Origin of the sequence: Pseudomonas sp. NPDC098747 (assembly GCF_044760045.1) — a bacterium.
Classification (GTDB): domain Bacteria; phylum Pseudomonadota; class Gammaproteobacteria; order Pseudomonadales; family Pseudomonadaceae; genus Aquipseudomonas.
Genome location: NZ_JBIWAL010000047.1, coordinates 1 through 45,890, shown reverse-complemented (window position 1 = coordinate 45,890; position 45,890 = coordinate 1). Strand labels below are relative to the sequence as shown.

41 protein-coding genes, 1 pseudogene and 1 riboswitch are annotated in these 45,890 nt (G+C 56.3%); of the genes and pseudogenes, 23 read left to right on the top strand and 19 right to left on the bottom strand.

Annotation, left to right across the window (positions count from 1 at the left end):
• Positions 1-501: 501 nt before the first annotated feature.
• Both ACIQVE_RS22945 and ACIQVE_RS22940 read right to left on the bottom strand, forming a co-directional pair.
• Complete coding sequence (locus ACIQVE_RS22945) at positions 502-1,116, bottom strand: dTMP kinase (RefSeq protein WP_402812573.1); 615 nt, start codon at positions 1,114-1,116, stop codon at positions 502-504.
• Between the two features lie 5 nt (positions 1,117-1,121).
• Positions 1,122-1,637: an Lrp/AsnC family transcriptional regulator gene (locus ACIQVE_RS22940; protein WP_402812570.1), complete on the bottom strand. Its 516-nt coding sequence runs from the start codon at positions 1,635-1,637 to the stop codon at positions 1,122-1,124.
• Between the two features lie 119 nt (positions 1,638-1,756).
• On the opposite strand from ACIQVE_RS22940, the gene ACIQVE_RS22935 reads away from it, so the two are divergent.
• From ACIQVE_RS22935 to ACIQVE_RS22925, 3 genes are all read left to right on the top strand, one after another.
• Positions 1,757-2,791, top strand: a complete 1,035-nt coding sequence (locus ACIQVE_RS22935) for a histone deacetylase family protein (RefSeq protein WP_402812568.1) — start codon at positions 1,757-1,759, stop codon at positions 2,789-2,791.
• Between the two features lie 50 nt (positions 2,792-2,841).
• Positions 2,842-3,894, top strand: coding sequence for an ornithine cyclodeaminase (locus tag ACIQVE_RS22930; RefSeq protein WP_402812565.1), 1,053 nt, complete (start codon positions 2,842-2,844; stop codon positions 3,892-3,894).
• 145 nt (positions 3,895-4,039) lie between these two features.
• On the top strand, positions 4,040-5,455 hold the full coding sequence (locus tag ACIQVE_RS22925) for an amino acid permease (RefSeq protein WP_402812562.1): 1,416 nt from the start codon (positions 4,040-4,042) through the stop codon (positions 5,453-5,455).
• Between the two features lie 401 nt (positions 5,456-5,856).
• Here the strand turns inward: ACIQVE_RS22925 and ACIQVE_RS22920 are convergent, their stop codons facing one another.
• The 3 genes from ACIQVE_RS22920 to ACIQVE_RS22910 form a co-directional block, all read right to left on the bottom strand.
• The gene (locus tag ACIQVE_RS22920) at positions 5,857-7,983 is read right to left on the bottom strand and encodes a TonB-dependent siderophore receptor (RefSeq protein ID WP_402812559.1); all 2,127 of its coding nucleotides are present in this window, start codon (positions 7,981-7,983) and stop codon (positions 5,857-5,859) included.
• Between the two features lie 177 nt (positions 7,984-8,160).
• Complete coding sequence (locus ACIQVE_RS22915) at positions 8,161-11,253, bottom strand: efflux RND transporter permease subunit (RefSeq protein ID WP_402812557.1); 3,093 nt, start codon at positions 11,251-11,253, stop codon at positions 8,161-8,163.
• Entirely contained in the window at positions 11,250-12,455 is a 1,206-nt protein-coding gene (locus tag ACIQVE_RS22910) for an efflux RND transporter periplasmic adaptor subunit (protein WP_402812554.1), read from the bottom strand. The genes ACIQVE_RS22915 and ACIQVE_RS22910 overlap by 4 nt, the downstream gene beginning before the upstream one ends.
• Before the next feature lie 42 nt (positions 12,456-12,497).
• Between ACIQVE_RS22910 and ACIQVE_RS22905 the strand changes: the two genes are divergently transcribed.
• The 4 genes and pseudogenes from ACIQVE_RS22905 (at position 12,498) to ACIQVE_RS22890 (ending at position 16,112) form a co-directional block, all read left to right on the top strand.
• Positions 12,498-13,607: a MipA/OmpV family protein gene (locus ACIQVE_RS22905; RefSeq protein ID WP_402812551.1), complete on the top strand. Its 1,110-nt coding sequence runs from the start codon at positions 12,498-12,500 to the stop codon at positions 13,605-13,607.
• Between the two features lie 416 nt (positions 13,608-14,023).
• Positions 14,024-14,329, top strand: a pseudogene (locus tag ACIQVE_RS22900) (response regulator); the annotation flags it as partial.
• A 278-nt stretch (positions 14,330-14,607) separates the two neighbouring features.
• Complete coding sequence (locus tag ACIQVE_RS22895) at positions 14,608-14,736, top strand: hypothetical protein (protein ID WP_402812576.1); 129 nt, start codon at positions 14,608-14,610, stop codon at positions 14,734-14,736.
• Positions 14,733-16,112: a sensor histidine kinase gene (locus ACIQVE_RS22890; RefSeq protein WP_402812548.1), complete on the top strand. Its 1,380-nt coding sequence runs from the start codon at positions 14,733-14,735 to the stop codon at positions 16,110-16,112. The genes ACIQVE_RS22895 and ACIQVE_RS22890 overlap by 4 nt, the downstream gene beginning before the upstream one ends.
• Before the next feature lie 109 nt (positions 16,113-16,221).
• Here the strand turns inward: ACIQVE_RS22890 and ACIQVE_RS22885 are convergent, their stop codons facing one another.
• Positions 16,222-16,740, bottom strand: a complete 519-nt coding sequence (locus ACIQVE_RS22885; RefSeq protein WP_402812545.1) for an SgcJ/EcaC family oxidoreductase — start codon at positions 16,738-16,740, stop codon at positions 16,222-16,224.
• 173 nt (positions 16,741-16,913) lie between these two features.
• Between ACIQVE_RS22885 and ACIQVE_RS22880 the strand changes: the two genes are divergently transcribed.
• The 5 genes from ACIQVE_RS22880 to ACIQVE_RS22860 all read left to right on the top strand — a co-directional run bounded on the left by ACIQVE_RS22880 (position 16,914) and on the right by ACIQVE_RS22860 (position 22,532).
• Positions 16,914-18,098, top strand: coding sequence for a sensor histidine kinase (locus ACIQVE_RS22880; RefSeq protein WP_402812542.1), 1,185 nt, complete (start codon positions 16,914-16,916; stop codon positions 18,096-18,098).
• Positions 18,095-18,748, top strand: coding sequence for a response regulator (locus ACIQVE_RS22875; protein WP_402812539.1), 654 nt, complete (start codon positions 18,095-18,097; stop codon positions 18,746-18,748). The genes ACIQVE_RS22880 and ACIQVE_RS22875 overlap by 4 nt, the downstream gene beginning before the upstream one ends.
• Complete coding sequence (locus ACIQVE_RS22870; protein ID WP_402812536.1) at positions 18,745-21,075, top strand: ATP-binding protein; 2,331 nt, start codon at positions 18,745-18,747, stop codon at positions 21,073-21,075. Before ACIQVE_RS22875 ends, ACIQVE_RS22870 begins: the two co-directional genes overlap by 4 nt.
• A complete protein-coding gene (locus ACIQVE_RS22865) occupies positions 21,072-21,581 on the top strand; it encodes a response regulator (protein WP_402812534.1) in 510 nt (169 codons plus the stop codon). Before ACIQVE_RS22870 ends, ACIQVE_RS22865 begins: the two co-directional genes overlap by 4 nt.
• Before the next feature lie 135 nt (positions 21,582-21,716).
• Positions 21,717-22,532, top strand: a complete 816-nt coding sequence (locus ACIQVE_RS22860) for a DUF1206 domain-containing protein (protein WP_402812532.1) — start codon at positions 21,717-21,719, stop codon at positions 22,530-22,532.
• A gap of 10 nt (positions 22,533-22,542) precedes the next feature.
• On the opposite strand, the gene ACIQVE_RS22855 is transcribed toward ACIQVE_RS22860, so the two are convergent.
• Positions 22,543-22,902 (bottom strand): response regulator, encoded by a 360-nt coding sequence (locus tag ACIQVE_RS22855; protein ID WP_402812529.1) that lies wholly within the window; start codon positions 22,900-22,902, stop codon positions 22,543-22,545.
• A 307-nt stretch (positions 22,903-23,209) separates the two neighbouring features.
• Here ACIQVE_RS22855 and ACIQVE_RS22850 point away from each other — a divergent pair, with 307 nt between their 5' ends.
• Genes ACIQVE_RS22850 through ACIQVE_RS22835 form a run of 4 tightly spaced genes read left to right on the top strand, consistent with a single transcriptional unit; the run spans position 23,210 to position 27,327 of the window.
• Entirely contained in the window at positions 23,210-23,644 is a 435-nt protein-coding gene (locus ACIQVE_RS22850; RefSeq protein WP_402812526.1) for a hypothetical protein, read from the top strand.
• The gene (locus tag ACIQVE_RS22845; protein WP_402812524.1) at positions 23,641-25,125 is read left to right on the top strand and encodes an RAD55 family ATPase; all 1,485 of its coding nucleotides are present in this window, start codon (positions 23,641-23,643) and stop codon (positions 25,123-25,125) included. The genes ACIQVE_RS22850 and ACIQVE_RS22845 overlap by 4 nt, the downstream gene beginning before the upstream one ends.
• 9 nt (positions 25,126-25,134) lie before the next feature.
• Positions 25,135-26,169 carry a sensor histidine kinase gene (locus tag ACIQVE_RS22840; RefSeq protein WP_402812521.1) on the top strand — a complete coding sequence of 345 codons (1,035 nt, stop codon included), beginning with the start codon at positions 25,135-25,137 and terminating at the stop codon, positions 26,167-26,169.
• A gap of 18 nt (positions 26,170-26,187) precedes the next feature.
• Complete coding sequence (locus tag ACIQVE_RS22835) at positions 26,188-27,327, top strand: ATP-binding protein (protein WP_402812519.1); 1,140 nt, start codon at positions 26,188-26,190, stop codon at positions 27,325-27,327.
• Between the two features lie 95 nt (positions 27,328-27,422).
• Here ACIQVE_RS22835 and ACIQVE_RS22830 read toward each other — a convergent pair whose 3' ends face one another.
• Positions 27,423-28,379 (bottom strand): GlxA family transcriptional regulator, encoded by a 957-nt coding sequence (locus ACIQVE_RS22830; RefSeq protein ID WP_402812516.1) that lies wholly within the window; start codon positions 28,377-28,379, stop codon positions 27,423-27,425.
• Positions 28,380-28,611: 232 nt separating this feature from the next.
• Here ACIQVE_RS22830 and ACIQVE_RS22825 point away from each other — a divergent pair, with 232 nt between their 5' ends.
• A complete protein-coding gene (locus ACIQVE_RS22825) occupies positions 28,612-29,502 on the top strand; it encodes an MBL fold metallo-hydrolase (RefSeq protein WP_402812514.1) in 891 nt (296 codons plus the stop codon).
• Between the two features lie 71 nt (positions 29,503-29,573).
• Here ACIQVE_RS22825 and ACIQVE_RS22820 read toward each other — a convergent pair whose 3' ends face one another.
• The 6 genes from ACIQVE_RS22820 to ACIQVE_RS22795 form a co-directional block, all read right to left on the bottom strand.
• A complete protein-coding gene (locus ACIQVE_RS22820) occupies positions 29,574-30,011 on the bottom strand; it encodes an SRPBCC family protein (protein ID WP_402812511.1) in 438 nt (145 codons plus the stop codon).
• Between the two features lie 66 nt (positions 30,012-30,077).
• Entirely contained in the window at positions 30,078-30,464 is a 387-nt protein-coding gene (locus ACIQVE_RS22815; protein WP_402812508.1) for a nuclear transport factor 2 family protein, read from the bottom strand.
• A 74-nt stretch (positions 30,465-30,538) separates the two neighbouring features.
• Positions 30,539-31,282, bottom strand: a complete 744-nt coding sequence (locus ACIQVE_RS22810) for an SDR family oxidoreductase (protein WP_402812506.1) — start codon at positions 31,280-31,282, stop codon at positions 30,539-30,541.
• A gap of 59 nt (positions 31,283-31,341) precedes the next feature.
• Positions 31,342-32,445, bottom strand: coding sequence for an alkene reductase (locus ACIQVE_RS22805; RefSeq protein ID WP_402812503.1), 1,104 nt, complete (start codon positions 32,443-32,445; stop codon positions 31,342-31,344).
• A 92-nt stretch (positions 32,446-32,537) separates the two neighbouring features.
• Positions 32,538-33,833, bottom strand: coding sequence for a cation:dicarboxylate symporter family transporter (locus ACIQVE_RS22800; protein WP_402812501.1), 1,296 nt, complete (start codon positions 33,831-33,833; stop codon positions 32,538-32,540).
• 113 nt (positions 33,834-33,946) lie between these two features.
• Positions 33,947-34,372, bottom strand: a complete 426-nt coding sequence (locus ACIQVE_RS22795; protein WP_402812499.1) for a VOC family protein — start codon at positions 34,370-34,372, stop codon at positions 33,947-33,949.
• 156 nt (positions 34,373-34,528) lie between these two features.
• Between ACIQVE_RS22795 and ACIQVE_RS22790 the strand changes: the two genes are divergently transcribed.
• Complete coding sequence (locus ACIQVE_RS22790) at positions 34,529-35,407, top strand: LysR substrate-binding domain-containing protein (RefSeq protein ID WP_402812496.1); 879 nt, start codon at positions 34,529-34,531, stop codon at positions 35,405-35,407.
• 67 nt (positions 35,408-35,474) lie between these two features.
• On the opposite strand, the gene ACIQVE_RS22785 is transcribed toward ACIQVE_RS22790, so the two are convergent.
• Complete coding sequence (locus ACIQVE_RS22785; RefSeq protein ID WP_402812493.1) at positions 35,475-36,980, bottom strand: diguanylate cyclase domain-containing protein; 1,506 nt, start codon at positions 36,978-36,980, stop codon at positions 35,475-35,477.
• Between the two features lie 222 nt (positions 36,981-37,202).
• Positions 37,203-37,397: riboswitch (cobalamin riboswitch) on the top strand.
• Positions 37,398-37,538: 141 nt separating this feature from the next.
• Here ACIQVE_RS22785 and ACIQVE_RS22780 point away from each other — a divergent pair.
• From ACIQVE_RS22780 to ACIQVE_RS22770, 3 genes are read left to right on the top strand one after another with little or no spacing between them, the layout of a single operon-like run.
• Positions 37,539-38,552: an ABC transporter substrate-binding protein gene (locus ACIQVE_RS22780; RefSeq protein WP_402812490.1), complete on the top strand. Its 1,014-nt coding sequence runs from the start codon at positions 37,539-37,541 to the stop codon at positions 38,550-38,552.
• Entirely contained in the window at positions 38,549-39,565 is a 1,017-nt protein-coding gene (locus ACIQVE_RS22775; RefSeq protein WP_402812487.1) for a FecCD family ABC transporter permease, read from the top strand. Before ACIQVE_RS22780 ends, ACIQVE_RS22775 begins: the two co-directional genes overlap by 4 nt.
• Entirely contained in the window at positions 39,562-40,353 is a 792-nt protein-coding gene (locus ACIQVE_RS22770) for an ABC transporter ATP-binding protein (protein WP_402812484.1), read from the top strand. Before ACIQVE_RS22775 ends, ACIQVE_RS22770 begins: the two co-directional genes overlap by 4 nt.
• A gap of 118 nt (positions 40,354-40,471) precedes the next feature.
• On the opposite strand, the gene ACIQVE_RS22765 is transcribed toward ACIQVE_RS22770, so the two are convergent.
• A complete protein-coding gene (locus ACIQVE_RS22765) occupies positions 40,472-41,383 on the bottom strand; it encodes a ZIP family metal transporter (RefSeq protein ID WP_402812481.1) in 912 nt (303 codons plus the stop codon).
• A gap of 17 nt (positions 41,384-41,400) precedes the next feature.
• Positions 41,401-41,550: a hypothetical protein gene (locus ACIQVE_RS22760; RefSeq protein ID WP_402812478.1), complete on the bottom strand. Its 150-nt coding sequence runs from the start codon at positions 41,548-41,550 to the stop codon at positions 41,401-41,403.
• A gap of 205 nt (positions 41,551-41,755) precedes the next feature.
• On the opposite strand from ACIQVE_RS22760, the gene ACIQVE_RS22755 reads away from it, so the two are divergent.
• Positions 41,756-44,164, top strand: a complete 2,409-nt coding sequence (locus ACIQVE_RS22755; protein ID WP_402812475.1) for a glucose/quinate/shikimate family membrane-bound PQQ-dependent dehydrogenase — start codon at positions 41,756-41,758, stop codon at positions 44,162-44,164.
• A gap of 176 nt (positions 44,165-44,340) precedes the next feature.
• Here the strand turns inward: ACIQVE_RS22755 and ACIQVE_RS22750 are convergent, their stop codons facing one another.
• Positions 44,341-44,532, bottom strand: coding sequence for a hypothetical protein (locus ACIQVE_RS22750; RefSeq protein ID WP_402812473.1), 192 nt, complete (start codon positions 44,530-44,532; stop codon positions 44,341-44,343).
• Positions 44,533-44,723: 191 nt separating this feature from the next.
• On the opposite strand from ACIQVE_RS22750, the gene ACIQVE_RS22745 reads away from it, so the two are divergent.
• Positions 44,724-45,626, top strand: a complete 903-nt coding sequence (locus ACIQVE_RS22745; protein WP_402812470.1) for a bestrophin family protein — start codon at positions 44,724-44,726, stop codon at positions 45,624-45,626.
• A 4-nt stretch (positions 45,627-45,630) separates the two neighbouring features.
• On the opposite strand, the gene ACIQVE_RS22740 is transcribed toward ACIQVE_RS22745, so the two are convergent.
• Positions 45,631-45,890: hypothetical protein (locus ACIQVE_RS22740; RefSeq protein ID WP_402812467.1), on the bottom strand; the 260-nt coding region annotated here is incomplete at its 5' end.

The following is a 45,890-nucleotide window of genomic DNA, read 5'->3' as shown; positions in this document are numbered from 1 at the left end:
AACTGGGTTCGACCCCATCAATTTAACGGTGGGCTGGCGCCAGCTCGGGCCGAAGAAAAACTTAACGTCGTGTCCGGGATTAGTTGACCACTACAACTGAAGGCTGGCTCAATATGTACGAGGGAGTGCGTTGAAAGGCCCAGATGTTGCCAAAATGCTTTCCGCGATTAGTAAAACTATGCGTTCTAGACTTTGCTTTTGGCATAAGCCCATCCTCCTTAGCGCAAGGCGTCGTAAGAAAAGATGGGTCTATTTTGGTCTCTTGTGAGCGCCGAGGCGCAAAGTGGAATAGCCCAGTGGCAGCTTAGTGCTTCCCGCGAAAGCAGCTATAACCAATCGCTATAAAAAGATTAATTTTTGGGCAGTCAGCCAATCTATTTTTTACCGACTAAAGATTTGCACTGGAAGATAAAGTCTGAAATTGTCAAAAAACTCTTAAGATACATTACGTTGAGAGGGTACTGATTTTTTTATTTTTAGTTCGGTGTGCTGGTACCACTTCTACATCCCAAGCACCTCATAGATCTCAGAAACCACCTGCAGCGTCGCATCTCCAATCGTTCCTTCATTCCGGCATAGAACCCAGCCATGATCGGTGATCGCTTTTTCGAACGACGCGGTGCACGCAACGTGCTCTGCGTATTTCTGGATCACAGTGCCGCCCAGTCCTCGCGAACGTGTCGCTGCCCTTGCCCATGAAATTTCCGGGCTGGTGACGACGCCGACATGCAGGTCTGGCACTCGTACGCCTCGATCCATGTTCAGTTGGAGAATGTCGGCAAACGGGACTGTTTGTCGAAACGCGGCATCAGATGGGTACCAGCGATCGATCAAGATGATGCTGTCGGCTGGCTGTTTAGCCAACACGTGCCCGGAAATCCAGGCACGGCTATCAGCCAAGCGCTCACATACCGCCAACTCCAAATCCCGGGTGGGACTTCTGACGAGTTGGTTAACGAGGGCCATTGTTTCACCCCTGTAGGGATCGCTTTTTTTCTCGCAAAGTCGGATCACCTTTTTATTATCTGCCCTCAGTACTTTCGTCACGGCCTCCAACAGTGTGGTTTTACCGGTCCCCTTGGGCCCATCCATAGAGACGAACAGCTGACGATTCATTGTTCTCATTCGATTGATGTACGGTTTTTGCTCGATTGGGGTATCGCAATACGGCTACTGGTTTTGACCTCGCGTAACGCCAGACTCGACTGAATGGATGCAATACCCACCTGACGCCTGAGCACCTGTTCGATAAAGTCACTGTAGCTATCAAGATCCTCTGCCAACACCTGAAGAACGTAATCGGCATCGCCGGTGATCTTGTGGCAGGACAACACCTCGGGCAATTGCGCTATTACCGCCTCGAACGCATCAGGAGCGTGATCGGCGTGAGTGGAAAAACGGATGTGCACGAACGCCATGATATCCAGCCCCAGCATTCGTCGATCAAGGTTCGCCTGATAACCCTTGATAACGCCCGCCTCCTCCATTCTTTTGCGCCGCCGCCAGCAAGGCGTCAGGCTTAACGACAAGCGTTCACTGAGCTCTGCGTTGGAGATGCTCGCATCTTCCTGCAGCAACTGAAGTATCGCCAAGTCAGTGTCGTCAAGACTGATGCGTTTGGATAATTTTTTCTGCATTGCGTCGTTCCTGAGTAAAAACGCCCGATTAATTCAGTAAATCACGAAAACAAAGCAAAGAAAGCGCATCCATGCCGGAACAGAATATTTGCACTGGCCCACATTAACGGATGCGCAGAATGTTTACAGTTTTCAGTGATTCCCACCGCTTGCACCACGGCACCGAATTGAAAGACGGCGTACTCAAGCCGTCGTTTGAACAGCCCAGTCGGGCCGATACCGTTCATAGCCGCGTCAAGCAGGTTGGCCTTGGACAGATCATCGAACCGCGCGCGTTTGATCGGTCGTGCTACGTCAATGCGCACAGCGAGCGCTACGTCAGTTTTCTGGAAAGCGCCTGGACACAATGGCGCGCAACAGGACGTACCCACGATGCCTTGCCGCTGGTGTGGCCAGTGCGTGACCTGTCCAATGAGCAAGTGCCGAGTTTCATCGACGGTAAGCTGGGCTTCTACGCCATGGATGCCGGCTCGCCAATTACCGCGACTACCTGGCAAGCGGTGAAAACCAGCGCCGATATCGCTCTCACAGGCTTGGCATTGATCAATGAAGGTCACGACAGTGCCTTTGCCCTGTGTCGTCCGCCCGGTCATCACGCGGCGCGTGAGTACATGGGGGGTTACTGCTATCTCAATAACGCGGCCATTGCTGCGCAACAAGCCATTACTCAAGGTGCCAAACGTGTTGCGGTACTGGATGTCGACTTCCATCACGGCAATGGTACCCAGAACATTTTTTACGAGCGCAGCGACGTCATGTTTGTGTCGCTACATGGCGAACCCACTGTGTCCTATCCGTACTACTCAGGTTTCAGCCACGAAGTCGGCGCTGGCCAGGGCGAAGGTTACAACCTCAACTATCCGCTCCCTAAAAACACCACTTGGGAAAGTTACCGCAACGCCCTGCTCCACGCGTGCAAAAAACTCCAGCAGTTCGCACCTGAAGTACTGGCGATCTCGTTGGGCGTCGACACGTTCAAGGACGATCCCATCAGCCACTTCCTTCTGGAAAGTGAAGACTTCATCGGCATCGGTGAGCTGATTGCGAGTGTTGGTTGCCCCACCCTGTTCGTGATGGAAGGCGGCTACATGGTTGATGAAATCGGGATCAATGCGGTCAACGTGCTTCACGGTTTCGAAAGCAAACGCGCCTGAGCAATCCCTTGCTTTACAGCCTTTCAATTAAAGAATCGGAGAATAACAACATGACACTTTTTATCGATGTCGACGATGCCGCACGCCTGTTTACCAAGGTCGGAATACGCCGGGCCATCCGCGAAATGGCGGCTTACATCAAGGCGGATTATTCGCGTTGGGCCGACTTCGACAAGTCGCCACGCACTGCCAATCATTCCGCAGACGGTGTGATCGAGTTGATGCCCACCGACGATGGCCAGCAGTATTCGTTCAAATACGTGAACGGCCACCCGGACAATGGTCAGAGGGATTTGCTGACGGTCATGGCCTTCGGTCTCCTTGCTGATGTGCACAGTGGGTATCCAACCCTGCTTAGCGAGCTGACATTGACGACTGCAGTGCGCACCGCTGCGACCTCCGCACTGGTGGCGCAATCCTTGGCGCGCCGAGATGCCACCTCGATGGCAATCATCGGCAATGGTGCCCAGAGTGAATTCCAGGTCTTGGCTTTTCATGAAATGTTGGGCATCAATGAAATCCGAATCTTCGATATTGATCGCGACGCTTCACTCAAGTTGAAGCACAACCTCGCTGCATTCCCTGAGATCGAAGTGATTCTCGCCAGCTCTGTGAAAGAGGCGGTCAAGGGTGCGCATATCGTCACCACAGTCACCGCCGACAAAGCTTACGCAACAATTTTGACCCCCGAGATGATCGAGCCCGGCATGCATATCAATGCTGTCGGCGGTGACTGCCCGGGTAAAACCGAACTGCACGCGGACATCCTGCGCAACGCACGGGTCATCGTGGAGTTCGAAGCGCAAACACGAATTGAAGGCGATATCCAACAGTTGGAAGCCGACTCTCCCGTCGTCGAATTTTTCCGAATAGTGTCAGGCGAAGTTCCCGGACGCGAGAACGATACGCAGGTCACGGTCTTCGATTCGGTGGGCTTTGCCTTAGAGGACTTTTCGTCGCTGCGCTACCTGAACGACTTGGCTCAGGAACAGGAAATCGGTAAGCGCATCCATCTGGTACCGACGCCGACCAACATCAAAAACCTCTATCAATTGCTGGATCAACAACCGGCAAAACCATCGCATCTGCGCACAGCCAGTTGATCGGTAGGACATCGCCCCCAAGCGGCACATTCACCGTCAACAACACCCAAAAACGCGACCGTTATTAGCCGCCGCATCTCTAACAAGAACGCTAGACACCTACTTTCTGCCAAAACTCAAAAACATAAAATCAAGAGGTTTTGAAATGAAATCGAATCCGTCGGGGCTGGTTGAACAGCCCGCGCTACAGCGCACCCTCAGTAATCGTCACATTCAATTAATGGCCATGGGTGGTGCCATCGGTACCGGCCTTTTCATGGGCTCCGGGAAGATCATCGCCCTGTCCGGCACCTCGATCATCCTCATCTATATGATCATTGGTCTGTTCGTTTTTTTCGTCATGCGTGCCATGGGGGAAATGCTGCTTTCCAACTTGAACTTTAAAACCTTTGCGGATTTCGCCGGCGCCTACCTGGGCCCGCGTGCGGCATTCTTTCTTGGCTGGTCGTACTGGCTGAGTTGGAGTGTTGCAGTCATAGGCGATGCTGTCGTGGTGGGCGGTTTTTTTCAGTATTGGTTTCCCGATGTCCCTGCGTGGATTCCGGCGATTGGCATGCTGGCGACACTGTTCGCTCTAAATGTCCTGACGGTCAGGCTTTTCGGTGAGGTGGAGTTCTGGTTCGCGATCATCAAGATAATCGCCGTCGTTACTCTGATTGGCGTCAGCCTGGTGCTGATTGCCACTTCCTTTGTCTCACCAAGCGGTGTCACCGCATCTCTGAATCATCTGGTGGATAAACAGGCTGCTTTTCCTAATGGTTTATTTGGCTTCTTCGCCGGTTTTCAGATGGCGATCTTCTCGTTTGCCGGCACCGAGTTAATCGGCACAGCAGCAGCGGAAACCCGCTCCCCCGATAAAACGCTGCCTAAAGCAATCAACTCTATTCCGCTTCGAATTATCTTGTTCTACGTACTGGCACTGATCTGCATTATTGCCGTGACTTCCTGGCATCAGGTTTCGCCGACCAAGAGCCCTTTTGTGGAATTGTTTCTGGTTGCAGGATTTCCAGCCGCTGCCGGCATCGTCAACTTTGTGGTGCTGACATCCGCCGCCTCATCAGCCAATAGTGGCGTTTTTTCTTCAAGCCGCATGCTATTTGGACTGGCCAGCAACGACAACGCACCGAGGATTTTCCGACGATTGTCGAGCAACAGCGTGCCTCTTCTCAGCCTGGCGTTCACCACATTTCTGATGCTGATTGGCGTGCTGGTATTGTTCATCGTTCCGGAAGTCATGACAGCGTTCACCATCGTCTCGACGGTGTCAGCGATCTTGGTGATCTTCACTTGGTCAACCATCCTTGCGTCTTACATTGCCTACCGTAAAAAGCGGCCTGAGTTACATGCGCAATCTGCTTTCAAGATGCCTGGCGGCGTTCCGATGGCTTGGTTGTCCCTGGCCTTCCTGGGCTTTGTGCTTTGCCTGCTAGGGTTGCGGCCTGACACTCGTATCGCCCTGATGGTCATGCCCGGATGGTTCGTGTGGCTGGCAATTGCTTATCAACTGACCCGCGCCAAGAAGCCTGAGTCAGCCCTTGTTTCGGCAAGTAATCACAGTTGATGCACTGCTAAAACCTGTCCGTGTCGATGCAGTAAACCGAGTTTGATCGACGTGGCATTTGTGCCGCTATGGGATTGGACGCTGCACGAAAATCCACTAACAAGATTGCGCCCGCTGGGCTCATACAAAAAAGGCCCTGAAAGTAATGCTGTTCACTTAAGGCTGACGCTGTACCTGTGGCGAGGGGATTCAGCGAAACGTCGCACCGCCCCGTTGGGTTGCGCCGCAGCCCCAAAACCTCCGAATGCGGTACACCTGAAACAGCGCGTTTGCTGGATATGGGGCTGCTGCGCAACCCAACGGGGATGAATCCCCTCGCCACAGGTACAGTGTCATCTCTAAGTGAACAGCATTACGCCCTGGAAGGGCCTTTTGAATTCACACCAGATTAACCGGGCCGTCTACAGGGTGTAAGAAACACCGACTTGAACTGTTCTCGGCTCACCAGGGTAAGCGTAGACATTGCCAAAGGCGCCTTCTTCATAGTCCCGGTCGAAGACATTCTTCACATCAAGATTCAGCCTGATCTTGTCGTTGATCTTGTAGAAGCTGAGCAAATCGACGACGGTGTAACTGCCCATCGAAAACGCCGTGTTAGCCGTCTGGCCAGCACGTTCGTCGACGTACTTACCGCCTACGCCCAAACCCAAGCCTTTCAGATTGCCATCCTGGAATTCGTAAATATTGAGCAGGCTGAAGCTGTTCTTGGGAATGTTCATCAGTCGTGTGCCCGACTGGATGACATTGTCCTTGGTGACTTCGGCGTCCACATAGGCATAGCCGCCAATCACCCGCCACTCTGGGGTTACGTTGCCTGCCACGTTCAGATCAAAACCACGGCTGCGCACTTCGCCAGCCGCCACGCTGAAAGTAGAGTCCACGGGATCAGTGGTGAGGACGTTTTGTTTCTCAATCTGGTAGATCGCCGCGTCAACACTCAACTGGCGATCCAGTGCTTCCCATTTGATCCCCATCTCATAAGACTTACCCTTTTCCGGCTCAAAACCGCCGCCCTGCCGACTCGCTCCCGTATTGGGTTTGAATGAGCGAGCGGTGTTGGCATACACCGCGACGGTATCGGTAAGGTCATAAAGTAATCCGAGACGCGGGGTCACCGCATTGTCGCTGGCCTCCCAGTTTTTGCCCCCCGGCACATAGGTTTCATAGTCATGTTCGAAACGCTCGAAACGGGCACCCGCCAAAACCTTCAGGCGCTCAGTCAGTGCCACTTGGTCCTGGACGAAGGCGGCGTAGGTCTTGAGATTTTCTTTGTCGTGGGTCGGCGTGCGGGTCAGGGCGGGACGAGGTTGACCATATACCGGATTGAAGATATCAATCGGGTAGGCGCTTACCGCTCCACTGGAACGCTGGATGATGGACTTGTAGTCGTAATCCTCGTACTCGATTCCGGTCAACAGCGTGTGATCGAAGCCACCGGTGGAGAAATGTCCGGTGAGGTTCAGTTGAGTGTCCTTGTCCGTCCACTCCAGTTTGCGATAGTTGAAGTTGCGCCCCAACGTGCGCCCGTCGGCAGCGATGCCATTCGCTTCAACGGCATTGCCCTGCAAGGTGCCATCGAGCCATTGGAAACCACCGCCCAATGTCCAGTTGTCGCTTAGCAGATGTTCGAAACGCAGCTGCGCCATGTTGTTGTCGTTGTGCAATTTGCCAACGCTTTTTTCGCCAAAGAAGGTATCGCGAGAGGCGGTGCCAATCTGCGTCGGATAGCGCGTGACGCCACGATCCAGCGGGTGATTATTGCGCATGAAATCGCCCTCGAAGATCACCTTGGTATCGTCGTTGGCCTGCCAGGAAATAACCGGCGTCACACCGTAGCGTTCGGTTTCAACATGATCACGGAAGGTATCACCGCCCTCACCCACCACGTTCAAGCGATAGGCCAGGCGGCCCTCTTCGTCGAGCGGGCCGGAAGCATCCAGCGTGCCACGCTTCATACCCTGATCATCGAGTTGGCTACCCAGTGTCACGGTGCGCTCCGGCAAAGGCTGTTTGGAGACCACATTGAACGTGCCACCAGGATCACCACGGCCATAGAGAGTAGTCGCGGGGCCTCGCAGTACTTCCAGACGCTCGATGGTGTTCGCATCTGGCATGTTCGGGTAACCACGGTTGATCGGGAAACCGTTGCGATAGAACTCCCCGGTGGTAAATCCACGCACCGTGAAAGTTGTCAGTCCCTGGCCTCCGAAGTTATTGGCCCGCCCTACCCCGCCGGCGTAATCAAGCGCGTCCTGAAGGCGAGTAGCCCCGATATCTTCGACCACATCTTTGGTCACCACGCTGACTGACTGCGGCGTTTCATGTATCGACGTGTCGGTTCGCGTCGCGCTGGCAGAACGCGTGGCTCGGTAGCCCTTCACCGGCCCTTGGGCCGCTTCGTACTCCGATGTACCGACGATGTCGGTCGCCTGCAACTCCAGAATGGTTGTACCGGATGTCGCCTGCTCCGCCCAGGAGGAAGCGGAAAACGCCTGAAGCACACAGATAGAAATCAGAGTACGACGCATCGAGGAAGCCTTGATTAAATAGCCAAATGGGACGGCATACGTGCCAATAATTCGCGGGAAATAATATATTACATTGCGAGTATTTGATACGTATTCGCATTTGTATTTTTTTCAACGCCGCTTGTCCTTTACGGTGCGCGTGATTGAACTGGTCGGCGCGGCTTACATGTGGGTGAGTTACGCGCCGGCGCGAGCCGTTGAATCGAGGGCCGGTGCGTTAAACGCGAGCAACCTGCGTATCCGCCCTTGCACCCCGTCCATATAAGAAAACACCACTGGGACGACAAGCAAACTCAGCGCGGTGGACGTAATCAAGCCACCAATTACTGCCACCGCCATGGGTTGGCGAAAGCTCGCATCGGCACCCATTCCCAACCCAATCGGCAGCATCCCGGCAATCATTGCGATGGTTGTCATCACAATCGGTCGTGCACGCTTGTGGCATGCGTCAAGCAACGCGTCATTCAGGCGCAGACCTTGTTCACGCATCGTCACAATCGTGTACTCGACAAGCAAAATCGAGTTCTTGGTCACGATCCCCATCAGCATGATCAGCCCGATCATTGACGGGATACTCAACTCACTCCCCGCGACCAACAGGCCAACAAAAGCACCGCCCAGTGACAGAGGAATGGCGGAAAGAATAGTGACCGGGTGCAGAAAATCCTTGAAGAGCAGTACCAGAACGCAGTACACGCACACGACACCGATAAGGCTGGCCAATCCAAAGCCTGACCCCAGTTCTTCCATCAGTTCAGCATCATCAGCCTGAACTATCTGCACGCTGGATGGCATGGCACGCGCGGTCGGCAACGCCAACGTATCCGCCAGCGCCTGGCCCAGAGGCGCTCCACCCAGTTCAGCGCTGATCGTGACGTAGCGGCGCCGATCGTAGCGTTCAATCTGTGCGGGGCCGCTACCAACATCGAAGTGCGCAACACTGCCCAGCGGCACGAGCCCATCCCGGCCTCGCACGCGAAGATGGCTTAAAGATTCGACGTCTTGCTGAACAATATCTGGCAGGCGTGTGCGGATATACACCTGTCGGTTATCAAGATTGAGCCGTGCAAGTCGAGAGTCTGTATCGCCTGCGGTAGCGATTCGTACCGTCTCCCCTATCGCAGCGGTGCTGACGCCCTGCTCCGCCGCCCTCACCAGATCAGGCCTGACTGTAATTTCCGGTCGCTCAAGGCTTGCCGTTGAGCTGACGTTAAACAGGTCGCGTACACCTCGCAGTTCTGATTCCAGCGCTTTTGCCGTGGCTTCAAGTGCGACGGCATCATCACTGGTCAAAATGATCGACATCTGTTCGCCAATGTTGCCGCTACCCACGGTGAAACGAGCGCCCGGTACCTTCTGTAATGCAGCGCGTATGGTGTTCTCAATCGACGTTTGATCGCCCCGCTCTGCACGCGGCATTAACGTCACATCCAATGCGCCTCGGCGTACGTCACCACCTTGCAGGTTATCGCTGTCACCCTGCCCAGCACCCACAGTTGACAGAACTTGTTGTACACCGGGCAACATGGCCAATTGGGCACGAGCAGCTTCGGCCGCTGTGAGCGTGTCCTGCAATGCACTGCCAGGAGGCAACTCGATACTGACCGTCGTGTAGCCACGATCCGAGGCCGGCATCAAGCCGGTGGGTAGATACGGTATGAGGGACAACGATCCGGCCATGAACCCGAACGTCATGACCAGCGTTGACTTGCGATGCATCAGACACCAGCGCGCCAAATGCAGATAGCTGCGCATCACGCGACCATCCGCGGGCTCTGGTGCACCGCCCGAATGAAGATGAGGCTTCAAAAAGTGCACCGCCATCATCGGCGTTATCAGTCGCGCCACCAGCAGCGACGCCAGTACTGCCACCACAGCGGTCCAGCCGAACTCTCTGAAAAACAGGCCCGGGACTCCCGCCATCATAGCGGTGGGCAGAAAAACCACGACCAGCGCCATCGTGGTCGCGATCACCGCCAGCGCAATCTCCGTAACGGCATCAGCCGTCGCCTGCCGCATGGTTTTGCCCATGCGTGCATGACGTTCGATATTCTCAACCTCCACGATTGCGTCATCGACCAGAATGCCGACTATCACCGCCAGTGCCAGCAAACTCACCGTATTGAGCGAGAAACCGAACCACGCCATGGCCGCGAACGTCGGGAGAATCGACAGCGGCAAGGCCGAGGCGGCTACCAACATCGCTCGCCAGTCCCGCAGGAACAACCAGACCACTAACACAGCCAGCAATGCGCCCTCGTACAGCATGAACAGCGAACCATCAAATTGCTCTTGGGTGTAATCAACGCTGTTGGTCACCAAGGTGGCCTGCATACCCGGCCGCTTCTCCTGCATTTCGGCCAGCGCTGCGTTTACACCGGTCGCAATCCGGGTGACGTCCTGGCCCTTGGAGGGATAGATCCGGAAGCCTACAACGGGCTTGCCGTCCAACAGTGCAATCTGGCTGCGTTCAGCGATCGTGTCCGTTACCGTTGCCAACTGATCGAGCCGCACTGATCGTCCGTCCGCCAGGGCAATCGGCAAGGCGGACAGTTCGCCAGCGTGGCCAGCCAATGAGATCGTCCGCACCGCTTGTTCGCCGCCTCCGAGTTTGGCGCGCCCACCGGAGCTTTGCTGCTGAACATTGCCGAGTGCCAGTGAGACCTCACTGACAGTGGCCGCGTGGGCGATCAGAAGCGCCGGATCCAGGCTCACCCGGACCTCCCGCGTCACGCCTCCGATGCGTTCGAAACGACCGACGCCCTTGACCCCTAATACGGTCTTGGCAACGACGTCATCCACGAACCAGGAAAGCGCTTCTTCGTTCATGGTTGGCATGGCGATGGCGTAGGTTTGTATGGCCTCACTGCTGGCACGAACAGCGCTTACCTCAGGCTCCAGAAGATCGTCAGGCAAGTCTGAGCGCACTCGATCTACAGCATCTTTGGATTCCATCAACGCGTCGGACAGAGGCTTGCCCAGCTCGAACTCCACCGCGATGTTCACGCTGCTTTCAGTGATCAGGGTTCTTATGTGTTTGATCCTGTCCAGCGTTGCCAGCGAATCCTCGATCTTGCGCGCGACTTCGGTCTCGAGTTGGGCAGGCGCTGCGCCTGGTTGTGAAAGCGCTATTCGAACCACCGGCATATCAACGTCAGGCATGTCTTGAACAGGTAACTTCCACAGACCCCATAGGCCAGCCAAAGTCAGCAGTACAAACAACAGGATCGAGGGGATCGGATTGCGTATCGACCAGGTAGCCAGGTTCATCTCAAAGACCTCTGCGTGACAACCGTGGCAGGCGTCACAACGGGTGGTGTCTGGACAACCCTGACGCTATCGCCATCGTTAACGAAACCGGCGCCCTGCACCAGAACGCGATCCCCCTCGCTGAGCCCTTCCAGAATCTCGACGTTGTGAGTCTGGCGACGGCCGACTTTCACCGGCACAAGAGACGCCCTCGCGATATCTTGCTGCGCATCAAGCGTGAAAACATGGCTATGACCATCCCGGATAATGACGCTGCTGGCGGGAACGACTAGCGCATTTTGCTGGGTGACCTCTATACGCCCTTGTGCATACATGCCTGCGCGCGCCGTGCTGCCCGGTGTGATGTCCGCGTACACCGTTGCGAGGCGTGTTTGCGATTCGAGTGCGGGGGCCATTTGTCTGATCATGGCTTGGGCGACCAGACCATCTGGCAGCGCCAGCGTGATGTTCTGGCCGGCAGCCGTTTGCCCTAACTGCGCGGCGGTCAATTCGCCTCGCCACTCAAGCCGGTTGTGGCGGATCAGGCGAAACAGTTCCTCGCCGACCGCGCCCACCGCGCCAATCGTTGCACTGCGCGCACTGATAACGCCGTCATCAGGGGAAACGACCGTCGCGTACTTGACCTGTAACATCCCGGACGCCAGTTGCGCTTGACTGGATTCAACCTGCGCTGACGCGGTTTCGGCCTCGGTCACCGACTGCGATATGTCCTGCGCACTCATGGCCCCCATTTCTTTGAGCTTTAGTGCGCGATCGCGGTTGGCAATTGCCTGTGCAGCCTGCGCTTTTGCCTGTCGGACAGCGGCGTGCAATTGCGCAACCTCGGCACGCAAGGCTTCCGTTTCGAAACGAGCCAGCACTTGCCCCCGACGCACGACATCACCCGGACCAACGAGCAACTCGGTTAATCGCACCCCGCTGACCTGCCCGCCGATTACAGCCTCCTGCCACGGTGCGATCGCACCCGAAGCATTCAGGTGGACTGGCCATTCAATTATTCGTGCAGATGACTCAGTGACGGTCATTGCCGTCGAGGCAACAACCATTGGCTCAACAGGCTCGCTGTTCTGAAGAGAAAGCACTTGTAAGCAAACAGCCCCGACAACAAGGACCGCAAAAGCCACTAAGGCTACGACCGCTTTGTTGCGTTGGCGCTCGGCACGCGGTTTACCGGAATCAGGCGGATAAGTGTTTGTTGTCATGGCAGGAATGGGTTCTAGGCAAGAAGTGATGTTCGGTAATAAGTGCCGGCACTTCTGATCAGGGCTTACTCGTGCCTGATTTTTGTGGGCAATAGGAACCTACCGCCACGGTGTCGCAAGAATGTCGTCGATCTGGATGCACTTGATATCGGCGATCACTGCGACTGGCCAAAAGGGCCTGATCGTCAGATATCACTCAGCGGGGTTTTCTCTGGCTTCAGCGAAGTTGAACAACGACATTCTCACGACATGCCAAACGTACGCTTAAGACGCTTCAAACCTTGGGGAGACAGGCTCGGGCTGACACATTGTCTCGCCGCGTTGGCTGCCCCGTTCTTGAACCGATCAGCACCTTGGCTTTATATGATGATTAAATCCTGCTCAGTTTTAGCCTGCTTGCTCACCTTGCCAGCCCTCGCCATCGCGCAAACGGGATCACCGGCAGATTCCTCTGGTTTGGCCCTGGGGCTGGGCGTAGGGATATCGGAAAGTCCCTACGCCGGTGAAGGAACGAAAATCACGCCTTTGCCGTTAATTAATTATGAAGGCGAGCGATTTTTCGTACGCGGCCTCACCGCTGGCGCCCACTTGATGCACGATGAAAGTTTTGAACTGAACGTCATCGCGTCGCTTCGCACCGATGGTATTGATGCCAAGGATTTCGGGCGCAAGGAACTGGCTCGCAACGGTATCAACAGGGATCTGCTCGAAGATCGTGATAGCGGCGTGGACATGGGCCTTTCTGCATCATTACGTGGTGCGGCAGGCAAGTTGCAATTGACGGCAAAGTCAGACGTTAGCGGTGCAAGCGAAGGCTATGAGTTGTCGGCCAGGTACGGCTACGAATTTTCGATTGGTCGCGGCAGTCTTGAACCGACCATCGCCGTCAGCCATCTTTCCAAAGATTCAGCGAACTACTACTACGGCACCTTGAAAGACGAGGTTGCTCGCGGTGTCGTTGACTACAAGCCAGGTGCATCCACCATCCCTGAGTTAGGCCTGACGTACGTCCATCCAATCGGTGACAACTGGCGATTCGTGAGTTCTGTTCAATATAAATTCCTGCCGGGTGACATCACCGACAGCCCTCTTCTGGAAGATGACACCAGTGGCGCGGGATCAGTCATGTTCGGCATTTCAAGAGGCTTCTGATCAGCTGTTGTTTGCAGATCGCCCGACAGGCTTGCCAGCTGTGGGCGACATCACGTCTGGAACGTTCGCTGCCAACACCCCGACACGACATTCCTGCGACACCCCAGCAGTACGATTTGGTTTCTTCATTTACGGGCAGTCCAAACCTGACTCGATGTTTGGTCATGGTGCGAGCGCCGCCACTCTTGAAACCCTTCAGTACTCTGGCTTTACGATGAACAAATCCCGCACAACTCCAGCCTGAAACAACGCAATCAAGTGGAGTATCAATTTTCTCCTGCTAAGCGCTATTCTCGGCGCAATAGCCGCTGCGCTGACGTTTATTTTCTGGCTGTTACCGGCATGAGATTCAAATTGATAAGCCTGCACGATTCGGATTGCCCAGATGATTTTTCTGCTTTGGAAAGACCTGTCAAATGAACGTTAGCCTGAGCAAACCGGTATCTCTTCAGGTCCTTATCATCGAGGACAATCACTCGCTGGCAGCTAATATATTTGATTACCTGGAAGCCTGCGGTCACATCCCGGATGCAGCGCCCGATGGCCATTCAGGATTGAATCTGGCTATCCGGAATCGCTACGACGCAATCATCCTGGACTGGATGCTGCCGAGAATGGATGGCATGAGCGTATTGCGTAAACTGCGCGAGGAGCATGGCTGCGTAACGCCCATCATTATGCTCACGGCGAAGGATCAACTCGAAGGCAAGCTCTTGGGATTTGAAACGGGTGCCGACGACTATTTAGTCAAGCCTGTTGCACTGCCAGAACTGGAGATCAGGCTGCGTGTTCTGGTGAGTCGTGCGCAAGCAAGTGCGCGTGCCGACCGCACGATACGCGTCTGTGACTTGAGCTACGACCTCGACAGCCTCCAGGTAGCCCGAGGCAGCCGTAAAATAAGCCTGTCCGGGACTTTGAGAAACGTTCTGGAGTTACTGATGCTTGAGTCTCCGAGAATTTGCGGCGTGATCGCATCGAAGGCCTTATCTGGGGAGAGGACGTGCCCCAGGGAGACCTGCTCCGTTCATACATGCACTTGCTTCGAAGGGCTGTTGATCAGGATGGAGAAGAAAAGCTCCTGCATACAATTCCCGGCACAGGGTACCGCTTGGGCGGGAACGCTGTATGACCCTGCTTCGGCGCTTGCGCAGCATGCAGTGGTTGCTCAACGTCTGCTTCGCGATGTTCGGGCTGATGCTGACACTCGCGTTGTTGGTTCTGGGCAAACTGAGTCAGGGATTGGTCGATCATCCGATCTGGCAGCAGGTACTGGAGTCGAGTACTGAGAGCGCCCTCCACTCCTCTAGAGCTGATCTCGGCGACACGCTGCCCACCAAAGGCACCGTCAAAGGCTGGCTGCTGACTACCGAAGGCTCTCTGCCTACAGACATGCCCGCTTTTTTAGCAAACCTGACGCCTGGGTATTACAAGGAAAGTGAGCTGGACGGCATCCAGGACCCTTCCTCATATGCGGGCGTCATGTCCATTCTCACTCCGCGATGGGGGCCTTTTGCCGACGCGCCAGGTGACACCACTCGCCCGCGCAGCTACCAGGCATTGGTGACGTCCCTGCCCCAAGGTCGATTGATTATGGCGATCGATATGACCGAACTCGAAGATGAACAAAACAGAAGCGTTCAACTCAGCGTCCTGTTTCTGATTTTCAACTTCTTGATTATCTGTCTGTTGATATGGTGGCTTTATCTGAACTTGAGTCGCCCCGTTAAAGATCTGGCACAACGGATGCGTGCGCTAGCCCCGTTAAAACCGTCGCAACGCTTGCCCACTGCTTACCGTAACAGTGAGTTGAATACAATTGCGCAGGAGGCAAATGAGCATCTTGAACGAGTAGAACTTGCAGTCGAGCGCGAGCGAAGTTTGCTTGATCAAGCGAGCCACGAGTTCCGCACGCCGCTGGCAATTATCGCCGGCGCTGCCGATGTAATGACTGCCCTGCAACTGCCGCCACGGGCTATGCGCCCGCTTCATCGCATAGAGGAAGCGGTCGAAACACTCACTCAGATCATGGACGCGTTGCTATACCTTTCCCGCGAGCCCGGCCCCGAGGAGCGTAAACAAGTCACGATTCTGCATGCGCTTCTCCCGGAGCTGGTGCAGGACCATTCTTATTTGCTTGCCGGGAAACCGGTGCGGTTCGTATTAGGCCTCATGGAGCCGACGACGCTGAGAGCCCCCGAGTCGATGGTTCGTATCGCCGCCGGCAATTTGCTCAGAAACGCAGCGGAGCACACTCACGAAGGCGAAATACACGTATCCGTTGTGGATGGCATGCTATCGATTCGTGACTCAGGCTCAGGTTTCGATACCACTCAGATCGCTTATCGCTTTACGGAGTCATTGAGACAATCCGGGACACGGCCGGGCGGTTCAGGGCTGGGGTTGTTTCTTACCCAGCGCATTTGCGAAAGGTTTGGCTGGCGCCTGGTTCTGGAGTCGTCCGTTTCGGTGGGAACCTCTGCAACCATCTACTTGGATAAGCGGTAGTCGCTAGAACTCCAATTAACGTTGACCGGGTGGGTATTGCCCTTCCAACTGGCGTGAATGACAAAAATGTCCACATCCGCAAGGGACGTGGACATTTTTAATCAAGCCATTACTGCATGGCGTGTTTCACCTGCACTTCGGGCATCGCCGAAGAGTGGTGATTGAGGATCTTCCACTGACCTTCGACCTTTTCGTAAACGAAGGTGTAGCGCGCCTGGACGTGACGAACCTTACCGGTCGCCTCGGTCAGGGTGAAGGTATAGACGCCGCTGTCCATCGCCACGTTGCTGCCCAGTTGGCGGATTTCCCGATAGTTGATTTGACCCACCGGTTTGAGCGCCAGGAAGTGATCGAAGTAGTCCTTGATCTGCGCCGGTGTGCTGCGCACCTGGTTGGACACTGTTGGCTGCAACACCGCGTCCGGCGCATACAGATCGACTACCGATTGAACGTTACCTGTCTGCAAGGCGCTATTCCAACGGTCAAACAAACCGGCAATATCCCGGTCCTTCACGTTGGCAGGCGCTTGAGCCACGTCGCGGTAGACATAGGGTGCCGTTTCGGCAGCCTGAACAAACGGCGCGCTCAAGGCCATTATCAGGGCGATGGACAGAGTATTGATCTTCATTGCGAGACTCCAGTGTTGGTCGTTGAGATCACTTTGCCAATCCACCCACTCGCCGACATCGGCCAACCAGAGTCATTTAGCTATGCCATTTGGCAGATGGCGCCCAACACGGTTGCCAAGGTTTAATAGCGTCCCTTGCGCCCGCAGGCCTGTTACAACGCCGGAGCCGAAGCATGCAAAACCCGCCCCACGACCCCGCTAGTGCCTGGGCCATCCGTGCTCACTATCGACAATCCGAGAGTCGCGCGGCACGCCTGCGGCTGTTGGTCGATACCGGCCAGGAGTTGAGCAGGTTAACGCCTGACGCCATGCGCGAACGCGTGTTGGCACGAGCCTGCGCCTTTCTTGCGATGGACCACGGCGTACTGCTGGAATGGGACGCCGAGGGGCGCATCAGCACCACCGCTCGGCACGGCCAGGCTGATCGACTGAGCAGACTGGCCGCTGTCATCGACCGCACCCAGCGCACGCCGTGCTGGCAGGAGTTTGCCGGGCAAGCCCTGCCCAGTGTATTGCGGGTGCCGTTGCGTGGCGCCGATGGCAATGCCTTCGGCGCCCTGGTCCTGGCCAACAGTGTCAGCTTGCGTGCGCCGGACAATGACGACAGCGAATCCCTGCAACTGCTCGCCACGCTACTGGCGGCGCACCTTGAAAACGATCGCTTGCTGACGACGCTCATGGCGCGTGATCGAACCCTCTCGGATCTGGTCAATCGGCTGCTTCGCGCACAGGAAGACGAACGCAAACGCGTGGCCTACGACTTGCACGACGGCTTGGCCCAGACCCTCGCCGGGTTGCACCAGCGCCTGCAAGGTTTTGCCGGCCGTTGCCCGACGCTTCCGGAGACGTTAGACGTGGATTTGCAGGCGATTTTGAAGCTGGCCCAGCATTGCGTGGGTGAAGGCCGACAACTGATCGCTGGTTTGCGTCCGACAGTGCTGGATGATTTCGGCCTGCTGAGGGCGCTCGATAAGGAGGCCGATCGCCTGCGCGAGGCCGGCATCAACGTGCAGTGGATGGCCCGTTGCGAAGCACGGTTGCCCAGCCAGGTGGAAATATCTTTGTTCAGGATCGCTCAGGAAGCGATCAATAATATCCTCAAGCATGCGCAGGCCACTCAGGTCCAACTGACGCTGGAGCAGCACGAAGATCGGGTCTCGCTGCGGGTCGACGACAACGGTAGAGGTTTTGCCCTCGAACAAAAGCTCGACACACAGGACGCTCAGCATCTGGGCCTCGCCACTATGCAGGAGCGCGCCAGCCTGCTGGGCGGTCGCCTGACCTGCGTCAGCGCAATCAACGGCGGCACCCAATTACTGGCCTGCGTGCCTGCCTACCTGAATGGAACAGCTCAATGACCCACGTCTTGCGTTTGGTGCTGGCGGACGATCATGAAGTCACGCGTACCGGTTTCGTCGCCCTGCTGGCAGGTCATCCGCAATTCGAAGTGGTCGGCCAGGCCCGTGATGGCCAGCAAGCGGTGGACATGTGTGAAGCGCTTTTGCCTGACATCGTCATCCTCGACATTCGAATGCCGGTGCTCAATGGCCTGGGTGCAGCACGTTTGCTGCAACAACGGATGCCGTCCTTGAAAGTGGTGATGTTCACCATGGACGACAGCCCCGATCATCTGGAAGCGGCGATGAATGCCGGCGCCGTTGGCTACCTGCTCAAAGATGCCAGCCGTGATGAAGTGATCGATGCCTTGCAGCGGGTTGCCGCCGGTGAAGAAGCGCTCAACAGCGCAGTCAGCGCCCGCCTGCTGCGGCGCATGACCGAGCGCAATACCAGCGGTGCCCCACCCACTGAGAACCTGACGCCACGCGAGCGTCAGGTACTTGGGTTGGTAGCAAACGGCATGAGCAACCGTGCGATTGGTGAGCAGCTGGGGATTACCACTGGCACGGCAAAAGCTCATGTTGAACGGGTCATCGGCAAACTCGGCGCGGCTGATCGAACCCAGGCAGCGGTCCGCGGTATCGCGTTGGGCCTGGTGACTCAATCATGAGGGTGTTTTACGCGAGACGCTGGGCTGACCTGCCGCTGCGGGGTAAGGCCCTGGTGGTGATTTCCCTGCCGCTGGTGGTGCTCTTGTTGTCGCTGATTCTGATCTACATCACCGAACGTCAGACCGCTCGCGCTGAAGAGGACGTGCGCCGGGTGTTACAGGTGCAGGGCGACATTCAGGCGGTGCACACGCTGCTCGCCGAAGCGGCCGCCAGTGTGCGCGGTTACCTGCTGACACGCCGTGAGGATTTCTTGCCGGGGTACCTGACTGCCCAGCCCTTGATCGAATCGGCCCTGCGCAGGCTCGATATCAACGTTCGCGATAAACGGGTGCGCGAACAACTCACCAGCATCACGCCGCTGATTGAAAGCAAGATCGATGGTCTGGAGGAAATGCTCAAGGACCGCCACGCTGAGCCTGAATCGATCAATACCATCCTGATCAACAACAAACACATCCTCGACGAGTTGCGTCAGCACATCAGCACCATGCTAATCCTCGAGGACTCGTTGCTGGCCGAACGCACGGCTGCGGCGTCCGAGACTCGCCAGCGGTTGCTACTGTCCACTTGGCTGGCCGCCATCTGCGGGCTGTTTGGTGCAATCGTCGCGGTGCTGTTTTTGTCCAAGGGCATCGTCGCGCGGGTGCAGAACGTCCAACGTAATGCGCAACGCCTGGCCCTCGGTCAACCGCTGCTACCGCAGCCGCCGGAAAACGATGAGATTGGTCAGTTAGGCACGCGTCTGGTGGAGGCCGGGTTGCTGCTGGCGGAGCGCGAACGTGCGTTGCGGGACAATGAAGAACGCTTGCGGCTGATCATCGATGGCGTAAAGGACTACGGGATTTTTGCCCTCGACACGGCAGGCTACGTCACCAGCTGGAACGTGGGCGCCGAGCGGATCAAGGGTTACACCGAACAGGAAATCATCGGCCAGCATTTCTCGGTGTTCTACTTGCCACAGGAATGCCCACAACATCCAGCCATGGCGCTCAACGAGGCCACCCGCGACGGGCATTACATGGAGGAAGGCTGGCGCTGCCGTCAGGATGGCACGCGCTTCTGGGCCAGCGTGGTGATCACCGCGCAGTACGACAGTACCGGCGCCCTGCGCGGTTTCTCGAAGATCACGCGTGACATCACCGACCGCCGTGCGGCCGAGATTGAATTGCGCACGGCCCGCGAGGAAGCCGAACGCGCCAGCCGCGCCAAAAGCGAGTTTCTGTCGCGAATGAGCCACGAACTGCGCACCCCGCTCAACTCGATCCTGGGCTTTGCGCAGTTGCTGGACATGGACTCGCCGCCAAGCCAAAAGACGCAGATCGGGCACATCCTGCGTGCCGGCCAGCACCTGCTGAGGTTGATTAACGAAGTGCTCGACATCGCCAAGATCGAAGCAGGACGGCTGCCGCTGAACATCGAGTCGATCCCCTTGGCCGTCGCGCTGCAAGAAGCCCTGTCGCTGGTGTCACCGATGGCCGCCGAGGCTGGCATTCGGCTCGCGCCATTGCCAACGCTGGCGGCTGACATTGGAGTCGTCGCTGATCGACAGCGCCTGACCCAAGTGCTGCTGAACCTGCTGTCCAACGCCATCAAGTACAACCTGCCGCAAGGTCAGGTGAGCATTGAGGTCAAGGTCGAGCGGCAATGCATCGCCGTGTCGGTCTGCGATACCGGCAAGGGCATCGCGGCTGATCGCTTGGGTCAACTGTTCAAGCCGTTCGAGCGCCTGGGCACCGACCCGAACGTGGAAGGCAGCGGCCTCGGTCTGGCATTGAGCAAAAGCCTGCTGGAAATGATGAAGGGCAGCCTGACCGTGCAAAGCCAACCGGGCACCGGCTCGCGATTCACGCTGGAGCTGCCGATTGTGCGTTTGCAGGAGCCCCGCCCCCCTGTCGCCGCAGCCGTCATCGACAACCAGTCGCAGCCCCCTGCCCTCGCCGTTTCTGAAATCAAGGGCAAGTTGTTGTGTATCGAAGACAACCTCTCGAGCCTGGCGCTGATCGAAACCTTGCTACAACGTCGCCCCGGAATAAAACTGCTCTCAAGCATGCAAGGGCAATTGGGGCTGGATCTGGCCGCGCAGCACGCCCCAAAGCTGATTCTGCTGGATGTGTCCTTGCCGGACATCGATGGACTTGCTGTGCTGTATCGGTTGCGCCAGTCCGCAATCACCCGCACAACACCGGTACTGATGATTACCGCGGACGCCAGCGAACCCACCCGCCTGGCCTTGCACGAAGCGGGGGCGACGGCCGTGCTGAGCAAACCGATTCAAATTCCTTCGTTTCTCGCCCACCTGGACCAATACTTTCCGGAGCCTGTGTGAACACCGACCTGCGTATTCTGATCATCGACGACCAACGGCCCAATCTCGAACTGGTGGAGCAACTGCTTGCACGCGAAGGGCTGACCAACGTTCTGAGCAGCACGCAGCCGCTGAGAACCCTGGACCTGTTCAACAGCTTTGAGCCGGACCTGGTGATTCTCGACCTGCACATGCCAGAGTTCGACGGGTTTGCGGTATTGGAACAACTCAACCGCCGCATTCCGAACGGTGAATACCTGCCGATCCTCGTACTGACCGCCGACGCCACCCGCGAGACTCGCCTGCGCGCCCTGGCCCTGGGAGCCAAGGATTTCATCAGTAAACCACTGGATGCGCTGGAAACCATGCTGCGGGTGTGGAACCTGCTGGAAACCCGCGTGCTGTACAAGACTTTGCGCACCTTGGTGCCAGCGGATCAAATCGATTTGTTGCAACGGCGTGGTGCAACGGCCACCGCACTGAACGCTCAGGAGACGCTGGACTCGACCACGATCCCGCGCTGCTAGAGCAACAAGCGAATCCGCTTGATGTCCCGTCGCGGCGGCTCCTCAAGGTCTATCCCGTACTGAAGATAACGAGCTTTATCGAACCCCTGCTCTAGCGCAAGGTCTGCTCGTATATAACTCCTCGGAAGTATTCCAATGTCCACCCATCACACCCTTGTCGTACTTGCGCGGGGCGGATATGCCGCTCGAGGTGTTCTGTATCTGATCATAGGTATCTTCGCCCTCCTGGCGGCTCAGGATTCGACAAAACCCAAAGACGGACACAAAAGCCTCGAGGCGTTGTTAAGCCAGCCATTCGGGTACGTTTTAGTTGGGCTGGTGGTAGCAGGTCTCCTCGCCTTCGCCGGATGGCGAGTGTTGCAAGCGATTCGCGACGTCGATCATCACGGTACCAAGCTCAAGGGATTAGTGATTCGTGCAGGTTTGTTGGCGGGAGGTTTGGTCAATGGCGCTCTAGCATTTTTCGCATTGGGTCTGCTGGTTAGCGGCATCAGAAGCTCGGGCAGTTCTGAAGGTGAGGAGACAAAGGATTTGCTGGCACACCTTTTGTCCTTTGAGTACTCGAACTTGTTGATCTACTTTGTGGCGCTCATCCCTTTGGGTGTAGGTATTGCTCACATCATCAAAGGATGGAAGGCGTCGTTCGAGAAGTACTTTGAGGCTGACGAAGACGTCATGCGTTATATACGCCCGGTGTCTCGGTTTGGGCTTATAGCCCGAGGTGTAGTGTTTATTGAGATTGCGCTGTTGATGGCGATCAGCGGATCGCTTTATAAGGCCACCGATCCCCCAGGCATGAAGGAAGCCCTTGATGCGCTGCAAAATCTGCCAATTGGAGGTTTGATTCTGATGGTGATGGCTTTGGGATTGATCGCTTTTTCGGTTTACAGCTTCTCCGAAGCCGCTTGGCGCAAAATAAACATGGATGTGCCGGGGGTACGGACGCAGTAGTCGCGACGCTTTACGCGTGCAAATACACTCGGATAGCACAATGCAATACATCCAGCGTCCAGGGTTTGCGCAGGAACATCGCGTGTGCGGGAAGGAGGCCATCCGGCATGATCCTGTTGCCTGAGGTGATTATCACTGGCAACGATGGCCAGCGTGTCCAAATCACTTTTGCCAACTCTAGCCCGTCCATGCTTCCTGGCATGCACACATCAGTTATTACAAGGGCTACTGCAGATGAATTCACTAAAATAACCAGTGCTTCATCAGCAGACGCGCAATCTAAAACTCGAAAACCCAGCAGCAAGACTGCCTCTACGACGATTGATCGTAATATTTCATCGTCTTCTACAACCAGCACCGTTAACGACATGTTTTTTAAATCTCAAGACCTTCTCACTTAGTGATGCAGGTTATAGCTTTCGTTTGACACGCCTGACGAGCGGTCAAAAACGGTCAGAAATAATTATTTCTACACGATTTTTTTATCGATCACGAAGTTCCATGCCTAGATTCTGTGGAATCGGGCGCACAATGACGTGACGGACAAGGGTGCACATTTTCTTAACTACTCGTAGACGAAAAATGTCTATGTTGTTGTGTGATATACACTTCCGAAAACCGCCTACCCCCACGGGTTCGTGTGAAATTCACGGACACTCATCGGAAATATACGAACCATGTCTACGGAAAGCGAAGAGGGTCGCCGGATCGTCGCGTCCCTGGCGCTCCGGGTAGATCGCGTCGAGGACATCGGTCAAGTCGCCGATGTGATTGTGACGATGCTTCTAGACACAAATGCCTCTCTTGTCCCGATTATCGGCCCTAAAGGGGTAGCTGCGCTCTATCGCCGTAGTCTGCACTTGAGCCTGTCTCTAAATCCACGCCTTGCGGGTACGTACCAGGCTTTGGCAGATCCGTTAGATCTGACCCAGCTCAAATCCATATTCATCCAGCAAGATCAAAACGACGTCATATTTTTTGGCGAAGAATTGTTCAAAGCGCTCTACGAGTTGCTGGTCAAGCTGATCGGCTCCTCACTCTCTCGGCGTCTGCTGCTGGACGTGTGGGATACCCATTTGAGCACCCAACCTTCGCAGGAAACTTCGCCATGAGTACCAAAGTCACAATCAACCGTTTGGCAACCGGTGTCCCCGGGCTGGACGAGGTGCTGGGCGGAGGGTTGCCTGAGTTCTCATTCAATCTGATTGCAGGCCCGCCCGGTTGCGGCAAAACCACGCTGGCCCATCAAATGATGTTTGCGCTCGCGACGCCGGAGCGTCCGGCACTATTTTTCACGGTGCTGGGCGAGCCTCCCCTGAAGATGCTGCGTTATCAGCAACAGTTCGACTTCTTCGATAGCGAAGCAATCAACACGTCTGTCCGATACATCAACCTTGCGGACGACACCCTTGCAGGTGATCTGGACGAAGTACTGCGCCGTATCGTGATCGAGGTAGAAAAACATGAGCCGGCCCTCGTGTTTGTCGACTCCTTCCGCTCGGTAGTGCTGGCGAGCCAGACCGAGGTCAACCCCAATAACAACCTGCCCCAGTTTGTACAACAACTGGGGATGTTGATGACCACCTGGCAAGCCACGACATTTTTGATTGGTGAGTACTTCACCGAAACTGACACGAACCCGATTTTCACTGTGGCGGACGGCCTGATTTGGCTGCGCCAGAGCGTTCAGCGCAACTCCATGGTGCGCAAAATGGAAATCATGAAAATGCGTGGTCAGCCTACGCTGCCGGGGCTGCATACTTTTCGTATTGCGAATTCCGGGGTGCAGGTCTTCCCACCTGCAAGCGTCAGCGCGCTCGAAAGCGTAGCCCCAGCAAATGAGGTGGTATCCGAACGCCTGAAAATGGGCGTGCCCGGCCTTGATCAAATGCTGGGTGGCGGCCTGCCAAAAGGCTACTCGTTATTGGTAGCAGGCCCGTCAGGTTCAGGAAAAAGCGTTTTGGCATCCTCCTTCCTGGCTGAAGGCGCCCGCAATGGTGAAACGGGCGTAATCGCTGTCTTCGAGCAGCGCCCGAATCGCTTGCGTAACGCAAACCTCGCTGCATTGATTCTTGACGGCAAGGTCGGGCTGGTAGAAAGCCACGCGCCAGACTTGTCTATAGATGAGATCGTTCAGCTACTGCTCACTGAAATAAGACGGCTCGGCGCCAGCAGAGTGGTCATTGATTCGCTCTCGGGCTTTGAGATGGCGGTCGCACCGACGTTTCGCGAAGACTTCCGAGAGTCGTTGTCGCGCCTCGTCACGGCACTGACCGGTATCGGTGTTACTGTGTTGATGACGTCTGAGCTCGAAGACCGGTACACCGATCTCAGATTCAGCCCTTACGGTACTGCGTTTCTGACTGACGCAATCATCGTGCAACGCTACATAGAAGTGCGCAGCCGTCTTCTGCGAATTATGGGTGTGGTCAAGGTTCGTGCCAGCAGCCACTCTGATGAATTGCGCCTTTATCGTATTGACGAAAACGGTTTGCAGGTTGGCGAAATGGTTCACGGCCAGGAAGGTTTGTTGGGTGGTAGACCCAAACAAACGCCTCCTGATTGCACATGCCTTGGAGATGCAGATGATTGAGCGCGGCAAATGAACGAAAACGATAGCGAGAAAAACCGTGAAACGGCAAATGCCGCTCGCGAACTCTTACTATTGGGTAAAAAAATCGCCCAAGCTCGCGCCCTCCTCGTTTCTCTAGAGCATGATTTGACGGTAGTCAGGTCTGAACTCAGTGATGGCAGGCAAGCAGAGGATCTGATCGAGGCTAATCAACAGCTGGTTTTAGCTCTATTGGGCGAACAAGAGTCAAACGCTGCGCAGACTCTCGCGTTTCCTGATCAATGCCAGGAAACTCTCGAAGCGAATGAGCAACTGGTTTTGGCCGCGTTTGACGCCCAGGAATTGCAATCCAGGGCTGAGCAGGCCTTGGCAGAACAAAAAAGCGTTCTGGCAAAAGTGGCTCATGAACTGCGAAATCCGTTGACGCCAATCAGCATGATCGCAGAACGCATGGTCAATATGCCCAGCGAAGAACTGCCGCGTATGCGAGCCTTGATTGAAGGCCAGGTTCAGCATTTATCGCGCATTGTTGATGACCTGCTGGACGTCTCTCGGGTAAGCAGCGGCAAGCTGCGCATCAATCGCGTCGACTTGGACATCACCCAGATAATTGATGCCGCCGTTGAGGCATGCCGCTCCATGATGGTGGCGAAAAACCTGAATCTGCGCACCACCTTTCCGAGTGAAATGGTGATGATGAAAGGCGACCCGGTGCGCCTCACGCAGGTCATGCACAACCTTCTCAGTAACGCGGTCAAATACACGCCGAATGACGGCGACATAGAGTTATTCGTTATTCTTGGGGCTGACGCCCTGACCATCCGTGTCTGCGACAACGGCATAGGAATTGACCCAAAAACCCTTCCTTTTGTATTCGATCCTTATGTGAGAGATGCCAGAGCCATAGGTTTTTGCGGGGCAGGTTTAGGTATTGGTCTGACCGTTGTACGTGAACTGGTTGAAGCCCATGGTGGCAAGATCACTGGGCACAGCGCGGGCGTAGGGCAAGGCAGTGAGTTCGTCGTAACGCTTCCGATTGATCACCATTTACTGCCCGCCTCGTAACCCTTCCGGAATATGCACATGCGACTGTCAGACTTTATCACCACCAACCTTGAGCCCATTCTGCAGGACTGGGAGGATTTCGCGCGAACGATTGAAACCCCCGGCGCACCGCTGGATTCGGAAGCTCTACGTGATCATGCCGAACAGATGCTCCATGCCATCGTGCTCGATCTGCGCACTAAACAATCTGCCGAAGAGCATCTGGCGAAGGCGCATGGCAATGCCCCTTCAGACGGCTCAGAAACGCCCGCTGAAACCCACGCCGTCACGCGGCTCATGGCAGGCTTCACGATAGATCAGATGGCGTCCGAATATCGCGCTCTCAGAGCAAGTGTACTCAGCCAGTGGTCAAAACAGATCAAGGCAGGCACGTCACTCGCAGTGGATGACATGACAAGGTTTCATGAAGCAATCGACCAAGCCCTCGCAGAGTCTATTGCAAGCTATTCACGAGCAGTTGAGGCGTCACGGAACATATTTCTTGGCATCCTCGGCCATGATTTGAGAACGCCATTGGGCGCTATATTGCTCGGCGCTGACGTACTGAGACGCTCAGAGAACATCGGCACAAAGGCGACCAAAATTTCGTCGCAGATTTACACCAGCGTTAAACGTGCCAGCCAGATTGTCAGTGACCTCCTGGATTTAACGCGATGCCAAATGGGCCCAGGAATTCCTGTTAAAAGAGAGAGCCTGGATTTGTTGCCTTTGTGCGAGCGCATCGTTGACGAACTCCGGGCGTTTTACCCTGATGCGAAGATCCTCTTCCAGACAAAAACAACCTGCAATGGCGAATTCGATGGTGCGCGGATGGAGCAGGTTGTCTCCAATTTAGTCAGCAATGCCGTGCAGCATGGCGATAACCAGCAGCCTGTTACAGTGACTCTGGATGCTTCTGACGACAATGTGATGTTCTCGGTTCATAACAGTGGCGAGCCCATTCCGGATGATGTGCTGCCCTTCATTTTCAACCCGATGGGACGATTTTCTCAGCACTCGATTATCGACCACGGCCCTAGTGAAGGCTTGGGTTTGGGATTGTTTATTGCTTCAGAGATCGTTACATCGCACAGCGGTGTTATCGAGGTCATCTCGAACCCGGAAAACGGCACTACTTTCGTAGTAACAGTCCCAAAGCGTTATCCCGACGAACAATGATTACTCGCGTCTGAGCGCTGATCGCCGGGCTATCACCCTCGCCTGTTGCGAAATAGCACACCCTGGAAATTTACCTTATTGGTTACGGCGCGGATTCATCTCGCGGAAAACGTACGCCGATACTCAGAAGGCGACGTGCCGAGGTGAGCGGCAAATTGTTTGCGCAACGATAAGGGTGTTCCAAAACCTGCCTCACCGGCAACGCATTCGATAGGCAGCTCAGTGGTTTCCAGAAGTTCTTGCGCTCTGACAACGCGCTCAGCGTTCAACCATTTTGAGACGGTACTGCCGGTCGCTTCCCTGAATCGCCGAGTAAATGTGCGCCTGCTCATTTTTGCCATCTCCGCCAGGACGTCGAGCGACAGATCACTGGCCAAATTCTTTCGTGCCCACACCAATACATCGGACAAATGAGTTTCGCTGGAGAGTTGTGGGACAGGATGTTCTACGTATTGAGCCTGGCCGCCCTGCCTGTGTGGAGGCGTTACCAGCATCTTCGCGGTGCGATTCGCGATATCAGCACCGAGGCGCTCGCGGACCAGGTGAAGGCAACAATCGATGGCTGCCACGGTTCCCGCCGAGGTCATGATATTGCCGGCACTGACATAGAGCACCTCGGGCCTGAAACGAACCGCGGGGAAACGTCGTGCAAACTCGTCTCGGGCAGCCCAGTGCGTGGTTGCTTCTTTGCCATCAAGTAGCCCGGCATCGCCGAGCACGAATGCTCCCAGACATAACCCGACGATGAGTTTTTCCTGGGCATTAGCCCGCTGTAAGGCTTTTACAAGCTGTGCTGTCGCAGCGACCGATTGATCGCCCCACGCCGGAATCACAATTACATCGGATGCCTCCATCAGTTCCAGGCCATGAGTGACCTCCAGGCCAATGCCTTGGTCGCTACTCACCATTCCCGGCGTCTCTGCGCAGTAACTGATCTCGTACTGAGGTTCACCCGGTGCGGACTGAGCTGTGCCCAATACCATTCCCGGCACAGAAAGATGGAACAGGCTTACGCCGTTAAAAGCGAGAACAGCAACACGTATGGATTGCATCAGGCAGCCTCGGATCGGTTCTGATTGGTTTATATCCCTCCCAAGCGGGAAGGATGGGCAACCGCATGCAATTATTGTTGAAGAGTCCATGCTGATATCGACCTCCTCCCCGATCTTTCGGGTACGTTGATCGAATGGCCCGATTATATCGAAATATGTCATTCAGGCCACTGTCAGGCTTCAAGTCGTTCGGCAAGAATGGTGTTCTCGATGTATCAACAGGATTAACGTGATGAATTTCAGAACCCTTCCCCTTGCCCTCAGCATCGCTTGCGCAGCAGCCGCCACACCGGCATTTGCCGGCTCAAACGTACCCAAGGCGCCGGATGCAGCCCATAAAGTGGATTTGCAGCAAGTGCGTAACGCAACGGTGAAAATCACCTACGGCGGCACGACCTTCCTGATCGACCCAATGCTGGCCAAAAAAGGTGCCTATCCTGGGTTTGAAAATACCTACCGCAGCAACCTGCGCAATCCTCTGGTAGATCTCACCGAATCGCCCGCTGAAGTCATCGCCGGTGTAGACGCTGTCATCGTCACGCATACGCATCTGGACCACTGGGACGATGCCGCACAAAAAGCGCTGCCTAAAGACATCCCTTTGTTTGCTCAGCATGAAGAAGACGCGCAGTTGATTCGTTCCCAAGGTTTCAAGAATGTGCGCGTATTGACTGATGAGGCTGAATTCGGCGGCGTCAAAATCACCAAGACCGGTGGTCAGCATGGCACCGACGAAATGTATGCCGTGCCAGCCCTCGCGAAACCTTTGGGTGAAGCCATGGGCGTGGTTTTTCAAGCGCCAGGCTACAAGACCCTTTACCTCGCCGGGGACACTATCTGGCGTAAAGAAGTCGACCAGACCATCGAGAAATATCACCCCGAGGTCATCGTGCTCAACGCTGGCAAAGCCAAAATGACCGGCTACGAGGGTGCAATCATCATGGGTGAGGAGGACGTTCTGCGTGCTTCAAAGGCTGCGAAAGACGCGAAGATCGTCGCCGTGCACATGGACGCAATCAATCACATGTCCCTGACGCGCGAAGAGTTGCGCACCTATGTCAAAAAGCAGGGTATCGAGAGTCGTGTAGATATTCCTGAAGATGGCACTTCACTGGAGTTCTGACTTAAACGCTTCTCCGCGTAAATGCGTGATTGTTGAGTTGTCGGGGCCCTGCGGGGCCCTTGCTTCAAGCATTACTGAACAAGAAATGACTGCAGACCGTTGTGGCCATCGACGATCAGGCTTCGAATCAACGCTTGATACTGCTCAGCGGTATTTGGCTCTTGCAGGTCGAAACTTGCAGACCAAGTGATGAGGGTTTTGTTTTGCCCCGTCAAAGCAACCAAATGTACTGTGGCCATATAGTTTTCCAGAGGCAATGGCGCCTGCTCGAAACAATAGGACAGCGTTAACGCAATGTCATCGACCGACAACAAACGCTCCGTCACAACTGCGCCATCCGACAGCGTGAGTTTGCGAACGCAACCCACTAACCCGTCAGGCCCGCTCCCTTCAATGTTGCTTTGCACAATCGAGGGATGCCATTTGTGAATCTCACCAAACTTCTTCACTACGCTCCAGACGCGTTGTGCTTCGCTGTCCATGACAGCGGAAAATTCAACCATCGGCATCGTATAAACCCTTGAAATTGATAATTGGCCGATCCCGGCATCAAGCGAGCCGGGACCGGTCGGTGTTTACACGTCGAATTGGTGATAAACCTTGGCGATAACTTCCCAGGCACCGTCAATTTTGAGCAGGGTCAGGTAGTCGTTGTAATCAGCGCCAATCGCATCGTTTTCCATATCGACTCGCACCACGGCAGTCGTCGGGGTAATGGCCAATACGTCGAGTCGAGTGGTGATGTCCGGCGCAGCGCCGTTCTTGTTCACGAAATCGAACAGGTTCTTGATCGGGCCGCCGAGCAGTTCGCCATGGGTGAAGCCGTACATCACGGCGTCTTTATGAAAGGCCTGGGCAACGCTATCAGCGCTGCCGACCCGTAGACCTTCGACGTACTGACTGGTAGTGGCGATGACCGCGTTGTACTCAGCGGTCGAGACAGCTTTGATATTTGTAGACATGACGTTTTCCTTTCTGTGATGGAACGGTCCAGCGTTCTGATCTGAAGCGCTGGGGGTAAGGTTCGGCGCAGGCGTCACCAATCCTGCCGAGTGGGCGAGATGATCAAGTCGTTGACCGTGACGTTTTCCGGCTGGTTGAGTGCGTAAATGACGGCCCGGGCGATATCGTCGGGCGCGATGGCGATCCGGTTCAGCGCCTGAGCGGCCTTGCGCCCTTCTGGATCGCTGACCTTGTCTGCCCAACCGGTATTGATAACCCCGGGGCTGACCGTGTTGACGCGGATACCGTGCTGTACGCCCAGTTCCTTGCGCATCGATTCGGTCATGGCCTGGACGAAGAATTTGGTGGCGCTGTACACGCCCGCCGCCGGCCCGACCTGATGGCCCGCAACCGAATCCATATTGAGGATCTGGCCGGACTTCTGCGCCAGCATCAACGGCAGCACTGCGGCGATTGAGTTGAGATAGCCTTTGATGTTCACGTCGATCATCTTTTCCCAATCCTGCACGGCCAGATCGACCCAGTTGGAAAAAAGCATCAGCCCGGCGTTGTTCACCAGAATGTCCACACAGCCGTAGGTTTCCTGGGCAAACCTGGCAAGTGCCTGAGTTTGATCTGGTTGGGTCACGTCCGTGGTGAAAGCAACCACATCATTGCCGGCTTCGCGCAATTCGGTGACGAAGATTTCCAAACCCTTCTCATCGAGTGCGGCGGCAACGACGCGCGCGCCTTGTGCGACAAGAGCACGGGTTGTTGCCGCGCCAATGCCAGAAGATGCGCCCGTGACAATGGCGACTTTGTTTTGCAGATAATTCATGTTCAGTGCCTCTTTGCTGTGAATGCTGCTGCACCGTGCCTGGTGCAGGAAGTTGCTATTCAGGCGTTAGCGGTTGGCCAATCGATGTAGCCTTTGGCGCCTCCCCCGTAGTAACTCTCGCGTGGAGCAATGGTCAGCTCGATACCGCGACGCAGGCGCTCCACGAGGTCGGGGTTGGAGATGAACAGACGACCAAACGCCACCGCGTCAATCCGACCTTGTGCCCGGCGCTCAAGCGCCATCTCCAGGTCGTAGTTGTTATTGCCAATGAATGGCCCTTCAAACTGCGCACTCAGCGCGTCCAGATCCACGCCTTCGGGTACGGTGCGAGAAGTGGCAGTAGCGCCTTCAACGAAATGCAGGTAGGCCAGATTGAACTGATTGAGCTGCTGAATCAGATAACCGTAAGTCGCCATGACGTTGCTGTCGGGAGGCGTATTACCGGCATCAGGTGTTACCGGCGAAAGTCGGATACCGACACGATCGCTGCCCCAAATAGAAACAACGGCCTCGGTGACTTCCAGCGTCAGTCGAGCGCGGTTCTCGATTGAGCCGCCGTAGCGGTCAGTGCGCTGATTGGTCGAGTCGCGCAGGAATTGATCGAGCAGATAGCTGTTGGCGGAATGGACTTCCACACCATCAAAACCGGCCCGCTTGGCATTCACTGCGGCCAGCTTGTATTGCTCGATGATTCCTGGAATCTCCGAGGTCTCCAGTGCGCGAGGCATCGATACCTCGACAAAACCTTTTTCGGTGTAAGTGCTGCCTTCAGCCTTGATTGCCGACGGCGCCACTGGTGCAGCGCCATTGGGCTGTAACTCGACACTGGAAAAACGCCCCACGTGCCACAACTGGCTGACGATTTTGCCGCCGGCCGCGTGCACGGCGTCGGTGACTTTTTTCCAACCGGCGACCTGCTCTTGCGACCAGATTCCCGGCGTCATGGCATAGCCACGACCCTGAGCAGAAATGTTCGTCGCTTCGGCGATGATCAAACCTGCACTGGCGCGCTGAGCGTAATAAGTCGCGTGCATTTCATTCGGTACACCGTCGTCAGCCATACGACTGCGTGTCACGGGCGCCATGACAATTCGATTAGCCAAGTGCAGTGCGCCCATATGCATTGGCGAAAAAAGGTCGGTGTCAAAAGCGTTATCAGTCATAAAATCTCCAGACATTAGACCGGTCGTCTAGTAAATCAGTAAAAAAAAAGCGCCCCTATGCCAGCAGGCGCTTACTCGTGATCAGTGCCGTTTCAAATGCGGCCGTTTGCCTCATGCGCCAATCGCGAACGGCTATCCGTTACTGCCGGGCGAGCCCCTGAAGGCTCCAGGGCAACCCTCTCCCACTTGGCAATCACCAACGGTGCGATGGCATTACCCAATACGTTCAGCGTGGTGGTGCCGCTGTCGATAATTCTGAAAATGCCCGCGATCAACGCCACGCCCTCCAATGGCAGTCCGGCAGACGCCAATGTCGCGGACAAAATGATGATGGCAAATCCCGGCACACCGGCTGCCCCCTTCGAAGTCAACACCATCGTCACCACCAGCATTATCTGCTGAGACAGCGACAGGTCGATGCCATAGAGCTGCGCCACGAAGATTGTCGCCACCCCGAGGAAAATCGATGCACCATCCAGATTGAACGCATAACCCACCGGCACCACGAAACTGACGATCCGACGCGGTACACCGTAACTCTCCAGCTTGGTCATCAATTGCGGCATGACGGCGGCTGATGCGGCACTTGAAAACGCCAGAATCAACTCATTGCGGAAGTAGCGGATCAACTTGAAAATGTTTTCGCCAATCAAGTAACAGATACCGCCGAGTACCACCAATGCGAAGACAATCAGCGCCAGATAGACCACCCCGATCAACTTGAGCAAGGGCAACAGCGAGGCAAAACCAAAGGTCGCGACCGTGGCACCGATCATGCCGAAAACACCAATCGGCGCGTAGGCCATGACGATGGAAACAACCTTGAACATCGCATCCGAAATACTCTGGACAACCGCGATGGCAGGCGCACTTTTTTCTCTGGGCAGCGCATTCAATGCCAGCCCGAACAAAACGGCGAAAAACAACACTGACAGCAGCTTTGCTTCCGACATCGCGACCAGTACGTTGTCCGGCACGATGTTCTGCAAAATGACCAACGCCCCTTTTGACGGCTCCATGGTGATCGCTGCTGTACCGTGCGTAATACCGGAAATATCGGTACCTGTGCCCGGCTCGAAGATGTTTGCGAAACACAAGCCCATCACAATGGCCAAAGCGGTAATCGCAAAAAAATACCCCAGCGACTTTATACCCATACGGCCAAATGACTTGTTATCGCCACCGCCTGCAATACCCAAAATCATGCAACAAAAGACGATCGGAACAACGACCATCTTCATCATCTTGATAAAGATGTCACCGAGCGGTTTAAGGATCTCCGTGCTAACCCATGTTTGATACTGCGGGTGAGTATTGAAATACCAACCGACAAGCACGCCAAGCAATAGCCCGGCAACGATTTGCCACACCAAGGGAATACGTTTCATGTCTAGCCTTCTTGTTGGAATGAAAGGTCTGCCTCTATTGGCAGTTGCTAGAGTCATGAGCTTCCAGCTCACTTGAGATCAAATGGCACAACGCTGTTGTGCCATCAGTGTTGTCACTTGGCGAAAAGCTGGCTCATATCCTTGAAAGCCTTGAATTCAAGTGCGTTACCGCACGGATCAAACAGGAACATGGTGGCTTGCTCGCCAACCTGCCCCTTAAAGCGAATGTAAGGTTCGATCACGAACTCGGTACCAAACGACTTCAGGCGCTCGGCCAAGGCTTCCCATTGCTCCCAGCCCAAAATGATGCCGAAGTGAGGAACCGGAACGTCGTGACCGTCGACCGGGTTGCTATGGACGCTTTCCTGAGAAGCGGTTTTTGGATGCTCGTGAATCACCAGTTGGTGACCATAGAAATCGAAATCAACCCACTGGGTGCTGGACCGCCCTTCTTCAAGACCAAAGACCTCACCGTAAAAGGTGCGCGCTGAAGCCAGGTTGTAAACAGGGATTGCGAGGTGGAATGGCGAGAGGCTCATCAGAACTCCAGTAATATTTTTTGTTGGTTGGCGAACATTCCCACCGTCATTGGCTCTCTGGGTTCAGCCGTTGCCGGGGATGGGAAACATCCTAGGACGGAAAACAAAACATAAAAATCAATATATATTTCTTAGAAACACAATTAATATTTGTTAATGATCAAAGAACTCAAGACGCTCATCGCTGTGGCACGCGAAGGCACATTCGCCGCTGCCGGCAACAAGATCGGCCTCACGCAGGCCGCCGTAAGCGCGCAGATGCAACGCCTGGAAGCTGAGCTAGGTTTCGAAATTTTCGACAGGAAAGGCCGCACAGCCCATCTCAACAAGATGGGCCACCAGATACTTCTGCAAGCGCAGGAGTTGCTCAGGCTTTACGAGAATCTGGGCTCCACGACGGCGGGACAACCGGCAAGCGTGCTGGTCAACATTGGCGCAATTGCGTCCGTGCAGCGCTCCTGTTTGCCAGACGCGCTCGCCGAGTTTCACCAGCAATGTCCACAGTGCCGCACGCGTGTCATCCCGGGTCTGTCGATGGAATTGGTGAACCTGGTCGACGCGGGCGAGATCGACATGGCCGCCATCATTCGCCCGCCCTTCTCGCTCCAGAGTGACCTGCGCTGGACGACGCTGGCGCTTGAGCCCTACCGTCTGATCGTGCCACGCGAAGTCGAGGGAGAGGACTGGTCGGAGCTGCTTTGCAGCCAGCCATTCATTCGCTATGACCGATCATCCTTCGGCGGCCGGCAAGTCGACCGCTTTCTGCGACAAATGCATTTCACCCTGCACGAAGTCTGCGAACTGGATGAACTGGAGGCCATCATCAAACTGGTCGAAAACGGCGTTGGGGTTGCGTTGGTACCGCAGACAACACCCACTCCGCAATGGCCGGCAGGCGTTCGAGCAATCGATCTCGGCCCACATACCTTTCACCGCGATATCGGGCTCGTACATCGTTCTCGCCGAAGCTTTACCGAACCGGTGCGGATACTGGCTGAGCTGATCAGTGATCAATTCAACGGTGGCTTAACGTGACGGTGACCAGCGTTTACCAAGGATCCCGGGCGATTATCTGGAGTCTTTGATCGGCCTTGAATGCATATTACGACCCACCCCTCACATACTGATTTCGACCCTTTGCCTTGGCGTTGTACAGCGCCTGATCGGCCACCTCGATCAACCCTTGCAGGTGATCCAGTTCCAAAGCCGTGGCGGTAGCAATCCCGATGCTGACACTGACGCGGCCCAGCGGGCTGGCGTTGTGGGGGATGTTTACTTGCTGCAAACGGTCGATGATCAGTTGCGCCACTACGGCGGCTCCGTCGCTGTCGGTGTCTGGCATGATGACGCCCATCTCTTCACCTCCATACCGTGCCACCAAGTCCGAAGGCCGCCGCACACACTCCTCCAGAATTTTGCCAACGGTTTGCAGACAGGCGTCTCCGGCTACATGACCGAGTGAGTCGTTGAACAGCTTGAAGTGGTCGATATCGATCATCAGCAATGCCAACGTCGTACCGTTACGTCGTGCGCGCCGTGCTTCCATGGCGAGGCTCTTATCAAAACAGCGTCGATTGGCCAGACCGGTCAGGGCGTCTTTCATCGCCAGCAACTCAAGTTGCCGATTGGTTGAGAGCAACTGCTGCTGAGTTCCTCGCAACTGATCTTCTGCCCTGGTGCGCCGACGGATATCCAGAATCAGGAACCAGCCGATGAGGCCCGTGAGACCCAGCAGCCCAGTCACCACCACCGCCGACAACAATGCCTCCGTTCGCCATGCAGCAAGGGCCTCGCGCTTGCCGAGTGCCACAGTCGTTATCAGTGGCAACCGGTCACTCTTGCGGAAGGCGTAGAGCCGCTCCACGCCATCCAGGCTGGATGTAAACGACGCAGTGCCGACTGATCGATCGACCAGATACTTGGCATAGATGGGTGATTTGGAAAAGTTGCGGCCCATGTCCTGCTCGCGGAATGGATAGCGAACCAGCAACGTCCCATCGGTGTAGGACAAGCCGATGGCGCCCTCCTGCCCCACGTCGATTTTTCCGAACAACCGAAGAAAGTTTTCGACGCCCAAGGTGACCGCCACCACCCCGGCAAACTCACCGCCAGCATCATTGAAGCGGCGGCTGACGGTGATCACCCACTCTTGGTTGGTGCGGCTCTGGATGGGCGGACCGATAAAGGTTTCACGGGAGGGATCATCGCGATGATGTATGAAATAGGCCCGATCGCTGCTGTTTGCCCCGGCCGGAATCGGTCGATTGGAGGACATCAGCCAGCGTCCCTGATTATCGTAGATGGTGATACCACTGAGCTGTGGCATCAACGGTTCCTGGCGGTTGATCAATGCACTCAGTCGCTGAATCTGTGCCGGCCCACTGCCTTCGGTTTCCAGGCGTTCGACAAGCCCGAGTAACAGCAGCGAGCTTTGGCGGACGGTCCCTTCGGAGTAGGTAGAAAGCGCCTGGGTCAGGTTCAAGCCATGGACATCCACCTCCTCCAGTGCTCGATCTCGCGAGGCCAATACTTTCCAGACAGTCAGTGACGCCAGGGAGCAACCGATGACCAGCAGCAAAAGCACAACCAGGTGGGAATCACGCTTCACGTTACTACCTTAAGGAAAGTCCGGTTTTCCGTTCCAGCGTCTATTGGGTCAGGGCAATAGCTGGAGCCATGCATCCTCTTCTTGAACAAGGATACAAGCAGTGGTGAATCGTTGCAGCAACTCAATAGGAGGGAGGAAAAGGCACATTCGCCACCGCCCCTTCGACTGACGCCGCCCCATGCTTGAAACAAGCACGCCCGTTCGCCTCAACCGCCACGATCGGCTACCATGCCGCCCGCCGGTTTCCAATTGGGATTAATAGGGAATCCGTGATGCGCCCAACGCATCAAACGGAACTGCCCCCGCAACTGTAGATGCTGAGCCTGCTTCTGAACTGCCACTGGGATTGCTCCCGGGAAGGCTGGAGCAGGCGATGACGCATCAGTCAGGAGACCTGCCGGCCAAGCAACAATCACTAACCGGCGGGGTGTCCGGGAAGGACATCTTTGTGCGCGTCACTTCGGTGATCGACCTTGCACTGCTTATCCGGCAGCGTTCGAGATGTGTTTCCAGACCCTACACCCTGGCTCCGTGTACGGTTCAAATGGAGATTGCATCATGCTGTTGCCTCGTTTTGTCGCCCTCGTCGCTGGCCTGGGTCTTGGCGCCCTCGCCCATGCAGCACCGACGCAGTATCCCCTGACAATTGAAAACTGCGGCAGCACGCTGACCTTCGCGCAGGCCCCTGCCCGTGCGGTGTCGATCGGCCAGGCCGGCACGGAGATGCTTTTCGCGCTCGGGCTGGGTGACAAATTGGTCGGGACTTCGGTGTGGTTCAACGACGTGCTGCCTCAGTACAAGGCGCAAAACGACAAGATCGAACGCTTGGCCGATAACGAACCGAGTTTCGAGTCGGTGATCGCCAAACGCCCGCAGCTAGTGGCTGTCGAACTGGAATGGATGGTCGGGCCACAAGGCGCCGTCGGCACCCGCGAGCAGTTTCACGAACTGAAGATTCCGACCTATTTGATGCCCTCTGACTGCGAGGCCAAGGACAATCTGGTCGGCGCCGACGGCACCCGTCTTGCGCCGTTTCGCATCGACAGCATCTATAAAAGCATCACCCAGTTCGGTGAGATTTTTGATGTTCAGCCGCGTGCTCAACAGCTGAACGCAGACCTCAAGGCCAGCCTCGCCAAGTCAATTGCGATGGCGCACAACAAGAACCTGAAAGACACCAGCGCACTGGTCTGGTTTTCCAGTGCCAGTCTGGATATCGACCCGTACGTCGCCGGGCACAAGGGTGTTCCAGACTTCATGCTCGACACGCTGGGCGTGCGCAACGTGGTGGAGTCGGATGAAGAATGGCCAACCGTCGGATGGGAAACCATCGCCAAAGCCAACCCGACATTCCTGATCATCGCGCGCATGGATCGCCGGCGCTTCCCGGCTGACGACTATCTGAAGAAGCTGGAATTCCTGCGCAGCGATCCCGTGACCCGCAACATGGACGCCGTGAAAAACAACCGCATCATCATTCTCGACGCCATGGCCATGCAGGCGAGCATGAGGACGTTCGACGGCATCGCAGCGCTGGCCACCGCTATCAACGGTTACGACCTGTCCAAATGACCACGACGTTGATACGCACCGTGCTTGCACTGGCGTTTCTGCTTTTAGCGGTGATTGCTGGTGTGGCCATTGGTGAGACAACCATTGATCCCATCGTGGTGTTCCAGGTGCTGGCCAACAAATTGTGGGCGGCCGGGTATGTACTCGATCCCATCGATGAGGGCATCGTCTGGAACTATCGCCTGACGCGCGCGCTGGTGGCTGCTGCTTGCGGCGCTGGCCTGGCGACTTGCGGGGTGATTCTGCAATCGCTGTTGCGCAACCCGTTGGCCGATCCGTATTTGCTGGGCATTTCCGCTGGTGCATCGACGGGCGCGGTGATGGTTGCGTTGCTGGGCTTCGGCGCGGGGGCGATTTCCATGTCCGTCGGTGCGTTTGGCGGCGCCGTTGTGGCTTTCGCCGTGGTGGTTTTGCTTGGCCGTGCCAGCGGTTCACCCGGCAACACCGGGCAAATCATCCTGGCGGGCATCGCCGGCTCGCAGCTGTTCAATGCGCTCACGGCGTTTCTGATTACCAAGTCGGCCAGCTCCGAACAAGCACGCGGCATTATGTTCTGGATGCTCGGCAATCTCAGTGGCGTACGCTGGCCATCGGTATGGCTGGCGGTGCCGGTTGCGCTCATCGGCCTCGTTGTGTGCCTGTGGCATCGTCGTGCGCTGGATGCTTTTACCTTCGGCGTCGACTCGGCAGCTTCGCTCGGGATTCCGGTGCGTCGCGTGCAGTTGCTGTTGATCAGTTGCGCCGCATTGGTGACGGCTGTGATGGTCTCGATTGTCGGTTCTATCGGTTTCGTTGGATTGGTCATTCCCCACGCCGTCAGGCTTTTGCTCGGCACCCGCCATACGCGTCTGCTGCCAGCGAGTGCATTGGGCGGCGCGGTGTTTCTGATTGGTGCTGATGTGCTGTCGCGGACGCTGATCAAAGGCCAGGTGATTCCGGTCGGTGTGATCACCGCGTTGGTCGGTGCGCCGGTGTTCGCGCTGATCCTGATCGGCCGGAGGAATGCCCGATGAATGCCATCGCGCCTGTCGTCGGCGAATCTGTGCTGAGTTGTTCTGGCCTCGGCTTTGATATCCGTGATGCACGGTTGCTGCACGAGATTGATCTGGACATCCGTCGCGGCGAGACCCTGGGCCTCGTTGGGCCCAACGGCTCTGGCAAATCCACGCTGCTCAAACTGCTGTCCGGCGTACGCGCGCCGAGTCGCGGCGATATTCATCTCCACGGCCAACGCCTGAAGACGCTGTCGCGCCGAACCATTGCGCAAACGCTGGCCGTGGTCGAGCAACAGGCGGACACCCTCGACGCGATCAGCGTGTTTGATGCCGTGGCGCTGGGTCGAACGCCATGGCTGTCAGCCCTCAGTCCATGGTCGACCGGGGACGACTGCATCGTTGATCAAGCATTGCGTGATGTTGATGCGGCGCATCTGCGTACTCGCTCTTGGCGCAGCCTTTCCGGCGGCGAGCGGCAACGCGCGCACATCGCTCGCGCCCTCGCCCAACGTCCGCAAATTCTGCTGCTGGATGAACCCACCAATCACCTGGATATCCAGCATCAACTGGCCATTTTGAATGTGGTTCAAGCGTTGCCTGTCACGACAGTGATTGCCCTGCACGACCTCAATCAGGCACTGACCTGCGATCGCTTGGCCGTGCTGGAAAAGGGCCGACTCGTCGCCCTTGGCAAACCACTCGAAGTGCTGAGCCCGCAGCGCCTGCTCGATACGTTTGGGGTCCACGCCCATTACCTGACTGACCCTTTTGATGGTGCGCAGATCCTGCGATTGCGCTCTTCCTGATGGGTTAGTTCTAAATCCGGCAGACGTCGATAACCTCGGCGAGCGCTGACCGGGTCAAAGCTTCGATGTCGTCTGGGTACGCGGCCCCCATAGTGAGTTCAAACCGGTCGACGAACGACTAACCCAGCGCCGTGTCGAGAAACATCATCACGCCGAACCCGAGCATCAGCCCAAGCGTCGCCGGGGTTTCGTGGCCGTTGCGGTGCGTTTCCGGAATGACCTCGTGGGACACGACAAAAATCATCGCGCCGGCGGCAAGCCCCAGTGCAATCGGATAACCGAGGGCAAAGCTGCTGGAAATACCCAGGCCGACGACTGCGCCCAGTGGCTCCATCAAGCCGGATGCGATGGCGATCATTGCGGCGCGCAGCGCTGAAATTCCGGTCACCCGTAAGGCCAGAGCCACCGCCAGACCTTCGGGAATGTCCTGGATTGCAATAGCTGTCGTCAGGGGCAAACCGACTTGCATATCGCCATTGGCGAAACTGACGCCGATGGCCATGCCTTCCGGCAGGTTGTGCAAGGTAATCGCCAGGACGAACAACCAGACCCGATTGATACGCTCGACTTCAGGGCCGCGTCGACCGCTCTCGGCATGTTCGTGGGGGACGAATCGGTCGAGCCCGATCATCAGGGCGACACCCAGGCCCAGCCCGAGCACGACGATGCCGGCAGCCAGCAACGGGTTGCCGCTAAGCTCACGAGCGGCTTCGATACCGGGAAGAATCAATGAAAACGAGCTGGCGGCGAGCATCATGCCGGCGGCGAAGCCGAGCATGATGTCCTGCGTGCGGGCGGCGATGTCGCGCAGCGCAATGGCCGCCACGGCGCCCAGCGCGGTTGCACCAAATCCGGAAAGTCCTCCCAAAACGGCGAGTTGCAAGTTAGCGCGGTTGGCATTCGCCAAGGCACCGTAGCCACTGACCAGCAACAGCACCGCAACGCCTGCCAGTACCAGCCAGAACGCCACCCCCATCCAGCGCCGGTTTGACGCTTGGGTCGGCTTTGCAGACGAAACAGGTTGTGACATTACTCCTCCTGGTTTTTTCAAGGTTGGAACAGCGCACGCACTCGCGGGAAGCGGCCATTTTTATCAAAAGTGCGCCTTCCCTGCACATCTGCGCTTGGATCGGCACCAGCGATACGGAGTCCACAATGATCTGAAACGGTGCCTAAAGGAATAATTGCAATTTTCATGATCCCCCTGCGACGGGCGGTGTTACCCAGCAGTTTTTGCGCCTGTCGTCAGCATTTGGCCAAACGGATCAAATTCGGGGCGAGCTCTATATTTCCCAAAAAGCACCTAGTACAGAGGCGAACTACGCTTGAAGGTGAATTTGTGATTTAACTAGATAGTTACCTAACTATATACTGCGCGCTTCATTTCAACGGGGCTCTCAACGTGAAGCAAAGTCAACGCGTCTCTGGCGTATCAAAATTCATTCTGATCGGGCTGGGTGTAATCATCGCCCTGCTCGGTCTGGCGCTGGCGGCCGGGGGCGTGAAGTTGGTCGGCCTCGGTGGTTCGTGGTACTTCCTGGTCGGCGGTCTGGTGATGGCCATTGCCGGTTTGCTGATCGCGCGCTACAAGCCGGCAGGCGCCTGGTTGTTCGCAGCGTTCCTGCTCGCAACGGCTGTCTGGGCAGTCAGCGACGCGGGTCTGGTATTCTGGCCGTTGTTCTCGCGCCTGTTCATGTTCGGCGCGGTCGGCCTGGCCGTCACGTTGGTTTATCCCCTGCTGAAACGTGCAAACGGCGGCGTGCCTGGCCGTGGCGCTTATGGTGTTGCCGCTGTATTGGCGGTGGCACTGGCCGTTGCTGCCGGCAACATGTTCGTCGCCCACCCTACGGTCGCGGCAACCGGCACTGGCCCGGGCCTCACACCTGTTGAACCAGAGAAAGCGCAGAAAGACTGGGCGCACTACGGTAATACCGAAGGTGGCAGCCGCTTCGCCGCGCTCGATCAGATCAATCGCAACAACGTCGACAAATTGCAGGTCGCGTGGACCTACCACACCGGTGACGTCGCCGAGAGCGATGGCAACGGTGCCGAAGACCAGCTCACCCCCCTGCAAGTCGGCAACAAAGTGTTCATCTGCACCCCGCACAACAACCTGATCGCTCTGGATGCCGACACCGGCAAGGAAATCTGGAAAAACTCGATCAACGCACAGTCGAAAGTCTGGCAGCGTTGCCGTGGCATGGCTTACTTCGACGCCACAGCGGCAGTCGCCAAGCCTGAAAACTCGCCGGTTGCTCAAGCAGTTGCGGCCGCCCCTGCTGCCAACTGCCAGCGCCGTTTGCTGACCAACACCATCGACGCCCGCCTGATCGCTGTAGATGCCGACACCGGCGAGTTCTGCCAAGGTTTTGGCAACAACGGCCAGGTTGATCTCAAGGCAGGTCTTGGGAATGTCCCGGACAGCTACTATCAATTGTCCTCCGCACCGCTGATGGCCGGCACCACCGTAGTAGTTGGCGGTCGAGTGGCCGACAACGTGCAAACCGACATGCCGGGCGGCGTGATCCGTGGTTTCGATGTGATCACCGGCGCCATGCGCTGGGCGTTCGACCCGGGTAACCCGCTGGATCGCAACGCGCCAGCCGACGGCAGCACCTATGTGCGCAGCACGCCGAACAGCTGGGCGCCGATGTCTTACGACGCGGCGACCAACACCGTGTTCCTGCCGATGGGCAGTTCGTCCACCGACATCTACGGCGTTGAACGCAGCAAACTGGATCACACCTACGGTGCTTCGATCCTCGCGCTCGACGCCAACAGTGGTGAAGAAAAGTGGGTCTACCAGACCGTTCACAACGATCTCTGGGACTTCGACCTGCCGATGCAGCCGAGCCTGATTGACTTCACCAAGGACGGCAAAACCGTTCCGGCGCTGGTCATCGGCACCAAGGCGGGGCAGATCTACGTGCTCGATCGCGCCACCGGCAAACCGCTGACCAAGGTCGAGGAAGTGCCAGTCAAAGCGGCCAACATCCCTAACGAGCCATATTCGCCAACCCAGCCAAAATCGGTGGGTATGCCGCAGATCGGCGCTCAGCACTTGACCGAATCGGACATGTGGGGTGCAACGCCGTACGATCAGCTGTTGTGCCGGATCGATTTCAAGTCGATGCGTTATGACGGCTTGTACACCGCGCCGGGCACCGACAAATCCCTGAGCTTCCCGGGTTCGCTGGGCGGCATGAACTGGGGCAGCATCTCAACCGATCCGGTGCATGGCTTTATCTTCGTCAACGACATGCGTCTGGGTCTGTGGATTCAGATGATCCCGTCACAAAACAAGGCGCAGGCCGCTTCCGGTGGCGAATCGCTGAACACCGGGATGGGCGCCGTCCCACTCAAAGGCACGCCTTACGCGGTGAACAAAAACCGCTTCCTGTCGGTCGCCGGCATTCCTTGCCAGGCGCCGCCATTCGGCACGCTGACCGCCATCGATATGAAGACGCAGAAAATCGCCTGGCAAGTGCCGGTCGGCACTGTTGAAGACACCGGTCCGCTGGGTATTCGCATGCACCTGCCGATCAAGGTGGGTCTGCCGACTCTCGGCGGCACCCTGTCGACGCAAGGTGGCCTGATCTTTATCGCCGGTACTCAAGACTTCTACCTGCGCGCATTCAACAGCGGCAACGGTGAAGAAGTCTGGAAGGCGCGCCTGCCAGTCGGCAGCCAGGGCGGCCCGATGACTTACGTTTCGCCGAAGACCGGCAAGCAGTTCATCGTCATCACCGCCGGTGGTGCTCGTCAGTCGACCGATCGTGGTGACTACGTGATGGCTTACGCCCTGCCGTAAGCCTCTGCGAGCCACTTCATTGCACTTGTGCGCGGCACCTTCGGGTGCCGCGCCGTTTTATGCTTTGCACTGAAGATTTCATCAGGAAGATTTGCGATCTGAGTCCACGATTTGCGGGAATTGCAGGCAATAAAAACCCGGTGCAAAGCCGGGTTTCCGACGCTCGATCATCTCGCCTACGGATGCTCGCTCGACACCGAGTTATTCGCATCCACGTCGCTCATATCTTCATCGACCGCCGCCTCATCATCGCTCGGCAGCGGAATCTCGGGCTGATCGCGCCGAGGGTCATGCCCCGTTTCATTGTCCGTGGTGCGCGTGACCTCCTGTTGAGACAGGTTGCCTGGCGCATTCTCATCGATTTCCATGCTGGCTCTCCAACTGGCGCGCGGGAAGTCCGTGCTTGAAGTTGTGAAACGATCCAGCCTGCCGAGTGCCGAGTATTGGACGAATGGTGACGTTGATCACAACGTCGTCTTGGTCAGTCAGCGAACCTTTACCCCGAAAACACCGTCCGAGCTAAGGCGTTAATGCTTACTGCTCGCCTCGAGGTTTCCGTTTGAAAGCTGCCATCGTCAAAAAATACCGCCTGATCATCAAAACCATGGGCTATGTGGGCTGGTCCCTGTTCTGGCTGTTGCTTTGGGACATCGCCGTCACCGTAGACTTCATGTTGTTTCTCAATGCCAAGATCAACCTGCCGCTGATGCCCCTGACATTGCTCGGTTCGGCATTGGTGGTGTTGATCAGTTTTCGCAACAGCAGCGCCTACAACCGTTGGTGGGAGGCACGAACGCTGTGGGGCATGATGATCAACAATTCCCGCAGCTTCGCCCGGCAAGTGCTGACGCTGCTGGATGACGCAGGCGGCGAGGTGAACCCGGTCAAATCGACCCTGCTACGCCGTCATGTCGCCTATGTGAATTGCCTCGCGGCGCACTTGCAGGGCCAGCCTTGCCCGGAGGAGGTACGTGCGTTCATCCCTGCTGATGAATTCGCTCGCAGCGGCACCACCAACAACTTTGCCAACGACATCCTCACCGGTTCTGCTGCCTTGCTCGCTCGGGAATACAAAGCCGGGCGCCTGGACAGCATTCGCCTTGCGCGGCTGGAATCGACGATGGTCGATCTGTCCAACAGCCAGGGCGGAATGGAGCGGATCGCCAACACCCCACTGCCCTACCCTTATGTGTATTTCCCACGGCTGTTTATTTCGCTGTTCTGCCTGATCGTGCCAGTGGGACTGGTGGAGTCTCTGGGCTGGTACACCCCGCTCGCTTCGACCGTGGTGGGTTTCATGCTACTGGCCATCGAGCGCATCGGTACCGACCTGCAAAGCCCGTTTCGCCACAGCGAACACCAGATCCAGATGGAAGCGCTCTGCGAAACCATCGAGAAGAACCTGCAGTCGATGCAACGGGATTCTTTGGGTGATGTGCGCAGGCATGAGGAGCTCGCCTGATGATTTAGGGCCGCCCTGAAAAAGCTAGGGCGCAAAGCCCTAGCAGATAGCAGATATCACTTTTTCTTTTTTGCAGGCTTTTCAGACTTCTCTGATTTCTTGGCCTTTTCTGGCTTGCTATCAGCTTTCTTTGCAGCTTTTTTTGGCTCGGCGTCTTTTTTCTTGTCTTTGTCGCGTCCTGAATAAGGTTTACACCTTCTGGCTTTTTATCAGGAGGGCGCAATGGATACGGGCGGAAGACGCAGTCAGAGAGATTACACGCTG

Excerpts from the sequence above, each read along its gene's own strand:
- ACIQVE_RS22945 (WP_402812573.1), bottom strand. The coding sequence starts at position 1,116 with ATGAATCGTCAGCTGTTCGTCTCTATGGATGGGCCCAAGGGGACCGGT.
- ACIQVE_RS22940 (WP_402812570.1), bottom strand. The coding sequence starts at position 1,637 with ATGCAGAAAAAATTATCCAAACGCATCAGTCTTGACGACACTGACTTG.
- ACIQVE_RS22935 (WP_402812568.1), top strand. The coding sequence starts at position 1,757 with ATGTTTACAGTTTTCAGTGATTCCCACCGCTTGCACCACGGCACCGAA.
- ACIQVE_RS22930 (WP_402812565.1), top strand. The coding sequence starts at position 2,842 with ATGACACTTTTTATCGATGTCGACGATGCCGCACGCCTGTTTACCAAG.
- ACIQVE_RS22925 (WP_402812562.1), top strand. The coding sequence starts at position 4,040 with ATGAAATCGAATCCGTCGGGGCTGGTTGAACAGCCCGCGCTACAGCGC.
- ACIQVE_RS22920 (WP_402812559.1), bottom strand. The coding sequence starts at position 7,983 with ATGCGTCGTACTCTGATTTCTATCTGTGTGCTTCAGGCGTTTTCCGCT.
- ACIQVE_RS22915 (WP_402812557.1), bottom strand. The coding sequence starts at position 11,253 with ATGAACCTGGCTACCTGGTCGATACGCAATCCGATCCCCTCGATCCTG.
- ACIQVE_RS22910 (WP_402812554.1), bottom strand. The coding sequence starts at position 12,455 with ATGACAACAAACACTTATCCGCCTGATTCCGGTAAACCGCGTGCCGAG.
- ACIQVE_RS22890 (WP_402812548.1), top strand. The coding sequence starts at position 14,733 with ATGACCCTGCTTCGGCGCTTGCGCAGCATGCAGTGGTTGCTCAACGTC.
- ACIQVE_RS22885 (WP_402812545.1), bottom strand. The coding sequence starts at position 16,740 with ATGAAGATCAATACTCTGTCCATCGCCCTGATAATGGCCTTGAGCGCG.
- ACIQVE_RS22880 (WP_402812542.1), top strand. The coding sequence starts at position 16,914 with ATGCAAAACCCGCCCCACGACCCCGCTAGTGCCTGGGCCATCCGTGCT.
- ACIQVE_RS22875 (WP_402812539.1), top strand. The coding sequence starts at position 18,095 with ATGACCCACGTCTTGCGTTTGGTGCTGGCGGACGATCATGAAGTCACG.
- ACIQVE_RS22870 (WP_402812536.1), top strand. The coding sequence starts at position 18,745 with ATGAGGGTGTTTTACGCGAGACGCTGGGCTGACCTGCCGCTGCGGGGT.
- ACIQVE_RS22860 (WP_402812532.1), top strand. The coding sequence starts at position 21,717 with ATGTCCACCCATCACACCCTTGTCGTACTTGCGCGGGGCGGATATGCC.
- ACIQVE_RS22855 (WP_402812529.1), bottom strand. The coding sequence starts at position 22,902 with ATGTCGTTAACGGTGCTGGTTGTAGAAGACGATGAAATATTACGATCA.
- ACIQVE_RS22850 (WP_402812526.1), top strand. The coding sequence starts at position 23,210 with ATGTCTACGGAAAGCGAAGAGGGTCGCCGGATCGTCGCGTCCCTGGCG.
- ACIQVE_RS22845 (WP_402812524.1), top strand. The coding sequence starts at position 23,641 with ATGAGTACCAAAGTCACAATCAACCGTTTGGCAACCGGTGTCCCCGGG.
- ACIQVE_RS22840 (WP_402812521.1), top strand. The coding sequence starts at position 25,135 with ATGAACGAAAACGATAGCGAGAAAAACCGTGAAACGGCAAATGCCGCT.
- ACIQVE_RS22835 (WP_402812519.1), top strand. The coding sequence starts at position 26,188 with ATGCGACTGTCAGACTTTATCACCACCAACCTTGAGCCCATTCTGCAG.
- ACIQVE_RS22830 (WP_402812516.1), bottom strand. The coding sequence starts at position 28,379 with ATGCAATCCATACGTGTTGCTGTTCTCGCTTTTAACGGCGTAAGCCTG.
- ACIQVE_RS22825 (WP_402812514.1), top strand. The coding sequence starts at position 28,612 with ATGAATTTCAGAACCCTTCCCCTTGCCCTCAGCATCGCTTGCGCAGCA.
- ACIQVE_RS22820 (WP_402812511.1), bottom strand. The coding sequence starts at position 30,011 with ATGCCGATGGTTGAATTTTCCGCTGTCATGGACAGCGAAGCACAACGC.
- ACIQVE_RS22815 (WP_402812508.1), bottom strand. The coding sequence starts at position 30,464 with ATGTCTACAAATATCAAAGCTGTCTCGACCGCTGAGTACAACGCGGTC.
- ACIQVE_RS22810 (WP_402812506.1), bottom strand. The coding sequence starts at position 31,282 with ATGAATTATCTGCAAAACAAAGTCGCCATTGTCACGGGCGCATCTTCT.
- ACIQVE_RS22805 (WP_402812503.1), bottom strand. The coding sequence starts at position 32,445 with ATGACTGATAACGCTTTTGACACCGACCTTTTTTCGCCAATGCATATG.
- ACIQVE_RS22800 (WP_402812501.1), bottom strand. The coding sequence starts at position 33,833 with ATGAAACGTATTCCCTTGGTGTGGCAAATCGTTGCCGGGCTATTGCTT.
- ACIQVE_RS22795 (WP_402812499.1), bottom strand. The coding sequence starts at position 34,372 with ATGAGCCTCTCGCCATTCCACCTCGCAATCCCTGTTTACAACCTGGCT.
- ACIQVE_RS22790 (WP_402812496.1), top strand. The coding sequence starts at position 34,529 with ATGATCAAAGAACTCAAGACGCTCATCGCTGTGGCACGCGAAGGCACA.
- ACIQVE_RS22780 (WP_402812490.1), top strand. The coding sequence starts at position 37,539 with ATGCTGTTGCCTCGTTTTGTCGCCCTCGTCGCTGGCCTGGGTCTTGGC.
- ACIQVE_RS22775 (WP_402812487.1), top strand. The coding sequence starts at position 38,549 with ATGACCACGACGTTGATACGCACCGTGCTTGCACTGGCGTTTCTGCTT.
- ACIQVE_RS22770 (WP_402812484.1), top strand. The coding sequence starts at position 39,562 with ATGAATGCCATCGCGCCTGTCGTCGGCGAATCTGTGCTGAGTTGTTCT.
- ACIQVE_RS22765 (WP_402812481.1), bottom strand. The coding sequence starts at position 41,383 with ATGTCACAACCTGTTTCGTCTGCAAAGCCGACCCAAGCGTCAAACCGG.
- ACIQVE_RS22760 (WP_402812478.1), bottom strand. The coding sequence starts at position 41,550 with ATGAAAATTGCAATTATTCCTTTAGGCACCGTTTCAGATCATTGTGGA.
- ACIQVE_RS22750 (WP_402812473.1), bottom strand. The coding sequence starts at position 44,532 with ATGGAAATCGATGAGAATGCGCCAGGCAACCTGTCTCAACAGGAGGTC.